Here is a 56407-nt window from a genome sequence, read left to right as displayed (position 1 = left end):
CGTCTAATATCGGCAACCCGGCGTATAACATGCGTTTATCTGAGCGTCGCGCTACAGCAGTGGCCGACATTCTGAAAAACGACTTTAATGTTGACCCGTCACGCATCAGTGCTGTCGGCTACGGTGTCACCAAGCCGCGCGTTGAAGGCAATACACCTGAGGCTCATGCTGCTAACCAGCGTATAGAAGCTAAGGTTACGGCGAAAATTAAAGAACCTGTATTACGCTGATTAAAGTTTATGCAAAAAAAAGCCGCTGTATATCAGCGGCTTTTTTATTTTCGTTAAATCCGTGGGTAAATCACTCTGCGCGGGATAAAAAAGCTGTGTTAGCATGTCGGCCCGGTCTGCACTATTAATGCCACCGTGATGTGCTGCTTGTTTGTTAATATTACCCGCTACGCCGCCACAAGGAGCGCGCACCGGCATGCTGGGTTCAGGAGTTTACTATGCCTAAATTTTACCGCCCGCTAAGTTTGCTGTGTATCGCCGGTTTTACCACAGCCTTTACCACAGCAGCACAACCTGCGCCTACTGTGTCACTAAGCGCCAATTCACACGTGTGTAATGCCGAAGCAGAGGTGGCCCGCTTGGCTGCCAACGAACAACTGCAGGAAATGGCCCGTGCTTTAGTTGAGTTTAAAGCAACAAAGTATTGCTTTATCCTGCCGGTCGCTGCAACCGTAACCATGTTGGAACAGCAACAAGGCTATATCAAGTTTGATTACAAATCACAGGTGCTGTACACCTTTGATAAATATGTATTGCCTGGTGCGCTGACTGCTCAAACTCATTAAAGTTTTGCGCCTGCGTGCCGATAGCAGGTTATCATTGTGTAATGAGCGTCTGCTATGCGGCACCTGCTTTATCTTTGCCTGCTATGTTGTTTACTGCTGCCATTTCTCAGCTTTGCAGTGTCATTGTCAACTGAACAAGCCTTTGTTGCCGATCTAAGTCGTCAAATTAATGCCGATGAACTGGTAGAATTGCCACTACTGCAACAACAAAGCTTTTTAGCACTGCGCCGCGAGCCCATGACCAGCTATACCAAGGGTACCGCAATTTTGCTGCCGGACGGCAGTGAGCACGCTGCCAGCCCGAAACATATTGATACTCTGCGCCAACAGTTGAATGACTACGGCTGGCACACTTTAGCCCTTATGCCACCACCTATGCCGACGGATATTACGGCAGATGATGCCTTAGCAGCCTACCAACAGCAGTTAATTGAGCGGATGAATGCGGCACAAGAATTAGCACAAAAAAATCCCGGCGTAACAATTATCATCGCCCAGGGCAGCAGCGCAGCAGTGCTAAACCAACTTTATGCCTCAAAACAGTTAACCGAGCCGGCCGCTTTTATTATGCTGGGTGCTTACCTGGCCGACACCACTCTTAACCGGCAAATTGCCAAGGCACTTGCCACGCAGCAAGTGCCGACATTAGACATCAGCCACCAGCAAGACAACAGCCAGGTGCTGAGCCAGTTACGTTTGCGCCGCCAACTGGTGAACAAACATATGAAACCGGTGTATCGCCAACGCTCTCTCAGTGGCTCCGGTTACAACAACGATGTGCAGCAGTGGGTGGTACACGAAATCTACGGCTGGTTAACCTCAGTTGGGCTGTAACACACTAACTGCGACTGCGTCGCTGTTTAATTAACTCGTAGGCGGCCTGAATATCCTGGGTTCGCGTTTTGGCCAGGTCCAGCATTTCAGCCGGCACGCCCTGAGCCATTAATTTATCCGGATGATGCTGCGCCATCAGTTTACGGTAAGCCTTTTTCAACTCAGCATCGGTCACCACTTCGGTGACGCCCAGCGACTTATAGGCGTCTGCTAAATTATCCGCCGCGCTGCTACTGTGACTTCGACCGGAAAAGCGGTGTTGTGCCTGGTACGCCTGCATTAATCTGTCCAATTGCAGCGCACTGAAGTTTAAGTAACCGGCAACCTGTTGTAACAGGCTGTATTGTGCGTTGGTCATTTGGCCATTGACACAAGCAATACTCAGTTGAATCTCAAGGAATAATTGCAGTACGTCTTTGCGCCGTCGATAAGTCTGATAAAATTTTTGTAATTGCGGCCGCAGCGGAAAATTCACCGCCTTACCGTCACGAAAAGCAGCCTGGGCTTCCTTTTGCTGGCTTGCACTAAGACCAAGCTGTGCCATGTACTGTGTAGCCTGTTGGATATGCGCCGATGTCACCACACCGGTGGCTTTAGCAATATGCCCCATAGTGGCAAAAGTGGTATAGCGGAACAATCCCTGCTCATCAAGGGTGTCGGTGAATAGTGCGTTAAAACCACCGTTTGCTTCAAACTGTTGCTTAAAGGCCCGATCGAACCAGTGTCCGACTAACACACCGATAATTAACCCAGGCACTTTAAGCAATGCCAAACCAAATAACGCGCCGAGAATTTTACCCCACACAATTTTACCCTTACGCTGCCGGCAGAGCCTGAACCAACTCAGTCAAAACCCGTCTATTATCATACTGGCTGCACTATATCGGATTAGCAGGATTTCTAAAATTGATTTATCATAGCAAGTCTACTGTTTACATAACGATATTCAACCTGAAGTAAGGCAAGAGTGGCTGCATGAAGCATGGGTTCGCTGGAGTAAGTTTTTTTCTGATTGTGGCGACCTGCCCTTTGGCTTTTGCACAAGATCACGCCGCAGCAATGTGCTACTTACCGCAGCCGTTACCCGCCGGCATTGATAGTCTTGACGCCAACGATGCTGCTGTTCGCATCACCTCAGATCAGGTGAACCTGAGCGACAACCAACAAGCCGCTTTTAGCGGCAACGTACAAATCGGTTATCGTGACACCTTGCTGTTGGCACCCAGAGCGAATTTCAGCAGCGCGCAGCAAAGCATGACTGCTGACGGTGGTATAGATTACTTTAATAATGCCTTGCATGTCAGCGCCAGCCGCTTCAACGCAGATTTACAACAAGACAGTGCCCGGTTGGACGAAGCCAGTTATCAATTCCGCTTACAGGCCGGCCGTGGTTATGCCGATGAGCTAACCGCGTCAAAGCAACAGATTGTGCTGAGCAATGCCCTGTTTACCACCTGCCCGACAACGGACAACAGCTGGGCCTTGCATGCCAGTGAAATTAATATTGAGGCAGATGAAGGCTGGGGCGAAGCCCGCCATGCGGTGTTTAAAATAAAAAATATTCCGGTGCTTTATTTACCGTACCTGACTTTTCCGGTAAATGAACAACGCCGCAGCGGTTTATTATTGCCGAAGTTCGGCAGCTCGCAAAAATCGGGGCTGGATGTCGAGCTACCCTATTATTTTAACCTGGCAGAGAACTACGATTTAACACTGACACCACGCTATATGAGCAAGCGCGGCAGCCAGCTTAAATCTGACTTTCGCTACCTGACTGAACAACATCAGGGTAATGTGCAGTTTGAGTACCTGCACTCAGATAATGAAAAACCGGGTGACTTCGGCAGTCGCTATCTGAGCCACATCAGCCATTTAACTGATTTTACCTCTGAGCTTCGTGCCTCCGTTGATTTTACCGACATCAGCGATGATGCTTATCTCAGCGAGTTGGGTTCAGACTACAGCAACCAAAGTGATACCCAGTTACTGCGCGAAGCCAGCGTCAGTTATTTCGGCGAACAAGTTCACTCAACTATCAGAGCACAAGGCTTCGAGATTCTGGGTAATTACGATAAAGCTTACAGCGCGTTACCGGAAATCAATATCACCTCTGCTAAACCGCTGGCCTTGCTACCGGGAGTTAATTTCTCCTGGCAGGCGCAATACGCCCACTTTCGTAATGACAGCGCTGATGTGACTTACGCTGACCGGGTACATATTGAACCGGGCTTAGAGCTACCCTACATTACTCCGGCGTTGGAGCTGACAGCGCAAGCCAGTTTACTTTACACTTACTACCAGCAAAATCTGACCGATAACAGCGGAGCACTTACATCAACCGCAAGCCGTTCAGTTCCGAAAGTCAGGCTGCATTCCAAATTAAACCTCGAGCGCGAGTACAATTGGTTTGGCGAAAGCGGCTTGCAAACTTTCGAGCCGCAAGTTCAGTATCTGTATATTCCGTATCGCGATCAAACGGCTATCGGCCTATATGACACCGCCAGGCTACAAGATGACTATTACGGTTTGTTTCGTATCAACCGTTATTCCGGGTTAGACCGCATTAACGAAGCCAATCAGCTTACCGTCGGCTGGACAACCCGGTTTTACGATAATGTCGATAACGAACTGTTTCGCTTTAGTTTGGGGCAAATTTTCTTTCTTGATGAGCCCACTATCCAACCGGATGAACCGGACGATTTAAGCTCTACTGAGTCGATGTTAGCAGCGGAGCTGATTTGGCACTGGTATCAGAAATGGTACTTCAGCAGCGCACTACAATATGATATCGACAGCGAACAAGTGATAAAAAGTAATGCATCGCTGGATTATCGCGCCGGTGACAATAGCATCTTTCAATTGAACCATAGATACAGCCGCGCAGTCTCAGGGTTGCAGATCAGACAGCTGGGCGTGCTGGGCACTGTTCCGGTAGCTGACAATTGGCAGTTGATCGGCGCTTACTATCGTGATGTAACAAATAATCGTATGATAGATGCCAGTTTCGGCGTGCAGTATCAGTCTTGCTGTTGGGCGGTACGTTTGGTCGCCAAACGCCAGTTGCAGACCGATCTGGACTTACCGTTAGGTAACTTTACCAACGCAAGTCAGTTGGACAGCAGCATAGGTCTGCAATTTGTCCTTAAAGGCTTTGGCGATAGTGCCGGTTTTGGCGTATCTGATATGCTGTCTAATGGTATCTTTACCTACCGGCGGCCTTACTTACTTACTAATTAATGCAGGAATTTATGAAGTTATCTCAAGTTATCGCGAGCGCATTATTATGCTGCGTCAGTTTACAGGCTGTTGCGGCCGAACGTGAAATTGACAGGGTGGCTGCCGTTGTTGATAACAGCGTAGTGCTGCAAAGTGATGTAGACGACGTTGTAAACCGGGTTAAACGCAATGCGGCTGCCCAGCAACAAACGCTGCCATCAGACGCGGCCCTGCGTACCCAGGCAATTGAGCGGCTTATCCTTACCAGCTTACAACTGCAATTAGCCCAACGTATGGGTATGCAAATCAGCGATGCGCAGTTAGATGATACAATCCGCAACATTTCACAGAGCGAAAATCTGTCGCTGGAAGCATTCCGCCAACAAGTAGTGGCTGAAGAAGGTGACTATGAACGTTTTCGTGAGCGGCTGCGCGAAGAAATGATCACCGGCGAAGTGGTGCGGGCAAATGTGCAACGCAGGGTGTATATCAGCCCGCAAGAAGTTGACAGTGTCATTAAGCTGATGGAAGAGCAAGGTGCCAGTAACGAACAGTATAATCTGGGTCATATTTTAATTGCTATCCCAAGCCAGGCAACGACAGATGATATCAATGCCGCTAAAGAGCGTGCTGACAAAGTCATGGAATTGCTGCGCGATGGCAGTGACTTTAAGCGCATTGCTATTGCATCGTCGTCAGGTTCTAACGCGCTGGAAGGTGGAGACTTGGGCTGGATGAATATTAATGAAATGCCTACTCTATTCTCAGAAGCCATTCGCGGCCGGAAAAAAACCGATATGATTGGCCCGTTGCGCTCCGGCGCCGGCTTTCATATTTTAACTATCTTTGATATCCGTGGTGAAAACGTAGCTGATATTAAGGAAGTAAAATCACGCCATATTTTGATAAAGCCATCGATTATTCTCAGTGAGGAACGTGCCCGCAGCATGTTGGCAGATTTTGTCACCAAACTCAGAGCCGGCGAGGCTGACTTTGCTGAATTAGCTAAACAGCATTCCGAGGATCCGGGGTCAAAGCTCAACGGCGGCGATTTAGGCTGGAGCGAACCGGACGTCTTCGTACCGGCATTCAAAGATACACTAAACCGGTTACAACCAAATGAAATCAGCGAACCATTTCGCACAGAGCACGGCTGGCATATTGCCCAGGTGTTGGACAAACGCACCGTGGATGCCACAGCAGATAAAAAGCGCCAACAGGTTTACCGGATGATATTCAACCGTCGTTATAACGAGGAAGCCACTAACTTCCTGCGCGAATTACGCACTGAAGCTTATATTGAAGTGATGGCGGAGGATTAATGACATTGCGCCTTGGCATTACGCCCGGCGAACCGGCCGGCATTGGTCCGGACCTGGTTATTGCTCTGGCTCAGCAGGAGTGGCCGGTTGAGTTGGTTGTATGCGCCAATGCGGCACTGTTAACTGAGCGCGCAGCTCAGCTTAATTTACCGCTAAAACTGTTGCCATATGACCCCAGCCGACCCGCAGCTCCCCAGCGGACCGGCAGCCTGACACTGGTAAATTTTGAGCTGGCAGAGCCGGTTATTAACGGTCAATTAAATGCCGCCAACGGACATTATGTCGTAGACACCTTGCGTTTCGCAGGTGAAAAGTCTATCAATGGAGAGTTCGCGGCTATTGTCACGGGGCCGGTGCACAAGGGCATTATTAACCAGGCCGGTATTCCGTTTAGCGGCCACACCGAATTTTTTGCACTACAGTCCAACACCCCTTATGTCGTTATGATGTTGGCAACCGAAGGTCTGCGGGTAGCACTGGCCACTACCCATATTCCTCTGGCCTATGTCGCCAAAGCCATCACCCGCGAACGGTTGCTAAAAGTACTCAGTATTTTGCATCAGGATTTACAGCAAAAATTTGCTATTGCACAGCCGAAAATTTATGTCTGCGGCTTAAATCCGCATGCCGGCGAAGATGGCCATCTTGGCCGCGAAGAGTTGGATGTTATTATTCCGGCGCTGAATGAATTACGTGCTCAGGGTATGACACTGGTGGGTCCGCTGCCGGCAGATACCTTGTTTCAACCAAAATACCTGAACGACGCCGATGCCGTGTTGGCCATGTATCATGATCAGGGATTACCGGTACTTAAGCATATGGGGTTTGGCCGTTCGGTCAACATCAGTTTGGGATTACCGCTGATCCGTACTTCGGTAGATCACGGCACCGCACTGGATTTAGCCGGAACAGGAAAAGCCGATGCCGGCAGCTTATTCCATGCCGTTAACCAGGCCATTAGTTTGGCCACTAAAACGACGACTATTAATGACTGATAACGTACATCAGGGCCATCGCGCCCGCAAACGCTTTGGCCAGAACTTTCTGCATGACCCTCAGGTTATTGGCCGGATTGTTAAAGCTATTTCACCCAAACCAGACGACCTGCTGGTAGAGATTGGCCCGGGCTTGGGTGCTCTGACAGAGCCTGTCGCAGAAGCGGCCGGCCATTTAACCGTAATCGAGTTGGACAGAGACCTGGCAGAGCGTTTACAGCAACACCCGCAACTGGCTGACAAACTAACCATTCATCAGGCCGATGCAATGAAGTTCGACTTCACCAGCCTGACAAGCAGTACTAAGAAACTGAAAGTCTTTGGAAATTTGCCCTATAACATTTCAACTCCACTGCTATTTCACTTATTCCAATATGCCGACTTAATTGAAAATATGCACTTTATGCTACAAAAGGAAGTGGTGCAGCGCATGACAGCGGTGCACGGCAGCAAAGCCTTCGGTCGCTTAAGCGTTATGACACAATATTACTGTGACGCTATGCCGGTAGTGCAAGTAGGCCCGGGAGCGTTTAAGCCGGCACCTAAAGTCGAGTCAGCCGTAGTAAGGTTAATACCCAAAGCCGTTTCAGCCAGAGCGCAGGTATCTGCCGAAACCCTGAACCGCGTTTGTCTGGAAGCCTTTAATCAACGTCGTAAAACATTACGCAATTGTTTTAGTAATATTGCTACTGCAGAAGACTTACAGCAGCTGGGGCTGGACCCCGGCCAACGTCCGGAGCAATTAGCCGTAGAGGATTTCGTCCGTATTGCACAATGGCTGGAGCAGAAAGAGTCGTCGCTATGAGTTCACACTACAATGTGCCGGTTGAAGTAGAAACCTTTTATATTGCCGCGCAATCAGATCCTGCTGCCGAACGTTATGTGTTTGCTTACACTATTACTATCCGCAACCACAGTAGCGATACGGTACGCTTGTTGCGCCGTTATTGGCTTATCACTGATGCCAACGGCAAGCAAACTGAAGTCGAAGGCGATGGTGTAGTTGGCGAGCAACCTCAGCTTGCACCGGGTAGCAGCTATCGCTATACCAGCGGCGCGGTGCTGGAAACGCCTGTAGGTAACATGCAGGGCCATTATGAAATGGAAACCCTGCAGCAAGAGCGTTTTCACGCAGCTATTCCGCTGTTCCGTTTGGCCATGCCTAATATTCTTAACTGATGGCCACTTATGTCATCGGCGATTTACAGGGCTGCTTTGATGTGTTGCAGCGCCTGTTGCAACGCATCAACTATAACCCGGCGCAAGACAAACTCTGGTTCTGTGGTGATTTAATCGCCCGCGGTCCGCAATCATTAGAATGTCTGCAATTCGTTAAAAGCCTCGGTAACAATGCTGTAAGTGTGCTGGGTAATCATGACCTGCACTTTATTGCCTGTTACTACGGTTTTGGTACCGCGAAGGCAAAAGACTTACTGCAACCACTGCTTGATAGCCCGCAATTGGATGAACTGGTGCACTGGCTTTGCCAATTGCCGTTGTTGTATATCAGTCCTGATCAGCGTTACCTGCTGGTACACGCCGGCCTGGCGCCGCAGTGGTCACTTGATGACGCAGTCAAGCAAACTGACGAAGTGCAGCAGTTGCTGCGCAGCGATCCAAAAACATTACTTAGTGTCATGTACGGTAATCAGCCTGACGCTTTTTCGGCCGATCTCAGTGCTGAGCAACGCTGGCGCTTTGCTATAAACAGTTGCACACGCATGCGGTTTTGTCGCCCGGACGGTTCTTTAGAGCTAAAAGAAAAAGGCCATCCGCGCTACCAAACCAGCTTAGTGCCCTGGTATGAATTCTGGCGCAATAAACCGCGCCCTGAACTTTTCTTTGGCCACTGGGCAGCGTTAAACGGTTATAGTCCGGTGGCAGACATTCATGCTTTAGACACCGGTTGTGTCTGGGGCAATGCACTTACCGCGTATTGTCTGGAGACACAACAACGTTATAGTGTAGCGGGTATGTAGCATTCGCTGTATAATTGCATGCTTTGGCCAAACTTGAGAAGTTATTCATCTTGCGTTAAGGTGAACATCAAGCAAAAATCGGGAGTTATTATGAAGTTAACCGTTGCATTGCGGGTGGTCGGTGGGTTCGGTATTATTTCACTGCTCCTGCTTATCATAGGTATGGCTTCTTATGTCAGCCTGAACAATATCAGTGCGTCCACAGCCGAAGTAAATAAGGTGTCGATACCAGCTCTGGAGAACAGCGCTTTAATGCAAAGCGAATTTGTCTCTATGAGCAAGCTAAGCTTACAGGCGTTCTATGCCGATACTCTGGCAGAAGTGGCCACACTGAAACAACAATTTTCTGACCAGCAACAACGCTATCAGAAAGCATCTGATAAGCTGGCAGCAACGGTGCAAGACGAGCCGACATTAAAGTCTGCTGCCGATACTGTAGCACGGGCTTATACTGACTTTACGCCGGTTACAGCCCGGTTATTTAATCAGGTAGAGAACAGCCTCAGCCTGCGCGATACTATCGACAGTAAATTATCCGACCTGGAAATGAATGCCGATGATATGGCTTCGCTTATCCTCGACTTTACTGACGTACGTGACGTACAACGCCGCTTTCCACGGTCTTATCAGGCAGCCACCAATATAGAAACCGGCATTAATACGCTGATCAGCAATGTGGTGGATTTAAACCGTACAACTTCTGATACCACCGCCAACACCATCAGCAACGAAATTACCTTTCGTTTGAAGGATTTAAATGAGCAGTTTGCTACTATCCGCACTGAAACTGCCGGCAAAGTTAGTCTGGTTACTGACTTAGAAGAAAAAATATCCGCTATTAACAAATTGCTTGATGGTAGCAGCAGTATCCCCGGTCTGAAACTACAACGGCTGCAAAGCGCAGCACAAGCAACAGCATCGTTGGCTTTAACCGAAGAACAAACTGCCGGAGCCATGGCCAGCCTGCAACGCTTATTGAATCAGGCCAGCGCAGCAGCAGAAAAAATTCAGCAAGATTCAGTATCACAGGTGTCCAACGCTATTACACTGATTTTTGTCGTGGTGCTGGGCTCAATACTATTGTCTGTGCTTATTGCTACAGTAACAGTACGCAGTATCTCTATTCCTTTGGCTAAGGTGAATCAAATTCTGGGTGTAGTAGCATCCGGTGATATGACCCAAAAGCTTGATGACAGCGCCAAAGACGAGTTCGGCGAACTCGCAAGCAACTGCAACAAGGTTATTGCCAATCTGCAGCAGTTAATTCAGGGCATTATTTCTCGCTCGACACAACTTGCGGCTGCATCAGAGCAAACTTCTGCAATCACGGTACAGACAACTCAGGCTATACGCGAACAAAAATCACAAGTTACCCAAGCGGCAACTGCGACAACAGAAATGAGCAGCACGGCACAAGGCGTATTACAAAGCTCAAACGACGCCGTAGCCGAAATTAAAAATGCCGATAACGAAGCCGAACGCGTTAAAGGCATTTCGTTGGAAAACAAAGCCATTATTGTGCAGCTGTCACAAGATGTAGAGCAAGCTTCTACCGTAATTAATAAATTGCATAAAGACAGTGCCTCTATCGGTAGTATTCTTGATGTGATCCGCGGTATCGCCGAACAAACTAATCTGCTGGCATTGAACGCGGCAATTGAAGCGGCCCGTGCCGGCGAACAAGGTCGCGGTTTCGCCGTAGTTGCTGATGAAGTGCGCTCACTGGCCAGCAAAACTCAGGCCTCTACCCAGGAAATTCAGGCGATGATTCAGGTACTGCAAAGCGGTGCCCAAGCAGCAGTAGAAGCAATGAATAAAGGCCGTAAGCAAGCAGAAGACTGCGTAGAAAAAACCGAAGTAGCTACCAAAGCACTGGATTCAATTACCCATGCAGTGCATCTGGCGCACGATATGAGTGAACAAATCTCAGATGCGGCAAAAGAGCAAAATCAGGTATCGCATGAGATCAGCAAGTTATTGGAATCTATCGTGTCTATCGCCGAAGAAACCGCCTCCGGTGCAGAGCAAACGTCTGAATCAAGCCATGAAGTAGCGCGTTTGGCTGAAGAGCTGCGTGTATCTGTCGAACAATTTAAAGTGTAAGTGCGGCAGCAGCCACAAAAAAACCGCCCTCGGGCGGTTTTTTTATTTGCTGCAATTAACTACCTGCGCGTTCTTTCAATACCGCCAATAACGGTGACGCTGCAAAGCCATTTGCTTCAGCCCAGGCAATATCACCGGAGTCGGCGATAGCAGAGCCGGGTAACTGTTTGGCGATAAATTCGCCGACATCTGCAGCATTGCTGGCAAAAGAATGACGGATTAAGCTTTGGCCATTGCATACGACACCATCATAAATATTACGTAAGCGCAGACGGTAATCACTCAGTACCTTGCGCAGTCGATTTTTATCGTCTGCTGCAACATAGTCACACATAGAAGCAGCTAACTGATCATCGGCTACCGCAGCAGGCGCTGCCAATAATGACAACGTTACTGTTGCCGCACAAAACAAAGTTGGCAATAATCTCATTTACTACTCCTCACTGAATATAACCTGAATCATCTTAACAACATGTTCTGACAGGTGCAAACCCGGGCTAAACAGCCCGCTCCAGAGTGATAAAGCGACAAGCATAAGGATTTACTGAATCGGCCGGATGCATTGCCTCTTCAACCTGACGCCAGGTGCCGCTTATTTGATAATCCGGAAACCAGGTGTCACCCGTGGTTTCCAGCGCTATCTCAGTAAGATACAAGCGCTGCGCTAAAGGTAAACACTGGCTGTAAATCTGTGCACCACCAATAATCATTACCTCCGGCTGGTCCTGCAGCAAGTTTAGCGCTTGCTCTAAACTTTGCACCCACTCCGCGCCCTGAGCATCTGCCGGCGTATTGCGACTGATAACAATATTGCGCCGGCCCGGCAATGTGCGACCAATAGACTGAAAGGTTCTACGCCCCATCACCACCGGCTTACCCAAAGTGACCTGCTTAAAGTGCTTTAAATCGGCAGGCAAGTGCCAAGGCATACGGTTATCTTTGCCTATTACTCTGTTGGCAGCCATGGCTGCCACCATCGATATAATCATTAACGGACCTTAGCGCTGGTAAATTACTTCTACATCATAATCGTCGTCGTCGAAATCGTCATCATCGTCGTCTTCGTCAATCACTTGCTGCGCGTCAACCGGGCTGTCATCCCATTTGAAGTTAACCGGATCTGTCGCTTGTTCTGCCGGCTGTTCGGCCGGTAGCAATTCAATATAATTCAGAATGTCAGCGGCTAAACGTTCAGTATTGGTGCGACTGGCCGCTGCAATTTTACATACCGGACCATCCCACTCCAATGCAGCGGTCACTTTAGCAATAACCTCGTCAAGCTCGTCGTCCATCACCAAATCGAGCTTATTAAATACCAACCAACGCGGTTTGCCGGCCAGCTTTTTGCTGTATTTTGCCAGCTCCTGCACTATGGTAACGGCGTTTTCTGCCGGATCCGAGCCATCCGCCGGCAATACATCGATAACATGCAGCAATAGGCGACAACGCTCTAAATGCTTTAAAAATTGGATACCCAAACCGGCGCCGTCAGCAGCACCTTCAATCAGTCCCGGAATATCCGCGATAACAAAAGAACGGTGAGATTCAACCCGTACCACACCCAGATTAGGCACCAGGGTTGTAAAAGGGTAATCAGCGACTTTTGGTCTGGCGGCAGATACCGCACGGATCAAGGTCGATTTGCCGGCATTTGGTAAGCCTAACAAGCCCACATCGGCCAACAGCAATAATTCTAAACGCAGGTTACGGATTTCCCCGGGGGTACCATTGGTCTTTTTGCGGGGCGCGCGGTTGGTACTGGTAGCAAAGCGGGCATTGCCCAAGCCATGCCAGCCGCCCTTAGCAATACGTAAGCGTTGGCCGGCACGGGTTAAATCGCCCAATGCTTCGTCGGTATCGACATCCACAGCACGGGTGCCGACAGGCACACGTAACTCAAGATCCTTACCACGCTTGCCGGTGCAGTTTACGCTACCGCCTTTTTCACCATGCTCTGCACGATGAAACTTCTCAAACTGATAATCTACCAACGTATTCAGGTTTTCATCGGCAACCAGATAAACGTCACCACCGTCGCCACCGTCGCCGCCGTTCGGGCCACCCTTTGATATAAACTTTTCACGTAAAAAACTGATAATGCCGTTGCCGCCGTTGCCGGCTTCAACCCGTATTATCGCTTCATCTACAAACTTCATCGGGTGCGTCCTGATTAACCATATTAGATAACGACCAGCAAGCGGCTGGCCTATAAGTATAACTCAGCTTATGACAAGCTGTGTGCAAAACGCTGTTTAGGGCGTTGTGCCTGGCATTTTAATAAAAAACCCCGCACAAGGCGGGGTTTGTTTAAAGTCTGACAGCTTATTCGCTGACGATGCTCACAAAATTACGATTGTGCTCACCTTTAACTTCAAATTTCACTTTACCTTCAGTTAAAGCGAATAAAGTATGGTCTTTACCGATACCAACGTTAGTGCCAGGGTGGAATTTAGTACCACGCTGACGCACGATGATGCTACCAGCTAAAACTGATTCGCCACCGAAGCGCTTAACACCTAAGCGTTTAGCTTCTGAATCGCGACCGTTACGAGTGCTACCTACACCTTTCTTACTTGCCATGTGTCGATACTCCTGTTACGCGCTGATGCTGGTAATTTTCACTTCAGTGAACCACTGGCGGTGGCCCATCTGTTTGCGTGAATGCTTACGACGACGGAATTTGACGATTTTTAACTTATCGCCACGGCCATGAGTGACCACTTCCGCTACTACTTTACCACCTTCTACTAAAGGTGCACCGATAGAGATGTCTTCGCCGTTAGCGACCATCAACGGTGTAAATTCGATTGTTGCGCCGGTTTCTAAATCTAGTTTTTCTAGACGTAGAGTTTGACCTTCCGTCACACGGTGCTGTTTGCCACCACTTTGGAAAACCGCGTACATAGTTAACTCCGTACAAAGCACGCCATCGCTTGTTTAAGGGGCGTGTTAATTCAATTCACAGGGCGCGAATTGTACGCAATTTCCCCTACCCCCGCAAGTAGTAATATAAAAAAGATCATTGAAGCCATAAAAGGATCCGGTTTTGCTTTGGGACTGCCCTGCCGATAGTGTAGAATTAGCGCCATTCTATGGTTTAAGCAGTTGTTTTTCATGACGCTCGAACAGATCCAGCAGCTATCGTCTGACGATATGGCAGCTGTAAATCAGCACATTTTCTCGCAGCTAAACTCTGATGTCGCTCTGATCAATCAATTAGGCATCTATATAGTCAACAGCGGCGGCAAGCGCTTACGCCCTCTTCTGGCGGTACTGGCAGCCAAAGCGCTGGGTTACAAAGGCACGGCGCACGTTACTGTTGCAGCGATTATTGAATTTATTCATACCTCTACTTTGCTGCATGATGATGTTGTGGATGAGTCAACACTACGGCGCGGCAAACAAACAGCTAACGCGGTATTTGGCAACCAGGCCAGTGTACTGGTGGGTGACTTTCTGTATAGCCGTTCATTTCAGATGATGGTATCGCTGAACGATATGCGCATTATGCATATATTGGCAGACGCCACCAACATCATCGCCGAGGGCGAGGTGTTGCAATTAATGAACGTTAATGACGCGGATACCACCGAGCAAAGCTACCTGCAGGTTATCTATTGTAAGACAGCCAAGTTATTTGAAGCAGCCACCCAATTAGCCGCTATTATTGCGCAGCAACCTGAAGCTGTAGTGAACAGTATGAAACTGTATGGCATGCATTTAGGCACCGCTTTTCAACTGATAGACGATGTGCTGGATTATCAGGCTGATGCCACAGAGCTGGGCAAGAATATTGGCGATGATCTGGCTGAAGGTAAGCCAACGCTGCCATTAATTCATGCACTTAAGCATGGCACGACTGAGCAGCAGGCGCTGATCCGCTCTGCCATAGAAGAAGGCAATGGCATGGCGCAATTAGATGCAATTATGGCTGCACTGCACGAAACCAACGCCTTTGGTTATACCCGGCAATTAGCTGAAGCTGAAGCCGAAAAAGCCCGTCAGGCCCTGGCCATACTGCCCGAGTCAGACTATAAGCAAGCGTTGCTGGCATTGGCCGATATAGCGGTGTCGCGAACACATTAAGGTGTGTTTTCAGCAAATAAAAAAGGCGCCGCAGCGCCTTTTTTAATTTGCAAAATAACTTAGTTATTCTTTACAAACTCTTCGCCTAAAGTGATATCAGCTTTTAGTGTAGCTAACATATCCGTCATAGCTTTTTGCTCATAGGCGCTTAAAGTACCGATTGGAAGCAGTTTTTCCACACCGTTTTTACCCAGTACCAAAGGTTGTGCAAAGAAACGGGCATGCTCGCCTGCACCTTCAACATAGGCATATTCAGTAACCGCTTCACCCTGCAGACCTTTGATCAATGAAATACAGAAACGCGCAGCTGCCTGACCCATTGATAAGGTCGCTGAACCGCCACCGGCTTTGGCTTCAACCACTTCAGTACCGGCATTCTGAATACGATGCGTTAAAGATGCCACTTCTTCATCAGAAAAACTGACACCGGCAACTTGCGACAATAACGGCAGAATAGTAGTACCGCTGTGACCACCGATAACCGGCACGGTGATTTCAGTCGGGTTTTTACCTTTTAACTCACCAACGAAGGTTTCTGCACGAATAACATCGAGGGTGGTAACACCAAATAAGCGGCGTGCGTCGTAAGTGCCGGCCTTTTTAAATACATCAGCCGCAATAGCAACGGTAGTATTTACCGGGTTGGTAATAATACCCACCAACGCTTTCGGACATTGCTTAACGATCGCTTCGGCCAGGGTTTTTACCACACCGGCGTTGATGTTAAATAAGTCTGAACGGTCCATGCCCGGCTTACGCGGCATACCGGCGGGGATCATCACAATATCGGCACCGGCCAGTGCAGTATGCAAGTCTTCTTTACCGTAACCTGTTACTTTAACAGCGGTAGGGATATGGCTTAAATCAACCGCAACACCCGGTGTTACCGGCGCTAAATCATATAACGCTAAATCTGTGCCTGCAGGTAAGTCTAACTTAAGCAATAACGATAATGCCTGGCCAATACCGCCGGCGGCACCTAATACGGCAACTTTCATAATTATCTCCCTTGATAACGGTTGAATGAAAACGCGCCAACAATACTGAAACCGCGTTAAAAATACAAATAGCTTAAGCCTAAAGTCTAAGCATTTTAGCGAATTTTAGTGTAGTTTACTTCACAAAGTGTACCGGACAACGAACTTTGCTAAGATAGCAGCAACAAATAACAGGTATGAGCGTGGTATGACAAAGCAAGCAAAGCAAGAAGCACTTATCCAGGCGTTTAAAGCGTTGTTGAAAACTGAGAGCTTTGGTTCTCAGGGCGAAATTGTTGAAGCGCTGAAAAACGAAGGCTTTGACAATATCAGTCAATCAAAAGTGTCCCGCATGCTGAGCAAATATGGCGCTGTACGCACCCGCAATGCCAAACAGGAGATGGTATATACTTTACCCCCTGAATTAGGCGTACCTACCACTAAAAGTCCACTGCGTCAGCTGGTGCTCGACATTGAGCATAATGATGTGATGATTATTATCCGTACCAGCCCGGGTGCGGCACAGCTGATTGCCCGTTTGCTGGATTCTGTCGGCAAAGCAGAAGGCGTGCTGGGCACTATAGCCGGAGACGACACGATATTTATTGCACCTAAGAGTGTAAGAAACATCGACTTTACACTGCGAAAAGTGACAGAGCTGTTCGAGAAAGTCTAACGTCAGACACCAGCATTACACTAGCGCTGACAACTCCAGAAAGCTGATGGAAGGTGCAAAAAACGCGGCACTGAGCTCAATGCGACAGTAGTTTAGCAGCAAATCGTAGCCATTATTCTGAGCCTGACCAAGCCGGTTAGCCAACTGCAAGGCCAACGCCGCAGGATTAGCAGCATAACTAAGCTCAATTAACCCCTGCTGCGGAAGCAGGCAGAACGGCATATTCTGCTGCACCACCGCCATTGGACTTTCGATATCCGGCTGCATCACCGCCAGGTGGCTGTCAGGTAAAATCAAACCGTCAGCCAGCCTTTTACCGCTAACTTTGTCATAACCCATGATTTCTTCTTGCTCCGACAAGCTTAATTGTTGCCAGGCCGGAGCATCGAACGACAATCGCTGCAGATATACATAACTGCCGGCAGCAAACACCGGCTGCTGCGCTGCATCAACCAATGCGGCCTGGCGCTTGGCCCGACCTTTGGGGCAATAAGGCGCATCAATAAATCCGCTCAAATTTCTGCCATCAAGGTAACGAAAGCCTTGCAAGTGCTCCTGCAGTTCAACATGCCCTTGTAACAACTGTTGCACCTGCAGGCTGGCAATAACATTTACATCCTGCCGGTCTGACCGAATTTGGATCAAGATATCCAAAGGTACCGGAGCCAGATCAATATCATCTGTACTGTGGTCCGCAAACGCTGTTAGTCCGGCCGGCCGGGCATCCGGATACAGTAAATCCCAAAAGGTGCTGCCAACTGCCACCACACCGGTTAACATGGCTTCAGAAAAATGTTCAGCAAGGCGGTCGAATAATTGCGGTAACCGGGCCAGTTTGTGCCGCAACACCCGCTCATGTCCTTCAAGGGCATTAAACAATAAATAGCTGCCGTGTAAATTCGCTTCAGCACAAATTCCCAGTTGCTCTCTGGCCATAATATTCCTTTTTAACCACAGGTTCGCAGCCTGGTTGTAGCATATCGCAACTTAACGGCAGGCTTTGTTGTGAGATATATCTCACAAATGAGTGAGCTTAAACGCTATTTAACCGTAAAACCCACCACACAAAACAAACATAAGCATTTGATAAATATCATTAAAAAACAAAAATGGCATGCTTTACAATAATATTACAATGCGCTTTTTTCTTAAAAGCCATGCTCAAGCCCCGCAGTAGAGTACATACTTAACTCGTCAACGGATAGACAGCTGGTCAGGATGACAAGGTATAACTGCAGGACGCAGTATTTCGCTAGGATAGCACAAGGATGAATAACAGAACACGCTCAGGATGAGCAGGCCTTTTTTCAGATTCTTCAACTGCGCTGAGAATTGCACGGACGAAACAGGACACTCTCAGGATGAGAGCACATTATCAGGATGATAATGTTTAAGGACGACAGGACAGGCTGGACGCTTTGGGAACACTCCGGGACGGAGCCAGGGATGATATGCTAAGGATAGTATCGACAGGATGACGAAACAGGACCTTAGGTGGCCGCGCAGTTTGCGGCCTACCTTCTTTGTCTGCAATAAATAATCTCACACTAAACAGATAGCTTTCATACCGGTTAAACAACCATCAAACCATGATAATTATTTTGTCTCCAGTCGCTTTTGGTATACCGAAAAATCCGGCACTTCACGCTGATAATCTTGCTGATATAAGCTGGAATGAACGATAAAATCTGCTGTCGCCTGATTACAAGCCACCGGAATATTCCATACTACCGCTAAACGTATTAATGCTTTTACATCCGGGTCATGCGGTTGTGATGACAGCGGGTCCCAAAAAAATACCAACCAATCAATTTTCTGCTCAGCAATCATTGCACCAATTTGTTGATCGCCTCCTAAAGGGCCACTGGCAAGGCATAGCACTTCTTTTTCTAACACCTCTGAAACCAGCTTGCCGGTGGTGCCGGTGGCCACCAGCGCTTTGTCAGCAAAAAATGCGCTATGCGCCGCAACCCATTGCAGCAATGCCTGCTTTTTACCGTCGTGTGCAACCAGCGCAATTGTTTTCATAACATCAATATTCCGTAATTATAAAACCTCAGCTTAGCGCGAAAAAAAAGCCCTGCATAGCAGGGCAAAACAACCAAGGTCCACGTATAACATCGTTATTGGCCAGGTAACACTGCCGCTTTTGGCGTGCTGAGTCACCTATAACCACATCATTCTTTGAGTTACTGATTCGACTCCACTATCCGTTTCATCGCTGTCATGTAACCACGTAATTTTCTGCCGACTGTTTCAACCGGGTGCTGCCGGATCGCATCATTCACGGCAATCAGTTTCAGGTTGTCGACACCATTGCTGCCTGTTACGCCTTTACCGATATAGTCGCTGTTCAATGCGTTGATACTATCTTTCAGTAACGGTACAGCGGCATGTGCAAACAAGTAGTTACCGTATTCTGCAGTGTCTGAAATCACCACGTTCATCTCATACAAACGTTTACGCGCTATGGTGTTAGCAATTAACGGCGTTTCATGCAGTGACTCATAGTACGCAGATTCGGCCACTATGCCGGCATCTACCATGGTTTCAAACGCCAGTTCTACACCGGCTTTAACCATCGCGACCAGCAACAAACCGCGGTCAAAATAATCCTGTTCGCTAATTTTTTCATCCGACACAGGCGCTTGCTCAAAACCACTGCTGCGGGTCTGCTCACGCCAGGTAAGCAGGTTTTTATCATCATTAGCCCAGTCAGCCATCATCGTACGGGAAAACTCGCCACTGATAATGTCGTCCATATGCTTTTCAAATAATGGCCGCAATGTTTGCTTTAGCTGCTCTGCTAAGTCAAACGCTTTGATTTTTGCCGGGTTACTTAAGCGGTCCATCATGTTAGTAATACCACCATGCTTTAGCGCTTCGGTTACTGTTTCCCAGCCATACTGAATCAACTTAGCGGCATAACCCGCCTCAACCCCGTCGGCGACCATTTTATCAAACGCCAAAATAGCGCCGGTTTGCAACATGCCACACAGGATAGTTTGCTCGCCCATCAGGTCGGATTTTACTTCCGCCACGAAAGACGACTGCAGCACACCAGCCCGATCTCCCCCCGTTGCCGCAGCGTATGCTTTGGCAATGTCTAAGCCTTGTCCTTTGGGATCATTTTCCGGGTGTACCGCAATTAATGTCGGTACCCCAAATCCTCTTTTATATTCTTCCCGCACTTCCGTTCCCGGGCACTTAGGTGCCACCATCACAACCGTGATGTCGGGCCGGATTTGCTTACCTTCTTCTACGATATTAAAACCGTGTGAATAAGCTAACGTTGCACCTTGCTTCATCAGCGGCATAATCGCATCTACAACACTGCTGTGCTGCTTATCCGGCGTCAGGTTTAACACCAGATCTGCCGTTGGGATCAGTTCAGCATAAGTGCCTACGTTAAAACCGTTACTGCTGGCCTTTTCAAACGATGCGCGCTTTTCTGCTATAGCTTCAGCACGCAAAGCGTAGCTGATGTTCAAGCCGGAGTCGCGCATGTTCAGCCCCTGGTTTAAGCCCTGAGCACCACAACCTACAATAACGATATTCCAGCCTTTTAACAGCGCACAACCATTAGCAAATTCAGCTTTATCCATAAAGCGGCACTGGCCCAACTGGCCTAACTGCTGACGTAAATTCAGCGTATTAAAATAATTTGTCATGATACTTCTCTAAATTCGTTGTAACCGCTCTAACCTGGTTGGTGAGCATAAGCAGCACTGGTTGTCTGCTTTAATGAGCTTATACTAACTACTGCTTTTAATTGCGTGAAGTGATATATTTTGAAGTCTGTATTTCATAAAATGAAACATAGGCTCTTTGTATGGATATCCGCAGCGCACAATTATTTCAGCACCTGGCCAGCAGTTTAAACTTTAGTAAAACCAGCGAACAAATGTATGTAAGCCCGCCGACATTAACGCGGGTTATTCAGCGGCTCGAAGAGGAACTGGGTGCAGAGTTGTTTTTTCGCGATAAACGCTCAGTCCGCCTCACCGCTGCCGGGCAACGTTTTGCCCGCTTTGTCCGCAGTTGGCTGGATGAATGGCATCAGCTGCAGGTCGATTTACAGCTAGCCAGCGCTGAATTAACCGGTGAGATCCGCTTATTCTGCACCGTCACGGCCAGCTATAGCCATCTGCCGGCCATTCTGGATCGTTTCCGCTTAGTCTGTCCGAAAGCCGAGATAAAACTGACTACCGGTGATGCGGCCTCAGCAATAGAAAAAGTCCGGCTGGATGAAGCCGATATCGCCCTGGCTGCCCATCCGGCACACCTGCCGGCCAATTTGGCATTCAGAAGCATTGCCAGCCTGCCGGTGATGCTGATAGCCCCAACGATTCCCTGTAAAGTAAATGATTTACTGCAACAGGAGCCGGTACCGTGGCACAAAATACCGCTGATTATGCCGGAACATGGCCCTGCCCGTGGTCGTTTTGACCGCTGGCTGGCGGATATGGCCATAACGCCGTTAATTGCGGCAAAGGTGGATGGTCATGAGGCTATGGTATCGATGGTCGCGCTGGGCACCGGCGTAGCACTGGTAGCCGATGCTGTTGTGGTAAACAGTCCGGTAAAAGACAGGGTACGGATGCTGGAGTTAGACTATCGCTTTGAGCCATTTGACCTTGGCGTATGCATGCTGAACAAACGGCTACATGAGCCGCTTATTCAGACATTTTGGCAAGTTGCTACTGCCAAGCCGGAGCTGAGCCGTTGATGCTGTTATTTAACTACTTTTAAGTGTGAAGCTCTTTTCGGCTTCGGCGGTTCCGGCGGAGCAGGCTCATCTTCGAGGCTATTACTGAATATCTCTGCTTCGTCTTCTTCCTCTTCCAGCGTAAATACTGTGCCGGCGCCGTTTTCACGCGCATAAATCGCCAACACAGCCGTAACCGGAATATACAACGCAAACGGCTTTCCGCCGAAGCGGGCATTAAAGGTTACCGCGTCATTGCCCAGCTGCAAATTACCGACCGCAGAGGGCGCTGTATTCAACACAATTTGGCCGTTCTGTACAAACTGAGTCGGTACTTTAACAGCATCGGCTGTCGCATCTACCACCAAATATGGCGTGCCGTTATTATCGACAATCCATTCATAAAACGCCCTTAACAGATAAGGGCGGTTTGGCGTCATCTTCATTAAAACTTCATTCCTCTGCGGATCTCACGTTCCACATCACTTAATGAAGCCTGAAATGCATCACGTTCAAAAATACGCGTCATATAATTTTTCAACTCTTTGCTACCAGGGCCATTCAGCTCAATGCCCAACAGCGGCAAACGCCACAGCAATGCAGCCATATAACAATCGACCAGGCCAAACTCTTCGCTCATAAAAAACGGCGTTTCGTTGAACAATGGTGCGATAGACAGCAAGCCTTCTCTTAATTCCTGCCGTGCCGTGGCTGCGTGCTCGTCACCATTAAGAATACTTGCCGCCTGACGGTACCAATCTTTTTCGATGCGGTACATCATTAAACGTGCCTGACCACGCGCAACCGGATATACCGGCATCAGCGGTGGATGCGGAAAACGCTCATCGAGGTATTCCATAATAATATTGGCTTGATACAACGCCAGTTCACGATCAAGCAAAGTTGGCAGGCTACCATACGGGTTTACCTCGTACAGATCCTCCGGCAAATTATCTTGTGCGACCTGAAGAATATCGACAGTTACGCCTTTTTCAGCCAGTACTATGCGTACCTGATGGCTGAACATGTCATCAGCTGCTGAGAACAATGTCATCACAGGGCGTTTATTGGCAGTGATCGCCATGTCTTCCTCCGGTAAAATAAAAAACGGCAAAGGGGCGCTAAGGCCCCTGTAAACATATCTAGTTGAAATAACTAGTTAATGTACATCTTTCCAATATTCTTTCTTCAGCAGATACGCCAGCACAAAGAAAATCAGCAGAAATACCATTACTTTGATCCCTAATGCGCGGGACTCCAGTTTGGTAGGTTCGCCTACATATTCCAGGTAGTTTACCAGATCTGCCACAGCACGATCATATTCTTCTGCACTGAGCTCACCGGTACCGTCGGTTTTAATACCAACATATACCTGTTTAGACTCGCCATCAACAAGACGCGTCTCATAAGCCTTATATGGCATGCCCTGCAGTTCCTGCAGTACATGTGGCATACCAACCATCGGAAATACATCGTTATTTACGCCAAACGGCCGTGCCGGGTCAGCATAAAAGCTGCGCAGATAGGTATACAACCAATCCGGGCCACGCACACGAGCTACGTTGGTTAAATCCGGTGGTGCAGCACCAAACCATTTCTCAGCATCTTTGGTGGCCATATTATTTTTTATATGGTCGCCTACTTTTTTGCCGGTAAACATCAGATTTTCTACACCAACATCTTCCGGAATATCTAAATCACGGAATGTGCGCGAATAACGCTGATACTGCATCTGATGGCAGCCCAAACAGTAATTCTGAAATAACTTAGCACCGTGTTGCAACGACGCTTTATCCATCAGGTCAATAGGTGCTTTGTCCAGATGTACAGCCGGTCCGGCCGCCATTGCCCACGAAGACGCCACTAATGCAATTACTGAAAATAAGTTTTTCATCATCAGGTTAACCTTACTGGTAATGGCTTGGTTTTTTCATTCTTACTGTAGAACCACAGCAAAATAAAGAAGCCAAAATATGTAAATGAGAATATCTGCGCCATTAAGGTGTACACACCTTCAGCTGGCAACACGCCTAAAACGCCCAGCGCTACAAAACTGATACAGAAGTTGATTAAGTTAGCGGTATGCAAACCACTACGATAACGCATGGACCGCACTTTGCCTCTGTCTAACCAAGGTAGCAATGCCAACGCTAAAATCGCCGCGAACATAGCAACTGCGCCCATAAACGGGTGCGGAATGGCGCGCAAGATGGCATAAAATGGCGTGAAATACCAAACAGGAGCGATGTGCGCTGGAGTTTTCAACGCATTTGCCGGTTCAAAGTTTGGTGGTTCAAGGAAGTAGCCGCCACCTTCAGGGAAGAAGAAAATCACCCAGGCAAAAATTAGCAGGAAACCTGCTACGCCAACCAGATCTTTTACCGTGTAGTACGGGTGGAAGGGTATAGCGTCAACAATCACTTTTTTACCACCACGGGTAAAGTACTGATGAAAGGTAAACTTCTTATCTGCTTCCGTCTGCGCGACAGAACCGTCATTATCTTTCTTAATGTCGATACCATCAGGGTTATTAGAACCCACTTCATGCAACGCCATAATGTGCAGGAATACCAGAATAACCAGCACCAGTGGCAGAGCAATAACATGCAAAGCAAAGAAACGGTTCAGTGTGGCGCCGGAGATAACGTAATCACCACGGATCCACAGGGTTAAGTCTTCGCCAACAAAGGGGATGGTACCAAATATGCCGATGATAACCTGCGCACCCCAAAACGACATCTGGCCCCAGGGTAACAAGTAACCCATAAAGGCCTCGGCCATCAACACGAGGAAAATCAGCATACCGAAAATCCACAGCAGCTCCCGTGGTTTCTGATAAGAACCGTACATCATGCCTCGCAGCATGTGTAAATACACCACGACAAAGAACGCTGAAGCACCGGTAGAGTGCATATAACGCAACAACCAGCCGTAGTCTACGTCACGCATAATATATTCGACTGAAGCAAATGCTCCTTCTGCTGAAGGTACATAGTTCATCGTTAACCAGATACCGGTCAGAATTTGGTTAACCAATACCAACATGGCCAGCGAACCAAAGAAATACCAGAAGTTAAAGTTTTTCGGTGCCGGATACTGCATAACATGCAGATTCATCTTATCCATAAACGGCAGGCGGTATTCAATCCAGCTCATTAGATTTTTGAACATCAGACTGTCCCCTCATCTTCACCAATTACAATGGTATTGTCGTCGATAAACATATACGGAGGGATCTGCAGATTTTTCGGCGCCGGTACGCTTTGAAACACACGGCCCGCCATATCGAACTTAGAGCCATGACAAGGGCAGAAGAATCCTGATGTGACACCTTCAACCTGAGCAGCGAAATCGTTGGCAATATAAGTAGGAGAACAGCCCAAGTGCGTACAAATACCTACTGCAACAAAAATCTCCGGCTTTTTCGAGCGATGGCGATTTTGTGCGTAAGCAGGTTGTTGTTCAACTTCAGAGGCAGGATCACGCAGTTTATCTTCATGTGTAGCAAGCTCATCCAGCATGGCTTGCGGTCGTTTAACAATCCATACCGGTTTACCACGCCATTCAACCCGAATTAACTGCCCGGGTTCAAGCTTACTGATGTCCGCACTGACCGCTGCCCCAGCCTGTTTTGCCTTTTCGCTTGGCATCCAGGATGCGACAAAAGGCACAGCAGCTCCGACAGCACCCACGCCCCCTACAACTGAGGTTGCAATGGTAAGGAAGCGGCGGCGACCATGATCTACAGGCGCATTGCTCATCCACTCATCTCCACGTTAACGCTTAAACAGAATTTAAGCGGCTGAATTTCAGCAATTATTATAAATCGAAAAAATATCGCCGATCATAATGAAAAGCCCTGCTTTACACAAGGATTAAGGCAAACTGAATCCGCATTATCTTGCTGATTTGCGTTATACGGCACACTTTGGCTGCCGGTTTGCAATGGTCGCAGACAACAAAATGCAGGCAAAAAAAACCCGGCAACGCTGTGCCGGGTTTTGTACTGAAAAACGCTTAACGTTTTGAGTACTGTGGACGTTTACGTGCTTTACGCAGACCCACTTTCTTACGTTCAACCTGACGCGCATCACGGGTAACAAAGCCCGCTTTACGCAGTGCCGGACGCAGTGACTCGTCAAACTCCATCAGTGCACGGGTAATACCGTGACGGATAGCACCGGCCTGACCGCTGATACCACCACCTTTAACAGTGATGTACAGGTCGAATTTCTCAACCATATCAACCAGCTCTAATGGTTGCTTAACAATCATACAAGCTGTTTCGCGGCCAAAGTATTCAGTCAACGCGCGTTGGTTAACAACGATGTTGCCTGAACCGGCTTTGATGAAAACGCGGGCCGTTGAGCTTTTACGACGACCAGTTCCGTAATATTGATTCTGTGCCATGTTATGCTCCGATTAAATATCTAATACTTGCGGTTGCTGAGCAGCATGTTGATGCTCGGCGCCGGCGTAAACTTTCAACTTACGGAACATAGCGCGGCCCAATGGACCTTTTGGTAACATGCCTTTAATAGCAAGTTCCAGAACCATTTCAGGTTTCTTCGCGATCAATTTCTCGAAGCTGATTTCCTTGATACCACCAGGGAAGCCAGTGTGAGAATAATACATTTTGTTCTGTGCTTTGTTGCCGGTAACTGCCACTTTTTCCGCGTTTACCACGATGATGTAATCACCGGTATCTACGTGTGGCGTATACTCTGGCTTGTGCTTACCACGTAAACGGGCAGCAATTTCTGTTGCGATACGACCCAGTGTTTTACCTGACGCATCAACAACGAACCAGTCGCGGGTTACGCTTTCTGGCTTAGCAGTAAAAGTTTTCATTTATCTATCCAAAATAACTTAGTTACACCTGACACCGTGCAGGGCTGATGCAGCGGGTGTCGTTAGCGTACCCCTTCGAGTACAAAAACTACCGGGCTAACGGCAGTATTAGGCTGTAACGTAGGCCGGGCGCGGATTATATATTAACCAATTACAAAAATCAGCACCTTCTCTGAAAATTTCCACTGAATTGACAAAAAAATTAAGGTAAGTGTGCTTTTGCCAGATAGTCATGTGACTGCATTTCCTGCAACCGGCTGATACAGCGCTTAAACTCAAAGTTTAAAATGCCGTCGGTATATAACTGTTCTAACGCTACTTCAGCCGACATAATCAGTTTTACATGCCGTTCATAAAATTCATCGACCAAAGCAATAAAGCGGCGGGCCACATCATCATTTTGCCGGCTCATGGTTTTAACCCCCGACAACAACACCGTATGATAGCAACGGCTCAGTTCCATATAATCATATTGGCTACGCGCGGTTTCACACAGCTCAGCAAAGTCAAACCAGACAATACCGTCAGCCTCATACCGTGCATGTAATTTACGGTGAGCCACCTCAATTTCAGCCTGCTGCTGGCGCGGTTCTACCGATAAAGCAGTAAAATATTGCAATAAGTTAGTATCAGCCTGAGTATCCAGCGGATAATGATATATTTCAGCTTGCTCAAGGGTGCGTAAGCGGTAATCTATACCGCTGTCGACGTTAACCGTCTGCGTATATTGCTTAATCAAGGCGATTGCCGGTAAAAAGCGGGCCCGCTGCAAGCCATTACGATACAGCCCGTCCGGCTCAATATTAGAGGTAGCCACCAGTGTAATGCCGCGTGCGAACAAAGCCTGCATCAAGGTGCCGAGGATCATGGCATCCGTAATATCTGAGACAAAAAACTCGTCAAAACACAGAATGTCTGTTTCCTGTTTAAACTTATCAGCCACTTTCTGCAGCGGATCACTGACGCCTTTGAGCAGTTTCAGTTCTTCATGTACCCGATGCATAAAGCGATGGAAGTGAATACGCATTTTACGGCTGCCCGGCAGACACTCGTAAAAGGTATCAACCAAATAGGTTTTTCCGCGGCCTACCCCCCCCCAGAAATACAAGCCCTGCAACGGCTTCTCTGCCGCGGTTATACCGCGCAGTCGTTGCCAAAATGACATTTTTGCCGGCTTTTGGCTGACAAAGTCATCAAATAAACGCTGCAGTTGTACAACGGCAAACTCTTGCGCCGCATCATACTGAAAATCGTCACGCGTTAGGTCAAGACGGTATTTTTCTATTGGTGTCATCTGAGTCTTACTTGAAAGCTGCGCTGATAAGCCCTAAATATGAGAGATAATAGTAACATGCCTTACCACTGTGCATAAGAAGTTAGGTTACACTATTGGAAGATATTACCCCCGCAGGAGTTATTATGGATTATATGTACGCCGCAGCCTGGCTTGGCGCAGGTTTGGTTATCGGGGCTGTTATCGCCCGCTTAATTACATTGAAGCAACTTAATCAGCATAAATTGCAACTGGAACTGGAGGAAAGCCAGGCACAGTTAGCCCAATACCGCCGGGATGTATCCAGTCATCTGGAAACTACTAATCAGTTAATGACTCAACTGCAGGACAACTATTCACGCATTGCCAGGCATATTGCCGACTCGAAAATGCAGTTAGTAGAGCGGCCAACCGAATCCGTGCGCCAGGATATCAACTATTTGTCCGGTGATACCGCAGCTTACATCCGTCAATCGCTTAACCAAATTGATGAAAAACGCCGCGTCTACTCAAACGCAGAGCAGCAGCCGCGTGATTATTCGGGCGAAGCGAGCGGACTGATTAAAGAACGTAAGTACAGTAAAGCCGGCGAATAAATTGTTACATATACCTGATGTTATAAGCTGAACTTTTTCTATTGTTACACGTTCTTAGTCGCAGGTTATTGAAGGAGACTAATACGCTATGAATAAGAAATTGTCATTGCTTGGCGCCGCCGTTACAGCCAGCCTGTTGTTGACAACAGCCACACCGGCCGACGCCAGAATACCGTTTTTTTCATCTGAGCAGGAAATACCAACCCTGGCGCCGATGCTGGAGCAAGCCACACCGTCTGTGGTGCATATTTCTGTAGAAGGCAGTCGGGAAGTGCGTCAGCGTTTGCCGGAAGCCTTTCGCTACTTTTTTGGCCAGCGCGGCCCGAACGAGTATCGCGAAGAAAGGCCTTTTAAAGGCTTGGGATCAGGTGTGGTAATAGATGCTGCTAAAGGCTATATCGTTACCAATAACCATGTAATTCAGGATGCTAATGACATTGAAGTCCGGCTGAAAGACGGCCGCACTTTTAAAGCAAAGAAGCTTGGCGCGGATCCGGAAAGTGATATCGCATTGCTGCAGATTGAAGCCGAAAACCTGATACAAATTCCACTGGCTAATTCCGACAAAACCCGGGTTGGCGATTTTGCCGTTGCCATCGGCAACCCTTTCGGCCTTGAGCAAACCGTCACCTCCGGCATTATCAGTGCACTGGGCCGCGGTGGCCTTGGTATCGAAGGTTTGGAAGATTTTATCCAAACCGACGCTGCGATTAACAGCGGCAATTCCGGTGGTGCTCTGGTGAACTTGCGCGGCGAGTTGATTGGTATTAACACCGCCATACTGGGGCCAAATGGTGGCAACATAGGTATTGGTTTTGCCATTCCGGCCAATATGATGAAAAATTTGGTAGATCAAATAGTCGAGTATGGCGAAATCCGCCGCGGCAGCTTAGGTATCCGTGGTGGCGACGTAAATGCCGACTTAACCGAGGCGATGAACTTAAGTGTTAGCCGTGGTGCCTTTGTTAACGAAGTACTGCCCGACAGCGCTGCAGAAGAGGCTGGACTGAAATCCGGTGATGTCATCATCAGCATGAACGGTAATAAAATTAACTCTTTTATTGAGTTACGCGCCAAGGTCGGAACCTTAGGCGCCGGCCGCGAAGCGAAGCTGGGCATACTGCGTGACGGCAAAGAGCGCACAGTTACCGTGAAACTGCAGGAACTGGCGAGTGGTCAGGTAGCAGCAAATCAAATGCACCCGATGTTGGATGGTGCCGAACTGACAAACACCGATGGCGGTGTCAAAGTAGAGGCCGTTAGCAATAACTCGGCTGCAGCTCAGATAGGCTTGTTGCCGGACGACATTATCGTGGGTGTTAACCGCCAGCGTGTTACAAACCTGGCCGAACTGCGCAAAGCACTGGAAAATCGCAGTGGCGTAGCCGCACTGAATATCCAACGTGGCAACACTAACCTGTATGTGTTAATTCGCTGATAGCAAAGGCTTAAGCAGTAGCCAATGGCTACTGCTTAAGCGATATTAATGCTATGCTAGCCTTACCTGAATTTTACAGACAACATCAAATCCGTGGCTAAATTTTTGTTTTTTTTGCTTAAAAGCATTGCCTACGGGCTCGCATTGGCTTTTGTGCTGATGTTGTTTTTCCCCTCCTTTAACTATCTGCCCACTCCGCTGTTTGGCAGCAATGACGCCGGTAAAGAAGAGACTGTTGCCAGCTATGCCAAAGCGGTGCGCCGCGCTGCTCCGGCGGTGGTCAATGTATATACCCGCAGCACCCTGGTTGATCCACGCTCTTTACGCCCCAGAACCATAGAGCGTCAGGAGCTTGGCTCCGGGGTGGTAATGAGTGCGCAGGGTTACATTCTGACTAACTACCATGTGGTATATGGCGCAGATCATATCGAAATTGCCTTACAGGACGGTCGCTGGTTAGAAGCTGTATTAATTGGTCAGGATGAGCTGACTGACCTGGCAGTACTGTATGTACAGGCAGAGAATTTACCGGTTATACCACAAGATACCGCACTTGATCCCCAGGTCGGCGATGTAGTATTGGCAATAGGTAACCCGCTGAACCTGGGGCAAACCATTACTCAGGGCATTATCAGTGCCAATGGTAATACCGGCTTAAGCTCACGCGGCTATATCGACTTTATGCGTATGGACGCCGCCATTAACCGCGGTAACTCCGGCGGCGCTTTGGTTAACAGTAACGGTACTCTGGTTGGTATTAACGCCGCAGCATTTCAGTTAGAAAGTCAGGATATTCAGGGTATTTTCTTTGCTATACCCTATCAACTGGCACTCAATGTGATGCAGAAGCTGATTAAACACGGCAAGGTTACCCGCAGTCATTTGGGTGTCTCCGGCGATGCGGTTGTCAATGCTGCCGGCGACAAGCTGATATCTTCAGGCCAACCGCTGTATGGTCTGAGCATTACCGCAATCAACGATAATGGCCCGGCTGCTGAAGCCGGCTTGCAAACAGGTGACATTATTCTGGCAATAGACGAGCGACGTTTTGACACCGTGCAACAAGCGCTGAATATGATTGCAGAAACCGCCCCTAACACCAGCCTGACATTAACGATAAACCGCAGTGGTCAACAACTCACCATCAATGCTGTGACACGCGAATTACGGCGATAAAAAACGCGGCTAAGAAGCCGCGTTAACCCGCTCAATATTGGCACCAAGCTGCCTGAGCTTATGCTCAATCTGCTCGTAACCACGGTCTATGTGATAAATCCGATCGACCACTGTGGTACCGGATGCCACCAGGCCGGCAATAACCAAACTGGCAGAGGCACGTAAATCCGTTGCCATAACCTGTGCGGCCATTAGCTTAACACTGTTCTGGCAAACGGCAGTATTGCCTTCCAAACTGATCCTGGCGCCCATACGCTGCAGCTCAGGCACATGCATAAAGCGGTTTTCGAAAATAGTCTCGGTAACCATCCCCACACCATCTGCCACTACATTCAGCACAGTAAATTGCGCCTGCATATCGGTCGGAAAGCCCGGATGCGGAACTGTTTTAACATTCACAGCACGTAAAGTACGCCCTGTCATGTTCGCACGGATCCAATCATCACCGCTGGTAATATCAGCACCGGCTTCACGCAGCTTCTCCAATACCACTTCTAACTCGGTTGGATCAGCGCTGCGGCAAGTTACATCACCACCGGATACCACTGCAGCTACTAAAAAAGTACCGGTTTCAATACGATCCGGCAGTACTCTGTGTTCGCCACCGTGTAAGGCATTTACGCCTTCAATCACAATAGAGTCGGTGCCGGCACCGGAAATTTTAGCCCCCATGGTGTTGAGATAAACGGCTAAATCGACCACTTCCGGTTCACGGGCTGCATTATCAATGGTCGTAATGCCATCAGCCAACACTGCAGCCATCATCAGATTCTCGGTACCGGTAACACTGACCATATCCATAATAATATGCGCGCCCTTCAGGCGGCTGGCACTGGCTTTGATATAGCCATTTTCAACCACTATTTCGGCACCCATTTTACGCAGGCCATCAATGTGCAGGTTAACCGGCCTCGCACCAATGGCACAGCCGCCGGGTAAAGAAACCTCGGCGCTGCCAAAACGGCTGAGCAATGGTCCTAACGCTAAAATAGAAGCCCGCATCGTTTTTACCAGTTCATATGGCGCAAACTGATTGTGCACTTTACCGGCATCTACCTGTACCACGTTGTCAGAAAAACTGACTTCTGCACCAAACAACTGCAACAACTTAACCGTCGTCTCAATGTCTTTAAGCTTTGGCACATTAGTAATAGTGGTGGGTTTTTCTGATAATAAGCTGGCAAAAAGGATAGGCAAAGCGGCGTTTTTTGCGCCTGATATAATCACATCACCGTGTAAAGCCTGACCACCTGTAACAAGAAATTGCTGCATAAATTACTACATCGGAGGGTTAAGAAGTTTTTCTCTACGCCATTGTTCCGGCGTAAAGGTCTTGATGCTGACAGCATGAATAGAACCGTCAGCAATGGCGGCCATTAAAGGCGCATAAATCATTTGTTGTTGCTTCACCCGGCTGACATCAGCGAAACAGGCGCCCACTGCCGTTACGGCGTAATGAGACCCCTCAGCACTGACTTTTACCTCGGTCAGTTGCAGCTGTTGTTGCAGCAACTGCTCAATTTGCGTGATGTCCAAAAGCTAAACCTTAATCAATTATTGGCAATAAAGCGCGTACCGCTGTAACGTCGGCCAATGATAGCAGCTGTTTCGGCACATTACATAACGCAATCGTAATACCCAGCCGTTTTGCTTGCGCCAATTGCTGTAATAACCAGGCTAAGCCTGCAGTATCAATATTGTCCAGGCAGTTAAAATCAAACTTAACTTTACCGGACAGCGTATTTAACTGCGCAAAGGGTGAATACAGCATTAACGTATCACGATTTAATACACCGCTAAAATGTAAAGCGTCTGCCTGCTGCTCAATCTTTAATGTCACTTTTCCTCCGGCCGGGTGATCGGTGCTTTTGCCTTTTCAGTTAGCAGCGTAGTAACACTTTGCAGGCCTTGCTGACGGATCAGGTTACTCAGCTCAGCTCTTTTGCTGTCCAGTAATGAAATGCCTTCAGCCACCATGTCAAACACCAGCCAGGTATCTGAGTCTTTGCCACGGCGTAACTTAAACTCGATATTGATATCCGGCTTGCCCGGGTCTATAACACGGGTTTTTATGCTGATGATTTTTTGATTATCAATGGCACGGGCCGGCTCAATCATCACTTGCTGATTGCGATACTGGGTAAACACGCCGGCATAAGTGGCAACCATGTAGTTTTGAAAAGCGTCAACGAAGGCCAGTAAATCTTCACGCGGGGTATTACGCAAATCAGCGCTGTTACCTATCACACGCAATGCCGCATAACGGCTATCGATATAGGGCACCAGTTCTTCATTAACTATAAGCCGCAGAACTTCAGGATCAGCTTCAATTTTGCTCTGATCTTTGGCAATACGGCTAAAGGTGTTATCTGCTACGACTTCCATCATCTTGTATGGATCGGTATAAGTTTGCGCTTCTGCCAGAACCTCGGTCGCCGTGCTTAACATCGTTAAGCTTGCTGCCAGTATCAATGCATAAAGTTTCATATTAATTCCCGCGGTTAAATAAAAATTGGCCAATCAACTCTTCCAGTACCAGGGCTGATTTTGTGTCTTCGATATAGTCACCATCAGCCAGGATTTCAACGGTTTCATCCAGAAAACCGGGCTGTAACCCCAGGTATTGCTCGCCCAGTAAGCCAGAGGTTAAAATTGCCAAAGTACTGGTTTCAGGAAAGTTGCTGTAACTTTTATTGATTTCCAGTGTTACTACCGGCCGGTAATAAGTGGTATCAAGCTCAATGGCAGCAACACGCCCCACAACTACGCCGCCCACTTTCACCGGTGAGCGCACTTTTAAACCGCCGATATTTTCAAACTTAGCATGCAGGCGATAACTTTGCCCCGTGCCGGCGACACCGGAGCTTGCTACCTGCAACGACAGCAGCAGAAATGCCGCTATAGCCAACACAATAAAGCCACCTACCAGTATTTCAATTTTCCGTGTGGTCATGTTATCCACCAAACATTAATGCAGTTAAAATAAAGTCAAAAGCCAACACGGCAAGCGACGCAGTAACAACCGTTTGTGTTGTAGCCTGGCTGATCCCCTCAGAAGTAGGAACAGCATCATAGCCCTTGTGCAGGGCAATCCAAATCACGATCAACGCAAATACCATACTCTTAATTACGCCGTTCATAACATCCTGGTACAGATCGACATTTGCCTGCATCGCAGACCAGTAGCCGCCGCCATCAACACCTAACCAATCAACGCCAACTAAATGGCCACCTAAGATCCCTACCGCAGTAAAGATAACCGCCAGTAACGGCATGCTGATAACACCGGCCCAGAACCGCGGTGCAATAATGCGTCTTAGCGGATCAACCGCCATCATTTCCATACCGGACAGCTGTTCCGTCGCCTTCATCAGACCAATTTCAGCCGTAATTGCGCTGCCGGCACGACCGGCAAACAATAAGGCGGTAACCACAGGGCCTAATTCACGCAATAAGCTCAGCGCAACCAGTGGCCCCAACATCTGCTCCGCACCAAACTTTACCAACACGGTGTAGCCCTGTAACGCCAGTACCATGCCGATAAACAAGCCGGAAACCAGAATAATCAGTAACGACAGCACACCTATTACATACAGCTGTTTAACCAGCAACGGAAAACCTTTGCGTATATCCGGTTTACCCAGCAGGGCGCCAAACAGCATAATACCGGCACGGCCATAACCCCGGACATTACCAATCGTGGCAGCGCCGATTTGTTGTAACTTATCTGCAATCACCCGACCAACTCCATTAATTCCTGTTCGTAAGGCGCCGCCTTAAAATGAAACGGCACAGCACCATCCGCCTCACCTTTTAAGAACTGTTGCACCAACGGCGACGGATGAGCGCGCAGCTGCTCCGGTGTGCCATGGCCAATCACGGTTTGCTCAGCCACCACATAGACGTAATCGGCAATACTCATTACTTCTGTGACGTCGTGAGACACCACCACCGAGGTTAAATTCAATGCATTATTTAACGAACGGATCAGCCGCACTATGACGCCCATCGAGATCGGATCCTGGCCGGCAAAAGGCTCATCATACAAAATCAGCTCCGGATCCAGCGCAATGGCCCGCGCCAGTGCCGCCCGTCTTGCCATACCACCGGATAACTCTGCCGGCATTAGATCGCGGGCACCACGCAGCCCTACCGCTTCTAATTTCATCAGCACAATAAGGCGGATAAGCGATTCCGGTAACCGCGTATGCTCGCGAATAGGAAAAGCCACATTATCGAACACTGTCATGTCGGTGAACAAAGCGCCGCTTTGGAACAACATACTCATACGCTGACGCGCGGCATACAATGCATTGCGTGACAACAATGGAATATCTTCGTTACCGAACATAATATGACCACTGTCCGGCTTTAACTGGCCACCAATCAAGCGCAGCAAGGTCGTTTTACCAATGCCGCTGGGGCCCATAATGGCGGTTACTTTACCACGGGCAAACTGCATATTCAGATCACGGTAGATCACACGATCACCACGACTAAACGTCAGTTGCTGAATATCAATTAGTATATCTGACACATTAATGCTCTCCGCCGCTGCCAGCGCTGTCGTGCCCCGGAAGGAATAAAATGCAATATACATACATCCTTGTATGTTTTCAATTATACTCGGTTTTACGTTGGATTATTGTAAACGGATCCATCAGTAAAGTCGTCACAAAAAATCGTAACAAACTGTGCGGAAAATCGATATTGCCGCATCATTGCAGCTTTTTTTTGCAATTCGCACCGATAAGCAGGAAAATACCACGTAATGCCTTACATAAGACTTACACAGAACAGGGAAATACATATTGTCACCTTTGCTACTTGCCATTATTTTCGTCGTCGTCGGGTTGGTGTTACTGATTTGGAGTGCTGATCGCTTTGTATTCGGCGCCTCTTCTATTGCGCGCACTGCCGGTATATCACCGATGATCATCGGCCTGACTATTGTTGCCATGGGCTCATCCGCGCCGGAGATGCTGGTGTCTGCCAGCGCCGCCTGGCAGGGACGACTCGATACCTCCGTCGGTAATGCACTGGGTTCAAACATCACCAATATTCTGTTGGTTATAGGTGCCGCTGCATTATTAAAGCCGATTGCCGTATCGTCGTTAACGTTAAAACGTGAGTACCCGCTGTTGTTGCTGTGTACTCTGCTGGGCTATTACTTTATTTCCGACAATATGCTGACGCGATTTGAAGGCATCTTGTTGCTGTGTGCTTTTGTCGCTTTTCTGGCACTGCTGGTTTACTGGGGTAAGCATGCCACAGCGGATGATCCGCTGATCGCTGAAATTAACGCTGAAATGCCGGTGCAAATTTCAGCGCTAAGAGCCATAGTGTGGCTGGGCATTGGTTTGCTGCTGTTGTTGGCCAGCTCACAGCTGCTGATCCATGGTGCAGTCACTATTGCTACCTATGCCGGACTGAGCGATTTGGTAATAGGCTTAACCATTATCGCCATCGGCACCAGCCTGCCTGAGCTTGCAGCCAGTATTATCGGTATACTCAAAGGTGAAGACGATTTGGCACTGGGCAATATTATCGGTTCAAATATTTTTAATATTCTGGCCGTATTGGGCCTTGGCGCTGTTATCGGCCCTGCCGGTTTAGATCCTATGGCCGGCAGTCGCGACAGTTATGTCATGATAGCGGCTACCTTAGCCATGTTACTGATGTCACTGCGGCTGGGTAAAATCAGACGTATTAACCGCGCTGAAGGTATAGTGCTGTTGGCCGGCTTTATCGGTTATCAGTACCTGCTGTTCAATGCCCTGACCCCCGCATAATCAGAGACTAATATGACAACAGATTTTCGTATCCGCGCCGCCGAAGTACTACGGATTGAAGCTGAAGCCGTAGTGCAATTGCAACAGTACCTGGATAACGGCTTCAATCTGGCTTGTCAGCTGATTTTTGACAGCAAAGGCAAAACCATCGTGTCCGGCATGGGTAAATCCGGCCATATTGCCAACAAAATTGCCGCCACTCTGGCATCTACCGGTACACCGGCTTTCTTTGTCCATCCGGGCGAAGCCAGCCATGGCGATTTAGGCATGTTGTCCGCAGAAGATGTGGTCATTGCTATTTCCAACTCCGGCGAAACACCGGAGGTACTGACTATTATTCCGCTGATTAAACGGCTGGGTATTAAGCTGATTGCAATGACCGGTAACCCGGCCTCCACGCTGGCGAAACTGGCCGACGCGCATTTATGCGTAAAAGTTGAACAGGAAGCCTGCCCGTTGGGTTTGGCACCAACAGCCAGCACCACCGCAACACTGGCCATGGGTGATGCTTTAGCAGTGGCGCTGCTTGATGCCCGCGGTTTTTCAGCCGAAGATTTTGCGTTATCACACCCCGGCGGCAGCCTTGGCCGTAAGCTGCTGCTGCGGCTGGAAGATATTATGCACAGCGGCACTGAAGTCCCTGTCGTTGTGCAAAGCGCCACCATTAAAGATGCTCTGCTGGAAATATCAAAAAAGGGCCTTGGCATGACGGCCGTAGTGGACGATGCCGGTATATTAGCCGGTATCTTTACCGATGGCGATTTGCGCCGTATTCTCGATCAGCGCTACGATATCCATACCAATGTTATCGCCGATGTAATGACCCGCCGCTGCGTTACCGCTCAGCCACAGATGCTGGCAGCTGAAGCGCTGCAAATCATGCAACAGAAGAAAATAAACGGCTTGATTATTCTTAACGACACCGGCAAACCGGTTGGCGCCATGAATATGCATGACTTATTGCGGGCCGGAGTACTGTAACATGACACTATTTGACAGCCTGTATCAGCCGGTCAGCAGCGCAATCAACACTAAGGCAGCAGCAATAAAACTGCTGATTTGCGATGTCGACGGCGTATTTTCCGATGGCCGGATTTACCTTGGCAATAACGGTGAAGAACTAAAAGCCTTTCATACCCGTGACGGCTACGGCATCAAAGCCTTGCGCCAGGCCGGTATCGAAGTGGCAGTTATCACCGGGCGGAATTCAGCCATTGTACAACAACGCATGACATCGCTGACAGTGCCTTACATTTACCAGGGCCAGGAAAATAAACTGGCCGCCTTTGCTGATTTACAACAGCAATTGCAACTTACGCCGGCGCAAATTGCCTATATCGGCGATGACCTGGCAGATTGGTCAGTTATGCAGCAGTGTGGTTTGGCGGTAGCCGTTAAAGACGCCCATCCTTATCTGGTGCAGCAGGCCGATTACATTACCAGCTTACCAGGCGGCTTCGGCGCCGTGCGCGAGCTTTGCGACTTACTGTTGATTAGCCAAAACCGTTTCGGTTTATTTGACGGCAGCAGCACATGAGAAAGTTTTTTGTCTTTATCGTTATTTTGTTAACCGGAACGGCCGCTTATTTGTGGTTTCAGCCGGCAGATGACGGCGACACCTTGCAGACCGACCAGGAATTATTGCCGGACTACATTGCGCAAAAGGTTACCCGTCGCCTGTACGATGAACAGGGCTATCTGGCCGATACCGTCAGCGCTGAACGGCTGGAACATTTTGAGCTGCTCGGCTTTACCCGATTTGAAAATCCGGTATATACCCTGTACAACGAAGCACATCAACCCGGCTGGAAAGCCAGCAGCCGGCAGGCCATTTGGTTTAATCAGGACAGAGTTATTCTGGAGCAACAAGTCAGTATTGAAAGCCTGATGCCGGATGAACTGATAGAACGGATAGAAACAGAAACGTTAGAAATGTTATTTCCGGACAACACGTTACAAAACGATGCCGCTGTATTTATTCAGGGCAAAGGTTTTTATATCAAAGGCGTTGGCTTACAGGCTGATCTAACAAATGGCAGCTTGCAACTGTTACAACACCAGCAAACGGTATATCACAATGAACAATAAAATTATGTCTGTCCTATTGCTGCTCAGCAGCAGTGTCGTTCTGGCGCAGCAGCCTGACTACAGCCAGCAAATTCAGATCGATGCTGACAATTTGTCGTCGCTGAAAGAAAACGTCTTAACCTACCGTAGTAATGTCGTAGTAACTCAGGGTTCATTGCAAATGAAGGCAGACCAACTGGAAATTAATGCCAGTGCCGGCAAAGGCAAAGAGGTCTACGTTGCTACCGGCAATCCGGTCAGTTATTCGCAGCTATTGGCTGACGGCCAGCCGGTAACAGCTAAAGCCAATGAAATACGTTATGAACCCGCCAGCCGGATGCTAATCTTAACCGGTGACGCCGAATTGGCGCAAAGCGGCAGCGTAGTAAAGGCTTCCACAATAAGGTATAACGTAGAGAAGCAGGAACTTAGCGCGCAAAGCGACGAATCTAAACGCGTCACTACTATCTTTACGCCGGAGGAAAAAAACAATCCATGAAGTTAGTTGCCTCCCATCTGGCTAAAAGTTACAAAGGCAGGCAGGTTGTAAAAGACGTCAGCCTGGAAGTGAATGCCGGACAAATTGTCGGCTTGCTCGGTCCGAACGGTGCCGGCAAAACCACCACTTTTTATATGATTGTTGGTTTGGTGCCGTCTGATAAAGGCACTATTAGTCTGAACGACAAAGATATTACCTTTGACCCTATCCATGCCCGTGCCAGACAAGGCATTGGCTATCTGCCGCAAGAAAGCTCTATCTTTCGTAAGCTCAGTGTATATGACAACTTGCTGGCTATTTTACAAACCCGTAAAGACTTAACCGCGGCCAAACGCGAAGAACTGGCTGACGATTTACTGGAAGAATTCCACATCGGTCATATAAAAAACAGTTTGGGTATGAGCTTGTCCGGTGGTGAACGCCGTCGCGTGGAAATTGCCAGAGCGCTGGCGGCTAACCCGGCGTTTATTCTGTTAGATGAACCCTTTGCCGGCGTAGATCCTATTTCGGTATTGGATATTAAAAAAATTATCCAGCATTTATGTCAGCGTGGTATCGGCGTATTAATTACCGACCACAATGTGCGTGAAACGCTGGATGTGTGCGAAATCGCCTATATTGTCAGTCACGGTGAGCTGATTGCGTCCGGGCCGCCGCAGGAAGTACTGTCTAATCAAAAAGTACGGGATGTATACCTGGGCGAACAATTCAGGCTATAGTTAGCAAAAAATAATGCCAGTGTGTCACTCAGGAGAATGGTAGAAGTAGATGAAGCCCTCTTTGCAACTTCGCTTAGGACAGCAACTAACCATGACGCCACAGCTACAGCAGGCTATACGCCTGCTACAGCTGTCGACGATTGAGTTGCAACAGGAAATTCAGGAAGCTCTCGATGCCAATCCATTATTGGAAGCAGAAGACGAGTACGATAGCTTTAACGCTGAACCCAAGGAACCAGAGCAAGCAACTGATAACACCAGTGACCTCGATCACCATGCGGACGACAGCTATGAGCCGTCAGAGCCCGATAGCAGTGAGTCGATGACAGAGCAAAATATCCAGGAAGATTTACCGCTGGATAATAACTGGGATGATTTAGTCAGTGCCGCTCCGGTCAGTGCCGGCAATAGCGGCAGTGACGAAGACCATGTGTATCAGGGAGAAACCAGTGAAAGCCTGCAGGATTATTTGCGCTGGCAAATGCAACTTACCCCTTTTTCTGACACTGACCGTGCCATCGCCGAAATTATCATTGAAGCCATCGACGAGAACGGCCTGCTTACTATCAGCTGTGACGACATTCTGGAATCACTCGGTGCAGATGAAATTGAAGCCGACGAAGTAGAAGCCGTAATCAAGCGCATCCAGTTATTTGATCCGGTAGGTGTTGGTGCCCGCTCTGTACAGGAATGCCTGTTAGTCCAACTACGCCAGTTTGCCCCCGACACGCCCTATCTGGCTGAAGCACGCCATATGATTAGCGAACATTGCGAATTTTTAGCGAATCGCGACTTTCGTTCTTTGATGCGAGTGACTAGACTCAAAGAGGATGAGTTAAAAGAAGTCATGCAGCTGATCCACAGCCTTAACCCAAGACCGGGTGCCGACGTAATCCGCGAAGAACAACAGTATGTTATTCCGGACGTCAGTGTACAAAAAGTGAAAGGACGCTGGCAGGTCGAGCTTAACCCAGACGCTATGCCCAAGGTAAGGATAAATCAGCAGTATGCCGCTATGTCACGCACGGCAAAAAACAGCTCTGACAGCCAGTTTATCCGCTCGCATTTACAGGAAGCAAAATGGTTTTTGAAAAGCCTGGAGAGCCGGAACGAGACCTTATTAAAAGTGGCGAACTGCATCGTGCAGCAGCAACAAGCATTTTTTGAACATGGTGAGGAAGCCATGAAACCTATGGTGTTAAATGACGTTGCTGAGATGGTTGGTATGCACGAATCCACCATTTCCCGGGTTACCACACAAAAGTATATGCATACACCACGAGGTATTTTTGAACTTAAGTTCTTCTTTTCCAGTCATGTCAGTACGGAGAGCGGAGGCGAGTGTTCCTCCACAGCCATCCGCGCTTTTATTAAGAAATTAGTGGCGGCGGAGAACCCGGCTAAACCGCTTAGCGACAGTAAAATGGCTGACATTCTGCTGGAGCAAGGCATCAACGTTGCCAGGCGAACTATTGCCAAGTATCGGGAGTCGTTGTTTATTCCGCCGTCAAATCAACGCAAGACCTTGATGTAAATAAGCCTAAAGAAGGAATATGTCTATGCAAATCAATCTAACCGGTCGTCATGTTGAAATTACTTCTGCCTTAAAAGAATACGTAGACAACAAGTTCGCTAAACTGGAACGGCATTTTGATCATATAAACAATGTACATGTGATCCTAAACGTGGAAAAATTGAAGCAGATCGCCGAAGCCAAGCTGCACCTGAACGGTGGCGAAGTGTTTGCCGTATCTGAAAATGAAAATATGTATGCTGCAATTGACCAGTTGATAGACAAACTAGATCGCCAGGTCATTAAGCATAAAGAGAAAATAGCCCGACACTGATTAGATGATGATGAATTTAACCTCTATGCTTGCCGAGAACTGCACTAAAAGTGCAGTTCTTTTTAACAGCAAAAAGCGCATTCTGGAATATATCGCTGAGCTGGCACACCAGCAATTGCCTGATATGACTGAATACAGCATTCTTGAAGCGCTGATGACACGTGAAAAGCTCGGCTCAACCGGCATAGGGGGTGGTATTGCCATTCCGCACGGCAAACTAAAATGTGTAACCCAGCCAATGCTGGTGTTTGTGGTAAGTAAAGAAGCTATCCCGTTTGACGCCATTGATAATCAGCCGGTGGACATTTTCTGTGCTATTTTAATTCCGGAAGATCAATGCCAGGCACACCTGAGCACCCTGGCCGGTATCGCGCGATTACTCAGTCAAAAAGAGCTGACAAAGAAAATCCGCCACGCCGAAACTAACCAGCAATTATATCAACTGCTGCTTGAATACAGCGCGATGGAAACGGCTAAATGAAATTACTGGTAGTCAGCGGTCGCTCCGGCTCAGGCAAATCTGTTGCGCTGCGTGTAATGGAAGACCTCGGCTACTATTGTGTAGACAATATTCCGGTAAACCTGCTGTCGACCCTCGCTACCACTGTAATGGGCCAATACGAACGAGTAGCGGTCAGTATTGATGTGCGTAACCTGCCGCAAGACCCGGATGAATTAGCCGAAATATTATCTTACCTGCCGCGAAAACTGGATTTAACCATCCTGTATCTGGATGCCGACCACGCCAGCCTGATTAAACGCTTTAGCGAAACGCGCCGGCTGCATCCGTTGTCACATCAGGCTATGTCACTGGACGAAGCCATATCACGCGAGCAACAGCTGTTAGACCCCATTTCCAGCCGCGCCGATCTGTATATCGATACTACCGACTTAAACGTACATCAGTTAGCCGAGCAACTGCGCGAACGCATTTTGGGGCAGAAAACCGGCCGGTTAGTTATTTTATTTGAATCTTTTGGTTTTAAGTACGGCATACCCAAAGATGCCGACTTTGTTTTTGATGCCCGCTTTTTGCCCAATCCCCACTGGGAGCCGGATCTAAAACCGCTAACCGGGCTGGATCAACCGGTAAAAGATTATCTGGCGGCACAACCGGTGGTGGCAAAGTACATTTGGCAAATAAACAGCTTTATCAGCACCTGGCTACCCCATTTAGAGCGTAATAACCGCAGTTATCTGACTATTGCCATTGGCTGCACCGGCGGCCAGCACCGTTCAGTTTATATGGTTGAAAGTCTGGCAGAGAGCTACCGTAGTTCACGTGATGACGTGCAGCTGCGCCACCGCGAGCTGGTACGCCACCACAATAAGGCGTGAAGATGGCCAAATTCAGTGAAACCGTCACCATTGTTAACCCCTTGGGTTTGCATGCCAGAGCAGCGACCAAGCTGGCTCAGCTATGTCAGCAGTTTAGTGCCCATATTGAGCTAACTCAGGAAGATAAAACGGCAGACGCTTGTAGCGTGTTAGCTTTGTTGATGCTGGCCAGCAGCAAAGGCAAAACCTTGCAGGTATGTGCCGAAGGCGAAGACGCTGAACAGGCGCTCAGCGCGGTAGTCGATTTGATTAAAAACGGCTTTGACGAAAGCTAATCGCTAAGGCTTTGGTTGCCGGTCATGTTGTTTCTGCTGGGCCGGATGAATATTGTCCAGGCCAGCGGTTTTATCTATCGCTTTCAACTTATGATGTAATGCCGTCTTAATCAACATATGCGCACTGATAGGGGCAGTTATCAGTAAAAAGATGGTGATCAGTAATTCATGCACACTGACATCACCGGAAATACTGAAAAAGAAAATAGAGCCTAATAAGATGCCGCCCATGCCCAGCGTAGTGGCTTTAGTCGGCCCGTGCAGCCGCATAAAAAAATCCGGCATTCTGCTCAGGCCAATAGAACCAATCAGCACAAAGCTGCCTCCCAATAACAGAAAAAATGCTACCGCCCATTCCATCCAATGTTGCATCAGGTGCTCCTACTCAATAATATCGCCGCGCAACAGAAACTTACACACCGCCACCGTGCTGACAAATCCCAGCATCGCAATCAGCAACGCCGCTTCAAAATACAACGGTGAGCCCATCAATAAGCCGTACAGAATAATCAACGCTATGCTGTTAATGTACATGGTATCCAGCGCCAGTATACGATCCGGCAAACTGGGGCCCCGCAACAAACGCCACAGGTTTAACAGCAAAGCAATGCTGATCATGGCAAACACCAGCATAATAACGTTATCTAACATTGGAAAATCTCCTTCAACGGAGCTTCATAGCGTTGTTTAATTGAAGCAACCAGTTCAGCTTCATCGCTCAGATTTAACACATGTATCAGTAACCAGCGCTGCGGCAGTGGTTCTCCGGGCACCAGCAATTCGGCGCTGGGATAAATTTCTGCGCTGACCGTACCCGGCGTCATCGATACCGTACTGGCTAAAATGGTGATCGGTAATTCGTGTTGCAAATCCAGCGGCACCCGCACAAAAGCCGGATTTAACCGCCGCTTCGGCCCGAGGATCAACACTGCTACCTGAGCATTCGCGGTAATAATATCGCCAAAAACCCGTAGTATGTAACGCAGTGCCAACACCGGCCGCTCAATCAGTGGCTGCGGATCACGAAAACGTAATGTCAGTAGCGGAATGACCAGTGCCAGCACGCTGCCGAAAAATAAGTGTACCGCTTCTACGCTTTGGTTTAGTAACAACCACACCAGCAATAACAGCATACTGCGGTAGGGCGTAGGCAACCAACGGTATTTAGGCTTAAACCTCATGGTGTGTCTCCTTGAGACGCTGGCTGACGCAGAATAATGTCTACCGTGCCGGCGGTGTCATATAACTGCGCTGCGGCCTGTTGCGACAACCCGGTCAGCGGGCCGGCAAATGCCACCAGTAGCGGGCTTGCCAATAACAACCAACACACACCAAATACCTGCAGCGGCGCTGCTTTTTCTCCGCTGGCATCACTGCCGCTGATACGCCAAAACAAGGTGCTGCCGGCACGCGACAAACCAATAATAACCAACAGGCTGCTGATTAAAATAAAACTCCACAATAACAAACGGCTTGTGGGTTCAGTTGCTGCCTGTAATAACATCAGCTTACCGATAAAGCCGGAAAATGGCGGCAAGCCCGCCACCGTTAACGCGGCCAAGATAAACAAACCGCCTAACAACACCGGCTGGATCACCCGCCGCCCCGATACTAAGCGGTCGGCAGCTTTACCGCGCTGGTTAGCAATTAAATCGGCCAGCAGGAACAGCGCCGCAGTAACCAGTGTGGAGTGTACGGTGTAGTACAGCGCCGCAGCGGCCGACAACTCTGTTTGCAACGCCACTAAGCTGACAAGGGTGCCTACAGAGACCAGCACCAGATTCGCAACGAGTTTACGAAAGTCCCGGCTCGCCATAACACCAACCGCACCTAAAGCTATGGTGGCGAGTCCTGCCGGTAACAGCCAGTCTGCTGCAAGCCCGGCCAACGGCCCTGCCCCTTCGCCAAACACCGAACTGTATACCCGGAGCAAGGCATAAACCCCAATTTTTGTCATCACCGCAAACAATGCCGCCACCGGCGCAGATGCCGATGAATAGGTCGCCGGCAGCCAGAATTGCAACGGTAATACCGCCGCTTTAAGCGCAAACACTATCATCAGCATCAGGCCGCCGGCCTTTACCAACATCATATCTTCTGCCGGCAAAGCTGCGACTTTCACTGTCATATCCGCAATATTCAAGGTACCCAGAGTGCCATACAGTACAGCCAGCGCGAATAAAAAGATGGCTGAGCCGCTAAGGTTAAGTACCACGTAATGTACCGCGGCTTTGGTTTTATTTTTGCCACCGGCATGGATAAGCAGTGCATAAGAGGCGATCAGCAGTACTTCAAAAAACACAAACAAGTTAAATAAATCGCCGGTTAAAAAAGCACCGTTAATACCCATAATCTGAAACTGGAACAGCGGATGGAAGAAAGAACCTTTTTCATCTTCACCAGCGCTGCCGTAGCTGATAGCGCCCAATGCCAGAAATGAGGTTAAACACACCATCACTACCGACAGCTTATCCGCCACCAGAATAATACCAAACGGCGCCTGCCAATTGCCTACCGCATAGTGCAACATTCCCTGCTGTTGCACCTGCAGTAATAACATTAGTGCAAGTATCAGCTGAATAGCAGCTGATATCATACTCAGCCAACGCCGGCGCATTGGCGAATAGTGCACCGGTGGTAACATAATAACTAAGGCGGTCAGCATCGGCAGTAGCACCGGCGCTGTAATCAAATGCCACATCAACGGCTTTCCTTCTTCATATTGGTTGCGTCCGGTAATTTACCGTCAACATGATCATTACCTAAATCTGCCCGCGCACGTATAGCAAGGATCACCAGAAAAGCAGTCATGGCAAAACCTATCACTATCGCAGTGAGTACCAGCGCCTGGGGCAACGGGTCGGCGTATTGCTCAGTGGTACCCAGCACCGCAGCACCACGCAATGTCAAACGACCGGAAGAAAAAATAAACAGGTTAACCGCGTAGGACAACATAGTCAGGCCTAATACCACGGGGAAAGTGCGGCCGCGCAACATCAGAAACACGCCGCAGGCCGTTAAAAATCCGATACAACAGGCAAACAGAGTTTCCATTAAATCGACTCCTTATGCACAGGACGATGGCTGGTGGTCATCTTGCCTAAACTGGCCAGAATAAGCAGCGTAGAGCCTACTACGGTGACATACACACCAAGATCAAAGGCAATTGCACTGGCCAATTCAATTTTACCCAGCAGCGGAATATCAAAATAATCAAACCAGGAGGTTAAAAACGGCCGGTTAAACAACCAACTGGCGATACCGGTAAATAACGCTATCAACAAGCCTACTGCAACCACACGCTGGTATTCTACGTTCATCCGTGCTTTCACCCAGTCAACACCCTGAGCGATATACTGCAGAATAATCGCCACCGCAGTAACCAGGCCGGCAATAAAGCCGCCGCCCGGTAAGTTGTGGCCGCGGAAGAAAATATACACCGACACCATAATCGCCAGAGGCAACAGGCTTTGTGACACGGTAGACAATAATAATGAATGGCGCTCAACAGCCCAGGGCCGGCCGTCACCATCACTGCTGGGTTTAAACAACGGGATACGGGTCAATAACTTAAAGATACCCAATGAGGCTATACCCAATACCGTAATTTCGCCCAGCGTATCAAAGCCACGGAAGTCGACCAGGATGACGTTAACCACATTGGTGCCACCACCGCCGGTTTTAGCATTGGCAATAAAAAAGTCTGAAATGGTACTGAACGGTCGCGTCATCAGGGCATAACTTAAGCTACCGACAATCACTCCCACCATGCTGGCAATACTGATATCACGCACTACCCGCGATGCTTCCGATTGCTTCGGCGTTTTATGCGGTAAAAAGAATAGCGCCAGCATTAAAAGAATAATGGTAACCACTTCTACCGACAGTTGTGTCAACGCTAAATCCGGCGCCGAAAACCGCGTAAAGGCAATAGACACCATTAAGCCTACTACTGAAATCATCAGCAAGGCGATAACCCGTTTGCGATGCCAAATCACCGTAGCAAAGGCTGCAATCAGTAACATAGCTGCGCCGGCAGCATTTACGGCATCCACCGCCAGTTCATCGCGCCCGCCCCACAGCGTATCCAGGCTTAGCAACGGCATGCCGGCTAATACAATAAATGCACATAACAACAAGGTCATATAGCGTTGCAATGAGCCATTATCCAGCCAGTCATACAGCTGCTCACACCGGGCGGCAAACTTTTTTATCCCGCTTTCAAAACTGTTCAGCGCATCAAAATCCGGTAATGAATTCTGAAAGTCGAACAAATGTTTACGATTGACATAAATCAGCGTACCGCCGGCAAGCGCCAGCACACTCATCAGCAGCGGCAAGTTAATACCATGCCAGATAGCGAGACTGTACTCTGGTACCTCGCCACCCAATACCGCAGCTGATGCCGCATGCAACAAGTCGCCAACGATATAACCCGGGAAAATACCGACCAAAATACACAAGGCTACCAATACTTCTACCGGCACCCGCATATAACGCGGCGGCTCATGCGGTGTTTTTGTAAGGCCTTTGGGCTGACCGTTAAAAAACACGTCGTGAATAAACCGCATCGAATAAGCCACCGAAAACACCGCAGCCACAGTCGCCAGCACTGGTATTACCCAGGACAACGAACCGAGTAAATGCTGATGCAGGGTTTCGGCAAAAAACATTTCTTTTGATAAAAAGCCGTTCAGTAACGGCACGCCGGCCATCGCAGCTGCCGCAACCATCGCCAGGGTGGCGGTTATCGGCATAAATTGCCATAAACCATTAAGTTTGCGCATATCGCGCGAGCCCGACTCGTGATCAATAATACCGGCGGCCATAAATAACGACGCTTTAAAGGTGGCGTGATTAATAATATGAAACACCCCGGCCACAGCCGCCAAGTCGCTGCCTAAACCAAATAACAAGGTAATTAAACCCAGGTGACTGATAGTGGAATACGCCAACAAGCCTTTTAAGTCATGCTTAAACAGCGCCAGATAGGCACCGACTAACAGGGTTGCCAACCCGGTTAAACTAACCAGAATAAACCACAGCTCGGTGCCGGATAGCGCCGGATAAAACCGCGCCAGCAAAAAGATACCCGCCTTTACCATAGTAGCCGAGTGTAAGTAAGCACTTACCGGCGTTGGCGCTGCCATGGCATTAGGCAGCCAGAAATGGAACGGGAATTGCGCCGATTTGGTAAAACAGCCCAACAAAAACAGCACCAACAGCAGCGGGTACCAGGCGTGCTGCTGAATAATATCAGTACTGGCCAGCACTATCTCCAGGTCATAGCTGCCGACAATCTCACCAAGCAACAAAAACGCCGCCAGCAATGCCAGACCACCGGCACCGGTTACCGTTAATGCCATACGCGCGCCGCGGCGAGCCTCTGCTTTATGCCACCAGAAACTGATCAGCAAAAACGAGCTGATACTGGTCAGCTCCCAAAACAGCCACAATTGCAGCAAATTGCCGGACAGCACTATGCCCAGCATTGCCGTCATAAACAGCATAAGGTAGGCATAAAAGCGCGGCATAGAATCACGCTCAGACAGGTAATAGCGCGCATACAGAATAATTAACAGGCCAATACCTAAGATCAGCAAACTGAATAAAAACGCCAAACCATCGAGGCGGATCACAATATCTAACCCCAACAACGGTATCCACTGCAGGAAAAACCGCAGGCTTTCGCCGGCCAGTATGGTTTCAGCATGATACAGCAACAGCATCAGCGCTAACGCCGGTGGTATAGCAGTGGCAAGGGCACAGGCACTGCGGTTCCACTTAGCAGTAAGCACCGGCACCAAAGCCCCCAGCAGCGGCAGAAGTAAAATCCACAAAAGTGTCATAGCTGTCGCGTATCCTTATTAAAATAATTCTTGTCACAAGCTTAGTGTGCCCGACTTATCTTAAAGATTAAGTTGTTGATATCCAAAGGCAGTTAACTAAGCATAGAAGACGTATAGCCTTTGCAACATGGGCGGGTAGAAATAATCAGCTTATTAGTTATTGTGGCGTTATTTATACTGGGATTCGCCGCAAAAGTCCATTTATCCTGCCTCACAGCACGCTGTTAGCTGTACAGTTTCACCTTGCTGAACAACCACTTTATCGCATCGCTAAACTGGCAACATTGCCCTAAAGCAAGTACAACTAATAGCAAGATTACACCACAACACTAAGGAGTTGTTATGAAAACCCGCACTGAACATGACAGCATGGGGGAGTTACAGGTACCGGTTTCGGCACTGTACCAGGCGCAAACACAGCGTGCAGTGCAAAATTTCCGCCTTAGCAGCCTCAAACTACCACGGGGTTTTATTCAGGCCTTACTGCAAATTAAAAAAGCCGCAGCCTCTGCCAACCAGCAACTGGGCTTACTTGAGGCCAACATTGCTACAGCGATAAGCCACGCCGCTGATGCACAATTGGCTGAAACCGACATGCAGCAATATCCGTTAGATGTGTTTCAAACCGGCTCAGCTACCAGCAGCAATATGAATGTGAATGAAGTACTGGCCACGCTCGCCGGCCGTCAGCTTGGCAAGACAGTAAACCCGAATGATCATGTTAATCTGGGGCAAAGCAGCAACGATACTGTCCCCAGCGCCATTCATGTCAGCGCAGCGCTGGCAATTCAGCAACAACTGTTGCCGGCGCTGCAGCATCTGCAAATGGTGCTGGTGAGTAAAAGCCAGCAAATTGGCCATATTGTTAAAACCGGCCGCACCCACTTAATGGATGCTATGCCGGTAAGCTTCAGCCAGGTGCTGGGCGGCTGGCAAGCACAATTGGCACAGACAGAACATGGCTTGCAACAACAACTGCAACAACTGCAGGCACTGGCGCAAGGTGGCACAGCGGTTGGCAGTGGTATTAACGCCGACCCGCGCTTTGCCGCCCTGTTTTGCCGGCAACTCAGCGACAACACCGGGCTGGCATTTCATCCGGCCGATAACTTTTTCAGTGCTATCAGCTCACAAGACAGCGCAGTTGCCGCTTCCGGCGCCCTGAAAACCCTGGCGGTAAGCCTGCTGAAAATCAGCAACGATTTACGCTGGATGAATTCCGGTCCGCTGGCCGGGCTGGGTGAGATTGCCTTGCCGGCGTTACAACCCGGCTCATCTATTATGCCGGGCAAAGTAAATCCGGTGATCCCTGAAGCCGTTGCCATGCTGTGCGCTCAGGTAGTGGGTAACGACGCTACCATTACGCTGGCCGGCCAGTCCGGTAACTTTGAATTGAATGTCATGCTGCCGGTGATTGCCTATAACCTGCTGCAAAGTATTGAATTACTTGCCAATGGTTGCACTGCCCTGGCCGATCAGGCCATCCGTGATTTTACGGTACTGGAAGACAATATCAGCAAAGCGCTGGCGTTAAACCCTATTTTGGTAACCGCACTAAACCCGCTGATTGGCTATGCCAAAGCCGCGGAGATCGCCAAGCAGGCCTATAAGCAACAAAGGCCGGTACTGGATGTTGCGCTGGAGCACACCAGCTATAGCCGCAGCGAACTGGAGCAACTGCTGGACCCGGCCAGATTGTGTCAGGGCGGTAATGTTGGTTAAGCCCGGTTTTTACGGGCGATATCGACCGGGTAACATGCACCGACGTCGCAACCTGCACGCCGGACATGCTCATATGCTTAGGTCAGGTTATGCGGTGTGGCGCAATAGATTATTCAATTTGCGCCACACTTTTGTTAAAAACAAACTAAAAATAGTTTTAAAAAAATCAAGTTAACTGATTATAATGCCGCCTTTATTTTACACATACATAACAATAAGGCTGTACTATATATGGAAAATGCTTTCAACACCGACACATCATTGCCGCAACAAGCCCCTGCCCGTCTTGGCAAAGTGGCATTCAGCGGTAAAGCCGGTGAGTTTTTTGGTATTTGGATGGTTAATTTATTACTTAGTATCGTGACGCTGGGTATTTACAGTGCCTGGGCTAAGGTGCGCACCAACCAATACTTTTATGGCCATACCCGGATAGAGAACCAACCTTTTCGTTATCTGGCTACTCCAATGCAAATTTTAAAAGGCCGTATTGTTGCGGTAATCGTATTTGCTTTGTTTTTTGTATTATCTGCCGTTTCTCCTGCATTGGCCTTACTGCTGGCATTAGCGCTGTTAATAGCCTCGCCCTGGCTGATTGTACAAAGTTTAAAATTCAATATGCGTATGACCAGCTATCGTAATGTGCGCTTTGCATTTAACGGTGACTATGGCAACGCATTTAAACATTTTGTATTGCTGCCGGTGCTGGCGGTATTTACCCTGTATTTAGCTATGCCATGGGTACTGAAACGTATTGACCAGTTTGTGTACGGTAACATCAGTTATGGTGGTAAAAAATTTCAGGTAAACACTGAAACCGGCAACTACTACATTGCCGCTCTGGTGACTATCGCTGCAGTTGTTTGTGTCGTTATTGCCTTCAGCGTTATTTCTGCTTTAGCCGTTGGCGCCACCGCATTTGGCACCGACAGCGGTATAAACGGTGTGTTTGGCCTTTCTACCGTGTTATTTTTTGTGCTGTATTTTTTGGTATTCGCCATGAGCGGTGCCATTTATCAAACCATGATCCGCAACCATTTGTTTGATAACACTGAGCTGCCGGAAATTGCCAAACTAAAATCTGAAGCACGGGTAATGCCGTTTTTATGGTTAACCTTCACCAATTTACTGGCCATTGTGGTTACTTTAGGTCTGGCATACCCATGGGCGAAAATTCGCAAAGCCGCCTATCTGGCCTCTGTTACCACTGTTGCTGTATACCCGCAAGCCGACACTTTGGCCGACCAGGCACAGCAAGACGGCAACGCCTTTGGCGAAGAAGCTGTCGGTTTATTTGATATAGATGTGTCGTTAGCCTGATGCCGGGCAGCCACCGGGTTACCGGGCAATTCCATCAAGCCGCCAGCAGCACCTTATATGCTGCTGTGGCCGAGATCAGCCCGACCGGGCGGCTTAATATCATCAGTGCAACAGACAAGCGTAGTCTTTGCAATGCTGCCGCGGATGATTACCGCTTTGGTACAGTACTGCCTGGTTTAGCGGTTGAACTGCAGCTACGTGACGGCGCAGTATTTGTGCCGGATGACGCCGGCTTTCGTTGGCCACAACTTAGCAGCAAAGCCAAAATGGCCGCCTGGCTGGAAAGCCAAAAGTTGTCTATTCTGGCTGCCATTGTGTTATCACCGCTGTTGCTGTGGTGGATTATTGTGTATGCGATGCCCATGCTGGCCGTTGCCGCCGTGCCGCTGGTACCTGACAGCGTAAAGCAGCAAATGGGCCAACAAACCTTCTATAGCTTGCAAAAAACCGTGCTGCAGCCTACAGAGTTAGCGGCCCCAGAACAGGCGGCTGTGCAGTACCACTGGCAAATGGCATTGCAGCAGCTACCTTTGCAACAGAGCAACTATAAGTTGTACCTGTATAAATCAGATTTCTTCGGAGCTAATGCCTTTGCCCTGCCCGACGGCACTGTCGTAGTAACCGATGACCTGGTGAAACTACTGCACGACAAACCGGACGCATTACTGGCGGTATTGTTGCATGAGATCGGCCATGTTGAAGGCCAGCATAGCGTGCGTTTAGTGGCACAGTCATTGGGCGCCGCTTTGGTGTTTGGCATTCTGTTTGGCGACCCTGAAGGCATTGCCGATCTGGTGCTGGGTTCGGGCTCTGCGTTGCTGCAAAGTGCCTTTTCGCGTGATATGGAACGCGAAGCCGATCAATTTGCCTTGCAGCAACTGAAAGCTTTGGGTAAGTCACCCTCTGCTTTTGCCGATGCCATGACAGCACTGTTAAGCGAACACGGCGATAGCGATGACGCTTCCGCCAGCTTGTTAAAATACCTCAGCTCCCACCCCGATACGCGCGAGCGTATAGAGCAGGCAACACAGCAACTCACCGATTGACCCACAGCGCCGGATTCCGCCGGCGCTGTTTTATTGCTATAGTTGGCAGCAAAACCAAACGGGGACAATACCTTATGTTGCGCTTTGCCAGTTTAGCTTGTGCGTTATTTACCTGCAGCCTTTTTACCAACAGTGTTAGCGCCGCCCCCGTTGTACTGTCAGATATCAAAGGCTACGGCTTTGACACCGAGCGCCAGCTGCAGCAATTCAGTGTGCTGGTATTTGACGACGCCAGCGGCAAAGTACTGGCACGCGGCGATACAAGCTTAGTACAGCAGTACCCGCAGGCGAAACAGCTTAGCGGCAAGGGTAAAACCGTATTGCCGGGTTTAATCGACGGCCACGGCCATGTGCTAGGCTTGGGGCAATATTTAGCGGTAGCAGAGCTGCGCGGCAGTGACAGCGAGCAAGATGCAGTAAACCGGGTAGCACAGTTTGCCAAGGCCAATAAAGACGCGCCCTGGATTATCGGTCGCGGCTGGAACCAGGTATTGTGGCCGACCAAGCAGTTTCCTACTACCGCACTACTGGATGAAGCGGTGAACGACAAACCGGTTTATCTGGAGCGGGTCGACGCGCACGCCGGCTGGGCCAACAGCAAAGCGCTGGCGCTGGCCGGTATTACCAAAGACAGCATAGACCCACCGGGCGGCGAGATTATCCGCGACAGCAAAGGCAACCCGACCGGGGTGTTAATAGACAACGCCATGGCCTTAGTAGAGCAACATATTCCGCCTGCCGATGAAAACGCCCAGCGCCGTGCGTTAAATGTAGCGTTTTCCCACTTACTGGCGCTGGGTATTACCAGCGTACATGACGCCGGCGTAGACACCGACACCGTTAAGCTGTTTCAGCAACTGGCGGCAGAGCAAAAACTGCCACTGCGTATCTACCCCATGCTATCGGCGCGCGACCCGCAGCTACCAGAGTGGCTGGCAAAGGGCATTGTTGACGACCCGACAGATTTTCTCGATATCCGTTCGGTTAAAATCTACGGTGACGGCGCCCTGGGCAGCCGCGGCGCCGCTTTAATAGAGCCCTACAGCGACCAGCCTTCGCAAAAAGGCCTGTTGGTTACCCAGCCGGATAAACTGACGCAAATTATGCAAATGACCATCGATGCCGGCTTTCAAACCAATGTGCATGCCATCGGCGATTTAGCTAACCGTTTAGCACTGGACCGCTTTGAACAGCTGGTGCCGGAAGATAAACGCGCCGCCAGCCGGCACCGGATTGAACATGCGCAAATTGTCTCGCCAAAAGACATTCCGCGTTTTGCCAAACTGCATGTGTTACCCGCCATGCAGGCAGTGCATGCTACTTCAGATAAAAACATGGCCGGCGATCGCTTAGGTGTAGCCCGCCTGCGTGGTGCCTATGCCTGGCGCAGCTTTGTCGATCAGGGCAGCATTATTGTCGGCGGTTCAGATTTTCCGGTAGAGCTTGCCAACGTGTTTCACGGCCTGCATGCCTCGGTTACCCGGCAAAGCCAGGATAACCAACCCGAAGGCGGTTGGCTGCCGGAGCAAAAACTCAGCTTAACCGAAGCGCTGCGCTCCTTTACTGTTGATGCCGCTTACGGTGCCTTTCAGGAAAATAGCATGGGCACGCTAGCACCGGGCAGCTGGGCCGATTTTATTCTGATAGACCGCGATATTTATACTATCCCGCCGCAGCAGCTGTGGCAGACAGAGGTAGAGCAAACCTGGGTTAACGGTAAGCAGGTATTTACTAAATGATCAGCCAAAAGTGGAGCAAGTTGATCCGCTCGTTGCAGCAGAAAAAATACCGTAAAGCCGAACAGCTGTTTTTTGTTGAAGGCGAAAAAGCGGTATTAGAACTACTGGCCTCTACCTGGCAGGTTGATGCTGTGTTCGCCACAGAAAAGTTCCTGCAGCAATATCCACAGCAGGTTAAAGCAGCAGCTCTGGTACAACAATGCAGCCCCGATGAGCTGGTAAAAGTAGGTACTTTTGCCAGTAACGACGCCGCGCTGGCGGTGGTAAAAATGCCGGCGCACAGCGATTTTGTGCCACATAGCCACGGCTTTGTGCTGGTGCTGGATCAAATTAACGACCCGGGTAATCTCGGTACTATTATCCGCATTGCCGACTGGTACGGCATTAAGCATATTGTCTGCTCGTTAGACACCGCCGATTGCTACAACCCCAAGGTAATCGCCGCCGCCAAAGGCTCGTTTTTACGGGTGCAGCTGCATTACCAACCGTTGCAGCCACTGCTGGCACACAGCACGTTGCCGGTGTACGGTGCTTATCTGGGTGGTGAGTCGGTGCATCAGCTGCAACTTAGCCGACCCGGTGGCTTTATCGTGCTGGGTAACGAAGCCAATGGTATCAGCAGCGATTTAGAGCAGGTTATCAGCCGCAAAATCACCATCCCGGCCTTTGGTGAAGCGGAATCACTCAATGTCGGCATCGCCGCAGCAGTGATTTGTGATAATTTGCTAAGGCTAAGTCAACAGAATTAATGGTGTAAACACTAGTGATAGTTGCGGCTAACAGATGACGCTAACGCTGCGCTCTGCTGAATATTTGTCCGACAGCAGCGCCCAGTTGATTCATTCCTTTAAGAATGCGGGAAACGCAAATCGAGTTGTTGACTGCAAAAAATGAAAAATTGGTTGCTGACCACTCTCGACTCACTGGCCTCTTGGACTCCATGCAGAAACGTGTGGATCAATTAGAGGTAGAAGAACATGCTTACACTGAGCTACAAAGAGAATTTGGTAGATTGGAAGGGCAGCTTGCAGCGTTACGATAGAAAGCTTTGTAAATTAATTAGATAGACGACTAAGCAATCACTCGCCAGGCAAAATACCCTTAAATTTTTCATTTAAACAGTGCTCAGCTAATTGGTAATACCCCCTAAAAATAACTGACGTCAAAAGTA

The 56407-nt window shown here is 48.9% G+C and carries 63 protein-coding genes (1 of these 63 cut by a window edge); 32 read left to right on the top strand and 31 right to left on the bottom strand.

Translation table 11 applies throughout. The annotated features are described in order from the left end of the window. From HRH59_RS12735 to HRH59_RS12725, 3 genes are all read left to right on the top strand, one after another. On the top strand, positions 1 to 230 hold the 3' end of the coding sequence (locus HRH59_RS12735; protein ID WP_173501651.1) for an OmpA family protein. Its footprint begins 865 nt before the window's first position; only the last 230 of its 1095 coding nucleotides appear in the window; its start codon lies beyond the left edge, outside the window; the stop codon is at positions 228 to 230. Positions 231 to 448: 218 nt separating this feature from the next. Next, positions 449 to 796, top strand: coding sequence for a hypothetical protein (locus HRH59_RS12730; protein ID WP_173501650.1), 348 nt, complete (start codon positions 449 to 451; stop codon positions 794 to 796). 54 nt (positions 797 to 850) lie between these two features. Beyond that, positions 851 to 1630, top strand: coding sequence for a DUF3530 family protein (locus HRH59_RS12725; RefSeq protein WP_173501649.1), 780 nt, complete (start codon positions 851 to 853; stop codon positions 1628 to 1630). Positions 1631 to 1634: 4 nt separating this feature from the next. Here HRH59_RS12725 and djlA read toward each other — a convergent pair whose 3' ends face one another. Continuing rightward, positions 1635 to 2435, bottom strand: a complete 801-nt coding sequence (gene djlA, locus HRH59_RS12720) for a co-chaperone DjlA (RefSeq protein ID WP_173501648.1) — start codon at positions 2433 to 2435, stop codon at positions 1635 to 1637. 170 nt (positions 2436 to 2605) lie between these two features. Between djlA and lptD the strand changes: the two genes are divergently transcribed. The 7 genes from lptD to HRH59_RS12685 all read left to right on the top strand — a co-directional run bounded on the left by lptD (position 2606) and on the right by HRH59_RS12685 (position 11245). Continuing rightward, positions 2606 to 4867, top strand: coding sequence for an LPS assembly protein LptD (gene lptD / locus HRH59_RS12715; protein ID WP_173501647.1), 2262 nt, complete (start codon positions 2606 to 2608; stop codon positions 4865 to 4867). A gap of 11 nt (positions 4868 to 4878) precedes the next feature. Further along, positions 4879 to 6168: a peptidylprolyl isomerase SurA gene (gene surA, locus HRH59_RS12710; protein ID WP_173501646.1), complete on the top strand. Its 1290-nt coding sequence runs from the start codon at positions 4879 to 4881 to the stop codon at positions 6166 to 6168. Continuing rightward, the gene (gene pdxA, locus HRH59_RS12705) at positions 6168 to 7163 is read left to right on the top strand and encodes a 4-hydroxythreonine-4-phosphate dehydrogenase PdxA (RefSeq protein WP_173501645.1); all 996 of its coding nucleotides are present in this window, start codon (positions 6168 to 6170) and stop codon (positions 7161 to 7163) included. Before surA ends, pdxA begins: the two co-directional genes overlap by 1 nt. Next, on the top strand, positions 7156 to 7968 hold the full coding sequence (gene rsmA / locus HRH59_RS12700) for a 16S rRNA (adenine(1518)-N(6)/adenine(1519)-N(6))-dimethyltransferase RsmA (RefSeq protein ID WP_173501644.1): 813 nt from the start codon (positions 7156 to 7158) through the stop codon (positions 7966 to 7968). The genes pdxA and rsmA overlap by 8 nt, the downstream gene beginning before the upstream one ends. Next, a complete protein-coding gene (gene apaG, locus HRH59_RS12695) occupies positions 7965 to 8342 on the top strand; it encodes a Co2+/Mg2+ efflux protein ApaG (protein WP_173501643.1) in 378 nt (125 codons plus the stop codon). The genes rsmA and apaG overlap by 4 nt, the downstream gene beginning before the upstream one ends. Beyond that, positions 8342 to 9142 (top strand): symmetrical bis(5'-nucleosyl)-tetraphosphatase, encoded by an 801-nt coding sequence (locus HRH59_RS12690; RefSeq protein ID WP_173501642.1) that lies wholly within the window; start codon positions 8342 to 8344, stop codon positions 9140 to 9142. Before apaG ends, HRH59_RS12690 begins: the two co-directional genes overlap by 1 nt. A gap of 90 nt (positions 9143 to 9232) precedes the next feature. Then, positions 9233 to 11245 carry a methyl-accepting chemotaxis protein gene (locus tag HRH59_RS12685; RefSeq protein ID WP_173501641.1) on the top strand — a complete coding sequence of 671 codons (2013 nt, stop codon included), beginning with the start codon at positions 9233 to 9235 and terminating at the stop codon, positions 11243 to 11245. Positions 11246 to 11300: 55 nt separating this feature from the next. Here HRH59_RS12685 and HRH59_RS12680 read toward each other — a convergent pair whose 3' ends face one another. The 5 genes from HRH59_RS12680 to rplU all read right to left on the bottom strand — a co-directional run bounded on the left by HRH59_RS12680 (position 11301) and on the right by rplU (position 14149). Next, complete coding sequence (locus tag HRH59_RS12680; protein ID WP_173501640.1) at positions 11301 to 11675, bottom strand: DUF3718 domain-containing protein; 375 nt, start codon at positions 11673 to 11675, stop codon at positions 11301 to 11303. Between the two features lie 67 nt (positions 11676 to 11742). Beyond that, positions 11743 to 12234: a type 3 dihydrofolate reductase gene (gene folA / locus HRH59_RS12675; protein ID WP_173501639.1), complete on the bottom strand. Its 492-nt coding sequence runs from the start codon at positions 12232 to 12234 to the stop codon at positions 11743 to 11745. Positions 12235 to 12243: 9 nt separating this feature from the next. Continuing rightward, positions 12244 to 13401 carry an Obg family GTPase CgtA gene (cgtA, locus tag HRH59_RS12670; RefSeq protein WP_173501638.1) on the bottom strand — a complete coding sequence of 386 codons (1158 nt, stop codon included), beginning with the start codon at positions 13399 to 13401 and terminating at the stop codon, positions 12244 to 12246. Between the two features lie 166 nt (positions 13402 to 13567). After that, positions 13568 to 13825, bottom strand: a complete 258-nt coding sequence (gene rpmA / locus HRH59_RS12665) for a 50S ribosomal protein L27 (RefSeq protein WP_173501637.1) — start codon at positions 13823 to 13825, stop codon at positions 13568 to 13570. A gap of 15 nt (positions 13826 to 13840) precedes the next feature. Beyond that, on the bottom strand, positions 13841 to 14149 hold the full coding sequence (gene rplU / locus HRH59_RS12660; protein WP_068233856.1) for a 50S ribosomal protein L21: 309 nt from the start codon (positions 14147 to 14149) through the stop codon (positions 13841 to 13843). 210 nt (positions 14150 to 14359) lie between these two features. On the opposite strand from rplU, the gene ispB reads away from it, so the two are divergent. Beyond that, positions 14360 to 15331, top strand: coding sequence for an octaprenyl diphosphate synthase (gene ispB, locus HRH59_RS12655; RefSeq protein ID WP_173501636.1), 972 nt, complete (start codon positions 14360 to 14362; stop codon positions 15329 to 15331). Between the two features lie 59 nt (positions 15332 to 15390). Here the strand turns inward: ispB and mdh are convergent, their stop codons facing one another. Next, positions 15391 to 16329, bottom strand: coding sequence for a malate dehydrogenase (mdh, locus tag HRH59_RS12650; protein WP_173501635.1), 939 nt, complete (start codon positions 16327 to 16329; stop codon positions 15391 to 15393). Positions 16330 to 16516: 187 nt separating this feature from the next. Between mdh and argR the strand changes: the two genes are divergently transcribed. Then, positions 16517 to 16984, top strand: coding sequence for a transcriptional regulator ArgR (argR, locus tag HRH59_RS12645; RefSeq protein WP_173501634.1), 468 nt, complete (start codon positions 16517 to 16519; stop codon positions 16982 to 16984). 15 nt (positions 16985 to 16999) lie between these two features. On the opposite strand, the gene HRH59_RS12640 is transcribed toward argR, so the two are convergent. The 3 genes from HRH59_RS12640 to ilvC form a co-directional block, all read right to left on the bottom strand. After that, a complete protein-coding gene (locus tag HRH59_RS12640; RefSeq protein WP_173501633.1) occupies positions 17000 to 17920 on the bottom strand; it encodes a Dyp-type peroxidase in 921 nt (306 codons plus the stop codon). A 660-nt stretch (positions 17921 to 18580) separates the two neighbouring features. Next, positions 18581 to 19012 carry a methylglyoxal synthase gene (locus HRH59_RS12635; protein WP_173501632.1) on the bottom strand — a complete coding sequence of 144 codons (432 nt, stop codon included), beginning with the start codon at positions 19010 to 19012 and terminating at the stop codon, positions 18581 to 18583. 161 nt (positions 19013 to 19173) lie between these two features. Beyond that, the gene (gene ilvC, locus HRH59_RS12630; RefSeq protein ID WP_173501631.1) at positions 19174 to 20655 is read right to left on the bottom strand and encodes a ketol-acid reductoisomerase; all 1482 of its coding nucleotides are present in this window, start codon (positions 20653 to 20655) and stop codon (positions 19174 to 19176) included. 161 nt (positions 20656 to 20816) lie between these two features. Here ilvC and ilvY point away from each other — a divergent pair, with 161 nt between their 5' ends. Further along, on the top strand, positions 20817 to 21713 hold the full coding sequence (ilvY, locus tag HRH59_RS12625) for an HTH-type transcriptional activator IlvY (protein ID WP_173501630.1): 897 nt from the start codon (positions 20817 to 20819) through the stop codon (positions 21711 to 21713). 5 nt (positions 21714 to 21718) lie between these two features. Here ilvY and HRH59_RS12620 read toward each other — a convergent pair whose 3' ends face one another. From HRH59_RS12620 to zapE, 8 genes are all read right to left on the bottom strand, one after another. Next, positions 21719 to 22132: a ClpXP protease specificity-enhancing factor gene (locus HRH59_RS12620; protein WP_173501694.1), complete on the bottom strand. Its 414-nt coding sequence runs from the start codon at positions 22130 to 22132 to the stop codon at positions 21719 to 21721. Between the two features lie 5 nt (positions 22133 to 22137). Continuing rightward, complete coding sequence (gene sspA / locus HRH59_RS12615; RefSeq protein ID WP_173501629.1) at positions 22138 to 22776, bottom strand: stringent starvation protein SspA; 639 nt, start codon at positions 22774 to 22776, stop codon at positions 22138 to 22140. Between the two features lie 75 nt (positions 22777 to 22851). Continuing rightward, a complete protein-coding gene (locus tag HRH59_RS12610) occupies positions 22852 to 23589 on the bottom strand; it encodes a cytochrome c1 (protein ID WP_173501628.1) in 738 nt (245 codons plus the stop codon). Beyond that, on the bottom strand, positions 23589 to 24863 hold the full coding sequence (locus HRH59_RS12605; protein WP_173501627.1) for a cytochrome b: 1275 nt from the start codon (positions 24861 to 24863) through the stop codon (positions 23589 to 23591). Before HRH59_RS12605 ends, HRH59_RS12610 begins: the two co-directional genes overlap by 1 nt. Next, complete coding sequence (petA, locus tag HRH59_RS12600; protein ID WP_173501626.1) at positions 24863 to 25453, bottom strand: ubiquinol-cytochrome c reductase iron-sulfur subunit; 591 nt, start codon at positions 25451 to 25453, stop codon at positions 24863 to 24865. Before petA ends, HRH59_RS12605 begins: the two co-directional genes overlap by 1 nt. A gap of 256 nt (positions 25454 to 25709) precedes the next feature. Next, positions 25710 to 26102: a 30S ribosomal protein S9 gene (gene rpsI / locus HRH59_RS12595; RefSeq protein WP_173501625.1), complete on the bottom strand. Its 393-nt coding sequence runs from the start codon at positions 26100 to 26102 to the stop codon at positions 25710 to 25712. A 12-nt stretch (positions 26103 to 26114) separates the two neighbouring features. After that, a complete protein-coding gene (rplM, locus tag HRH59_RS12590) occupies positions 26115 to 26543 on the bottom strand; it encodes a 50S ribosomal protein L13 (protein ID WP_068233896.1) in 429 nt (142 codons plus the stop codon). Positions 26544 to 26745: 202 nt separating this feature from the next. Continuing rightward, positions 26746 to 27837: a cell division protein ZapE gene (zapE, locus tag HRH59_RS12585; protein WP_173501624.1), complete on the bottom strand. Its 1092-nt coding sequence runs from the start codon at positions 27835 to 27837 to the stop codon at positions 26746 to 26748. A 125-nt stretch (positions 27838 to 27962) separates the two neighbouring features. On the opposite strand from zapE, the gene HRH59_RS12580 reads away from it, so the two are divergent. The 3 genes from HRH59_RS12580 to HRH59_RS12570 all read left to right on the top strand — a co-directional run bounded on the left by HRH59_RS12580 (position 27963) and on the right by HRH59_RS12570 (position 31026). Continuing rightward, positions 27963 to 28412 carry a YhcB family protein gene (locus tag HRH59_RS12580; RefSeq protein WP_173501623.1) on the top strand — a complete coding sequence of 150 codons (450 nt, stop codon included), beginning with the start codon at positions 27963 to 27965 and terminating at the stop codon, positions 28410 to 28412. Positions 28413 to 28500: 88 nt separating this feature from the next. After that, positions 28501 to 29850: a Do family serine endopeptidase gene (locus HRH59_RS12575; RefSeq protein ID WP_173501622.1), complete on the top strand. Its 1350-nt coding sequence runs from the start codon at positions 28501 to 28503 to the stop codon at positions 29848 to 29850. 153 nt (positions 29851 to 30003) lie between these two features. Beyond that, complete coding sequence (locus HRH59_RS12570; protein ID WP_331460181.1) at positions 30004 to 31026, top strand: trypsin-like peptidase domain-containing protein; 1023 nt, start codon at positions 30004 to 30006, stop codon at positions 31024 to 31026. 9 nt (positions 31027 to 31035) lie between these two features. On the opposite strand, the gene murA is transcribed toward HRH59_RS12570, so the two are convergent. The 7 genes from murA to HRH59_RS12535 are packed head-to-tail and all read right to left on the bottom strand — an operon-like array spanning position 31036 to position 35569. Further along, entirely contained in the window at positions 31036 to 32298 is a 1263-nt protein-coding gene (gene murA / locus HRH59_RS12565) for a UDP-N-acetylglucosamine 1-carboxyvinyltransferase (RefSeq protein WP_173501620.1), read from the bottom strand. Positions 32299 to 32304: 6 nt separating this feature from the next. Further along, positions 32305 to 32562 (bottom strand): BolA family protein, encoded by a 258-nt coding sequence (locus HRH59_RS12560; protein WP_173501619.1) that lies wholly within the window; start codon positions 32560 to 32562, stop codon positions 32305 to 32307. 10 nt (positions 32563 to 32572) lie between these two features. Further along, positions 32573 to 32866: an STAS domain-containing protein gene (locus HRH59_RS12555; RefSeq protein WP_173501618.1), complete on the bottom strand. Its 294-nt coding sequence runs from the start codon at positions 32864 to 32866 to the stop codon at positions 32573 to 32575. Beyond that, positions 32863 to 33513 carry an MlaC/ttg2D family ABC transporter substrate-binding protein gene (locus tag HRH59_RS12550; protein ID WP_173501617.1) on the bottom strand — a complete coding sequence of 217 codons (651 nt, stop codon included), beginning with the start codon at positions 33511 to 33513 and terminating at the stop codon, positions 32863 to 32865. The genes HRH59_RS12555 and HRH59_RS12550 overlap by 4 nt, the downstream gene beginning before the upstream one ends. A gap of 1 nt (position 33514) precedes the next feature. Then, positions 33515 to 33979: an outer membrane lipid asymmetry maintenance protein MlaD gene (gene mlaD, locus HRH59_RS12545; protein ID WP_173501616.1), complete on the bottom strand. Its 465-nt coding sequence runs from the start codon at positions 33977 to 33979 to the stop codon at positions 33515 to 33517. A 1-nt stretch (position 33980) separates the two neighbouring features. Further along, the gene (gene mlaE, locus HRH59_RS12540; protein WP_173501615.1) at positions 33981 to 34763 is read right to left on the bottom strand and encodes a lipid asymmetry maintenance ABC transporter permease subunit MlaE; all 783 of its coding nucleotides are present in this window, start codon (positions 34761 to 34763) and stop codon (positions 33981 to 33983) included. Then, positions 34760 to 35569 (bottom strand): ATP-binding cassette domain-containing protein, encoded by an 810-nt coding sequence (locus HRH59_RS12535; RefSeq protein WP_331460180.1) that lies wholly within the window; start codon positions 35567 to 35569, stop codon positions 34760 to 34762. Before HRH59_RS12535 ends, mlaE begins: the two co-directional genes overlap by 4 nt. Before the next feature lie 268 nt (positions 35570 to 35837). Here HRH59_RS12535 and HRH59_RS12530 point away from each other — a divergent pair, with 268 nt between their 5' ends. From HRH59_RS12530 to HRH59_RS12480, 11 genes are read left to right on the top strand one after another with little or no spacing between them, the layout of a single operon-like run. Further along, a complete protein-coding gene (locus tag HRH59_RS12530) occupies positions 35838 to 36818 on the top strand; it encodes a calcium/sodium antiporter (RefSeq protein WP_218573514.1) in 981 nt (326 codons plus the stop codon). Between the two features lie 12 nt (positions 36819 to 36830). Next, positions 36831 to 37799 carry a KpsF/GutQ family sugar-phosphate isomerase gene (locus HRH59_RS12525; protein WP_173501613.1) on the top strand — a complete coding sequence of 323 codons (969 nt, stop codon included), beginning with the start codon at positions 36831 to 36833 and terminating at the stop codon, positions 37797 to 37799. Position 37800: 1 nt separating this feature from the next. Beyond that, positions 37801 to 38355, top strand: coding sequence for a 3-deoxy-manno-octulosonate-8-phosphatase KdsC (kdsC, locus tag HRH59_RS12520; protein ID WP_173501612.1), 555 nt, complete (start codon positions 37801 to 37803; stop codon positions 38353 to 38355). Continuing rightward, positions 38352 to 38906, top strand: a complete 555-nt coding sequence (gene lptC / locus HRH59_RS12515) for an LPS export ABC transporter periplasmic protein LptC (protein WP_173501611.1) — start codon at positions 38352 to 38354, stop codon at positions 38904 to 38906. Before kdsC ends, lptC begins: the two co-directional genes overlap by 4 nt. Positions 38907 to 38910: 4 nt before the next feature. Next, complete coding sequence (gene lptA, locus HRH59_RS12510; RefSeq protein WP_231702492.1) at positions 38911 to 39384, top strand: lipopolysaccharide transport periplasmic protein LptA; 474 nt, start codon at positions 38911 to 38913, stop codon at positions 39382 to 39384. Next, complete coding sequence (lptB, locus tag HRH59_RS12505) at positions 39381 to 40103, top strand: LPS export ABC transporter ATP-binding protein (RefSeq protein ID WP_173501609.1); 723 nt, start codon at positions 39381 to 39383, stop codon at positions 40101 to 40103. The genes lptA and lptB overlap by 4 nt, the downstream gene beginning before the upstream one ends. Before the next feature lie 49 nt (positions 40104 to 40152). Continuing rightward, a complete protein-coding gene (locus HRH59_RS12500; RefSeq protein WP_173501608.1) occupies positions 40153 to 41637 on the top strand; it encodes an RNA polymerase factor sigma-54 in 1485 nt (494 codons plus the stop codon). 25 nt (positions 41638 to 41662) lie between these two features. Then, positions 41663 to 41950, top strand: coding sequence for a ribosome hibernation promoting factor (gene hpf / locus HRH59_RS12495; RefSeq protein ID WP_173501607.1), 288 nt, complete (start codon positions 41663 to 41665; stop codon positions 41948 to 41950). Positions 41951 to 41954: 4 nt separating this feature from the next. Then, entirely contained in the window at positions 41955 to 42431 is a 477-nt protein-coding gene (ptsN, locus tag HRH59_RS12490) for a PTS IIA-like nitrogen regulatory protein PtsN (protein ID WP_231702491.1), read from the top strand. Then, positions 42428 to 43288, top strand: a complete 861-nt coding sequence (gene rapZ, locus HRH59_RS12485) for an RNase adapter RapZ (RefSeq protein ID WP_173501606.1) — start codon at positions 42428 to 42430, stop codon at positions 43286 to 43288. Before ptsN ends, rapZ begins: the two co-directional genes overlap by 4 nt. Positions 43289 to 43290: 2 nt before the next feature. After that, on the top strand, positions 43291 to 43563 hold the full coding sequence (locus HRH59_RS12480) for an HPr family phosphocarrier protein (protein WP_173501605.1): 273 nt from the start codon (positions 43291 to 43293) through the stop codon (positions 43561 to 43563). A 3-nt stretch (positions 43564 to 43566) separates the two neighbouring features. On the opposite strand, the gene HRH59_RS12475 is transcribed toward HRH59_RS12480, so the two are convergent. Genes HRH59_RS12475 through HRH59_RS12450 form a run of 6 tightly spaced genes read right to left on the bottom strand, consistent with a single transcriptional unit; the run spans position 43567 to position 49412 of the window. Beyond that, positions 43567 to 43935, bottom strand: coding sequence for a Na+/H+ antiporter subunit G (locus HRH59_RS12475; protein ID WP_173501604.1), 369 nt, complete (start codon positions 43933 to 43935; stop codon positions 43567 to 43569). A gap of 9 nt (positions 43936 to 43944) precedes the next feature. After that, entirely contained in the window at positions 43945 to 44214 is a 270-nt protein-coding gene (locus tag HRH59_RS12470) for a K+/H+ antiporter subunit F (protein ID WP_134052737.1), read from the bottom strand. Further along, complete coding sequence (locus tag HRH59_RS12465; RefSeq protein WP_173501603.1) at positions 44208 to 44744, bottom strand: Na+/H+ antiporter subunit E; 537 nt, start codon at positions 44742 to 44744, stop codon at positions 44208 to 44210. The genes HRH59_RS12470 and HRH59_RS12465 overlap by 7 nt, the downstream gene beginning before the upstream one ends. Then, positions 44741 to 46264: a monovalent cation/H+ antiporter subunit D gene (locus HRH59_RS12460; protein WP_173501602.1), complete on the bottom strand. Its 1524-nt coding sequence runs from the start codon at positions 46262 to 46264 to the stop codon at positions 44741 to 44743. Before HRH59_RS12460 ends, HRH59_RS12465 begins: the two co-directional genes overlap by 4 nt. Continuing rightward, positions 46264 to 46617 carry a Na+/H+ antiporter subunit C gene (locus tag HRH59_RS12455; RefSeq protein ID WP_173501601.1) on the bottom strand — a complete coding sequence of 118 codons (354 nt, stop codon included), beginning with the start codon at positions 46615 to 46617 and terminating at the stop codon, positions 46264 to 46266. The genes HRH59_RS12460 and HRH59_RS12455 overlap by 1 nt, the downstream gene beginning before the upstream one ends. Beyond that, positions 46617 to 49412: a monovalent cation/H+ antiporter subunit A gene (locus tag HRH59_RS12450; protein ID WP_173501600.1), complete on the bottom strand. Its 2796-nt coding sequence runs from the start codon at positions 49410 to 49412 to the stop codon at positions 46617 to 46619. The genes HRH59_RS12455 and HRH59_RS12450 overlap by 1 nt, the downstream gene beginning before the upstream one ends. Positions 49413 to 49754: 342 nt before the next feature. On the opposite strand from HRH59_RS12450, the gene HRH59_RS12445 reads away from it, so the two are divergent. The 5 genes from HRH59_RS12445 (at position 49755) to HRH59_RS12425 (ending at position 55985) form a co-directional block, all read left to right on the top strand. Beyond that, complete coding sequence (locus HRH59_RS12445; RefSeq protein WP_173501599.1) at positions 49755 to 51134, top strand: class II fumarate hydratase; 1380 nt, start codon at positions 49755 to 49757, stop codon at positions 51132 to 51134. 231 nt (positions 51135 to 51365) lie between these two features. Continuing rightward, positions 51366 to 52451: a YjgN family protein gene (locus HRH59_RS12440; protein WP_173501598.1), complete on the top strand. Its 1086-nt coding sequence runs from the start codon at positions 51366 to 51368 to the stop codon at positions 52449 to 52451. Then, positions 52451 to 53497 (top strand): M48 family metallopeptidase, encoded by a 1047-nt coding sequence (locus tag HRH59_RS12435; RefSeq protein ID WP_173501597.1) that lies wholly within the window; start codon positions 52451 to 52453, stop codon positions 53495 to 53497. Before HRH59_RS12440 ends, HRH59_RS12435 begins: the two co-directional genes overlap by 1 nt. 74 nt (positions 53498 to 53571) lie before the next feature. Continuing rightward, positions 53572 to 55236, top strand: a complete 1665-nt coding sequence (locus HRH59_RS12430) for an amidohydrolase (RefSeq protein ID WP_173501596.1) — start codon at positions 53572 to 53574, stop codon at positions 55234 to 55236. Continuing rightward, the gene (locus tag HRH59_RS12425) at positions 55233 to 55985 is read left to right on the top strand and encodes a TrmH family RNA methyltransferase (protein WP_173501595.1); all 753 of its coding nucleotides are present in this window, start codon (positions 55233 to 55235) and stop codon (positions 55983 to 55985) included. The genes HRH59_RS12430 and HRH59_RS12425 overlap by 4 nt, the downstream gene beginning before the upstream one ends. Positions 55986 to 56407 lie beyond the last annotated feature (422 nt).

Origin of the sequence: Rheinheimera lutimaris, from assembly GCF_013283795.1 — a bacterium.
Classification (GTDB): Bacteria; Pseudomonadota; Gammaproteobacteria; order Enterobacterales; family Alteromonadaceae; genus Alishewanella; species Alishewanella lutimaris.
This window is presented reverse-complemented; position numbering and strand designations above follow the sequence as displayed.

Excerpts from the sequence above, each read along its gene's own strand:
- HRH59_RS12730 (WP_173501650.1), top strand. The coding sequence starts at position 449 with ATGCCTAAATTTTACCGCCCGCTAAGTTTGCTGTGTATCGCCGGTTTT.
- HRH59_RS12725 (WP_173501649.1), top strand. The coding sequence starts at position 851 with ATGCGGCACCTGCTTTATCTTTGCCTGCTATGTTGTTTACTGCTGCCA.
- lptD (WP_173501647.1), top strand. The coding sequence starts at position 2,606 with ATGAAGCATGGGTTCGCTGGAGTAAGTTTTTTTCTGATTGTGGCGACC.
- surA (WP_173501646.1), top strand. The coding sequence starts at position 4,879 with ATGAAGTTATCTCAAGTTATCGCGAGCGCATTATTATGCTGCGTCAGT.
- pdxA (WP_173501645.1), top strand. The coding sequence starts at position 6,168 with ATGACATTGCGCCTTGGCATTACGCCCGGCGAACCGGCCGGCATTGGT.
- rsmA (WP_173501644.1), top strand. The coding sequence starts at position 7,156 with ATGACTGATAACGTACATCAGGGCCATCGCGCCCGCAAACGCTTTGGC.
- apaG (WP_173501643.1), top strand. The coding sequence starts at position 7,965 with ATGAGTTCACACTACAATGTGCCGGTTGAAGTAGAAACCTTTTATATT.
- HRH59_RS12690 (WP_173501642.1), top strand. The coding sequence starts at position 8,342 with ATGGCCACTTATGTCATCGGCGATTTACAGGGCTGCTTTGATGTGTTG.
- HRH59_RS12685 (WP_173501641.1), top strand. The coding sequence starts at position 9,233 with ATGAAGTTAACCGTTGCATTGCGGGTGGTCGGTGGGTTCGGTATTATT.
- HRH59_RS12680 (WP_173501640.1), bottom strand. The coding sequence starts at position 11,675 with ATGAGATTATTGCCAACTTTGTTTTGTGCGGCAACAGTAACGTTGTCA.
- folA (WP_173501639.1), bottom strand. The coding sequence starts at position 12,234 with ATGATTATATCGATGGTGGCAGCCATGGCTGCCAACAGAGTAATAGGC.
- cgtA (WP_173501638.1), bottom strand. The coding sequence starts at position 13,401 with ATGAAGTTTGTAGATGAAGCGATAATACGGGTTGAAGCCGGCAACGGC.
- rpmA (WP_173501637.1), bottom strand. The coding sequence starts at position 13,825 with ATGGCAAGTAAGAAAGGTGTAGGTAGCACTCGTAACGGTCGCGATTCA.
- rplU (WP_068233856.1), bottom strand. The coding sequence starts at position 14,149 with ATGTACGCGGTTTTCCAAAGTGGTGGCAAACAGCACCGTGTGACGGAA.
- ispB (WP_173501636.1), top strand. The coding sequence starts at position 14,360 with ATGACGCTCGAACAGATCCAGCAGCTATCGTCTGACGATATGGCAGCT.
- mdh (WP_173501635.1), bottom strand. The coding sequence starts at position 16,329 with ATGAAAGTTGCCGTATTAGGTGCCGCCGGCGGTATTGGCCAGGCATTA.
- argR (WP_173501634.1), top strand. The coding sequence starts at position 16,517 with ATGACAAAGCAAGCAAAGCAAGAAGCACTTATCCAGGCGTTTAAAGCG.
- HRH59_RS12640 (WP_173501633.1), bottom strand. The coding sequence starts at position 17,920 with ATGGCCAGAGAGCAACTGGGAATTTGTGCTGAAGCGAATTTACACGGC.
- HRH59_RS12635 (WP_173501632.1), bottom strand. The coding sequence starts at position 19,012 with ATGAAAACAATTGCGCTGGTTGCACACGACGGTAAAAAGCAGGCATTG.
- ilvC (WP_173501631.1), bottom strand. The coding sequence starts at position 20,655 with ATGACAAATTATTTTAATACGCTGAATTTACGTCAGCAGTTAGGCCAG.
- ilvY (WP_173501630.1), top strand. The coding sequence starts at position 20,817 with ATGGATATCCGCAGCGCACAATTATTTCAGCACCTGGCCAGCAGTTTA.
- HRH59_RS12620 (WP_173501694.1), bottom strand. The coding sequence starts at position 22,132 with ATGACGCCAAACCGCCCTTATCTGTTAAGGGCGTTTTATGAATGGATT.
- sspA (WP_173501629.1), bottom strand. The coding sequence starts at position 22,776 with ATGGCGATCACTGCCAATAAACGCCCTGTGATGACATTGTTCTCAGCA.
- HRH59_RS12610 (WP_173501628.1), bottom strand. The coding sequence starts at position 23,589 with ATGATGAAAAACTTATTTTCAGTAATTGCATTAGTGGCGTCTTCGTGG.
- HRH59_RS12605 (WP_173501627.1), bottom strand. The coding sequence starts at position 24,863 with ATGTTCAAAAATCTAATGAGCTGGATTGAATACCGCCTGCCGTTTATG.
- petA (WP_173501626.1), bottom strand. The coding sequence starts at position 25,453 with ATGAGCAATGCGCCTGTAGATCATGGTCGCCGCCGCTTCCTTACCATT.
- rpsI (WP_173501625.1), bottom strand. The coding sequence starts at position 26,102 with ATGGCACAGAATCAATATTACGGAACTGGTCGTCGTAAAAGCTCAACG.
- rplM (WP_068233896.1), bottom strand. The coding sequence starts at position 26,543 with ATGAAAACTTTTACTGCTAAGCCAGAAAGCGTAACCCGCGACTGGTTC.
- zapE (WP_173501624.1), bottom strand. The coding sequence starts at position 27,837 with ATGACACCAATAGAAAAATACCGTCTTGACCTAACGCGTGACGATTTT.
- HRH59_RS12580 (WP_173501623.1), top strand. The coding sequence starts at position 27,963 with ATGGATTATATGTACGCCGCAGCCTGGCTTGGCGCAGGTTTGGTTATC.
- HRH59_RS12575 (WP_173501622.1), top strand. The coding sequence starts at position 28,501 with ATGAATAAGAAATTGTCATTGCTTGGCGCCGCCGTTACAGCCAGCCTG.
- murA (WP_173501620.1), bottom strand. The coding sequence starts at position 32,298 with ATGCAGCAATTTCTTGTTACAGGTGGTCAGGCTTTACACGGTGATGTG.
- HRH59_RS12550 (WP_173501617.1), bottom strand. The coding sequence starts at position 33,513 with ATGAAACTTTATGCATTGATACTGGCAGCAAGCTTAACGATGTTAAGC.
- mlaD (WP_173501616.1), bottom strand. The coding sequence starts at position 33,979 with ATGACCACACGGAAAATTGAAATACTGGTAGGTGGCTTTATTGTGTTG.
- HRH59_RS12525 (WP_173501613.1), top strand. The coding sequence starts at position 36,831 with ATGACAACAGATTTTCGTATCCGCGCCGCCGAAGTACTACGGATTGAA.
- kdsC (WP_173501612.1), top strand. The coding sequence starts at position 37,801 with ATGACACTATTTGACAGCCTGTATCAGCCGGTCAGCAGCGCAATCAAC.
- lptC (WP_173501611.1), top strand. The coding sequence starts at position 38,352 with ATGAGAAAGTTTTTTGTCTTTATCGTTATTTTGTTAACCGGAACGGCC.
- lptA (WP_231702492.1), top strand. The coding sequence starts at position 38,911 with ATGTCTGTCCTATTGCTGCTCAGCAGCAGTGTCGTTCTGGCGCAGCAG.
- lptB (WP_173501609.1), top strand. The coding sequence starts at position 39,381 with ATGAAGTTAGTTGCCTCCCATCTGGCTAAAAGTTACAAAGGCAGGCAG.
- HRH59_RS12500 (WP_173501608.1), top strand. The coding sequence starts at position 40,153 with ATGAAGCCCTCTTTGCAACTTCGCTTAGGACAGCAACTAACCATGACG.
- hpf (WP_173501607.1), top strand. The coding sequence starts at position 41,663 with ATGCAAATCAATCTAACCGGTCGTCATGTTGAAATTACTTCTGCCTTA.
- ptsN (WP_231702491.1), top strand. The coding sequence starts at position 41,955 with ATGATGATGAATTTAACCTCTATGCTTGCCGAGAACTGCACTAAAAGT.
- rapZ (WP_173501606.1), top strand. The coding sequence starts at position 42,428 with ATGAAATTACTGGTAGTCAGCGGTCGCTCCGGCTCAGGCAAATCTGTT.
- HRH59_RS12480 (WP_173501605.1), top strand. The coding sequence starts at position 43,291 with ATGGCCAAATTCAGTGAAACCGTCACCATTGTTAACCCCTTGGGTTTG.
- HRH59_RS12475 (WP_173501604.1), bottom strand. The coding sequence starts at position 43,935 with ATGCAACATTGGATGGAATGGGCGGTAGCATTTTTTCTGTTATTGGGA.
- HRH59_RS12470 (WP_134052737.1), bottom strand. The coding sequence starts at position 44,214 with ATGTTAGATAACGTTATTATGCTGGTGTTTGCCATGATCAGCATTGCT.
- HRH59_RS12465 (WP_173501603.1), bottom strand. The coding sequence starts at position 44,744 with ATGAGGTTTAAGCCTAAATACCGTTGGTTGCCTACGCCCTACCGCAGT.
- HRH59_RS12460 (WP_173501602.1), bottom strand. The coding sequence starts at position 46,264 with ATGTGGCATTTGATTACAGCGCCGGTGCTACTGCCGATGCTGACCGCC.
- HRH59_RS12455 (WP_173501601.1), bottom strand. The coding sequence starts at position 46,617 with ATGGAAACTCTGTTTGCCTGTTGTATCGGATTTTTAACGGCCTGCGGC.
- HRH59_RS12450 (WP_173501600.1), bottom strand. The coding sequence starts at position 49,412 with ATGACACTTTTGTGGATTTTACTTCTGCCGCTGCTGGGGGCTTTGGTG.
- HRH59_RS12445 (WP_173501599.1), top strand. The coding sequence starts at position 49,755 with ATGAAAACCCGCACTGAACATGACAGCATGGGGGAGTTACAGGTACCG.
- HRH59_RS12440 (WP_173501598.1), top strand. The coding sequence starts at position 51,366 with ATGGAAAATGCTTTCAACACCGACACATCATTGCCGCAACAAGCCCCT.
- HRH59_RS12435 (WP_173501597.1), top strand. The coding sequence starts at position 52,451 with ATGCCGGGCAGCCACCGGGTTACCGGGCAATTCCATCAAGCCGCCAGC.
- HRH59_RS12430 (WP_173501596.1), top strand. The coding sequence starts at position 53,572 with ATGTTGCGCTTTGCCAGTTTAGCTTGTGCGTTATTTACCTGCAGCCTT.
- HRH59_RS12425 (WP_173501595.1), top strand. The coding sequence starts at position 55,233 with ATGATCAGCCAAAAGTGGAGCAAGTTGATCCGCTCGTTGCAGCAGAAA.